The sequence below is a fragment of the Streptomyces sp. MH60 genome (assembly GCF_002939385.1).
Classification (GTDB): Bacteria; Actinomycetota; Actinomycetes; order Streptomycetales; family Streptomycetaceae; genus Streptomyces.
The window spans coordinates 1-57,671 of record NZ_MULI01000030.1 but is presented as its reverse complement, the minus strand read 5'-3'; the positions used below and the strand labels follow the sequence as shown (position 1 = coordinate 57,671).

Annotated in this window: 47 protein-coding genes and 2 tRNA genes (1 of these 49 running past the window's edge); 35 read left to right on the top strand and 14 right to left on the bottom strand. The window is 71.5% G+C overall.

Annotated elements, in window-relative coordinates; translation table 11 throughout:
• Together malQ and BZZ08_RS19935 are read left to right on the top strand one after the other, a co-directional pair.
• Positions 1–1,071, top strand: partial view of a 4-alpha-glucanotransferase gene (gene malQ / locus BZZ08_RS19940; protein ID WP_104633617.1) — the 3' portion only. Its footprint begins 1,041 nt before the window's first position; only the last 1,071 of its 2,112 coding nucleotides appear in the window; the start codon falls outside the window, past its left edge; its stop codon occupies positions 1,069–1,071.
• Between the two features lie 85 nt (positions 1,072–1,156).
• A complete protein-coding gene (locus BZZ08_RS19935; RefSeq protein ID WP_104633616.1) occupies positions 1,157–1,450 on the top strand; it encodes a hypothetical protein in 294 nt (97 codons plus the stop codon).
• Between the two features lie 87 nt (positions 1,451–1,537).
• Here the strand turns inward: BZZ08_RS19935 and BZZ08_RS19930 are convergent, their stop codons facing one another.
• Positions 1,538–2,059: a MarR family winged helix-turn-helix transcriptional regulator gene (locus tag BZZ08_RS19930; protein ID WP_104633615.1), complete on the bottom strand. Its 522-nt coding sequence runs from the start codon at positions 2,057–2,059 to the stop codon at positions 1,538–1,540.
• 126 nt (positions 2,060–2,185) lie between these two features.
• On the opposite strand from BZZ08_RS19930, the gene BZZ08_RS19925 reads away from it, so the two are divergent.
• From BZZ08_RS19925 to BZZ08_RS19915, 3 genes are read left to right on the top strand one after another with little or no spacing between them, the layout of a single operon-like run.
• On the top strand, positions 2,186–3,139 hold the full coding sequence (locus tag BZZ08_RS19925; protein ID WP_104633614.1) for an EamA family transporter: 954 nt from the start codon (positions 2,186–2,188) through the stop codon (positions 3,137–3,139).
• Positions 3,140–3,172: 33 nt separating this feature from the next.
• Positions 3,173–4,105: a DMT family transporter gene (locus BZZ08_RS19920; protein ID WP_104633613.1), complete on the top strand. Its 933-nt coding sequence runs from the start codon at positions 3,173–3,175 to the stop codon at positions 4,103–4,105.
• Between the two features lie 9 nt (positions 4,106–4,114).
• Positions 4,115–5,017, top strand: coding sequence for a LysR family transcriptional regulator (locus tag BZZ08_RS19915; protein ID WP_104633612.1), 903 nt, complete (start codon positions 4,115–4,117; stop codon positions 5,015–5,017).
• Positions 5,018–5,091: 74 nt separating this feature from the next.
• Here the strand turns inward: BZZ08_RS19915 and pepN (BZZ08_RS19910) are convergent, their stop codons facing one another.
• The gene (gene pepN, locus BZZ08_RS19910) at positions 5,092–7,665 is read right to left on the bottom strand and encodes an aminopeptidase N (RefSeq protein WP_104633611.1); all 2,574 of its coding nucleotides are present in this window, start codon (positions 7,663–7,665) and stop codon (positions 5,092–5,094) included.
• Between the two features lie 113 nt (positions 7,666–7,778).
• On the opposite strand from pepN (BZZ08_RS19910), the gene BZZ08_RS19905 reads away from it, so the two are divergent.
• Positions 7,779–8,255 carry a DUF1203 domain-containing protein gene (locus BZZ08_RS19905; protein ID WP_104633610.1) on the top strand — a complete coding sequence of 159 codons (477 nt, stop codon included), beginning with the start codon at positions 7,779–7,781 and terminating at the stop codon, positions 8,253–8,255.
• Positions 8,256–8,267: 12 nt separating this feature from the next.
• On the opposite strand, the gene BZZ08_RS19900 is transcribed toward BZZ08_RS19905, so the two are convergent.
• Both BZZ08_RS19900 and BZZ08_RS19895 read right to left on the bottom strand, forming a co-directional pair.
• A complete protein-coding gene (locus tag BZZ08_RS19900) occupies positions 8,268–9,515 on the bottom strand; it encodes a TerD family protein (RefSeq protein WP_104633609.1) in 1,248 nt (415 codons plus the stop codon).
• A gap of 124 nt (positions 9,516–9,639) precedes the next feature.
• Positions 9,640–10,659, bottom strand: a complete 1,020-nt coding sequence (locus tag BZZ08_RS19895) for an aspartate-semialdehyde dehydrogenase (RefSeq protein WP_104633608.1) — start codon at positions 10,657–10,659, stop codon at positions 9,640–9,642.
• A 349-nt stretch (positions 10,660–11,008) separates the two neighbouring features.
• On the opposite strand from BZZ08_RS19895, the gene BZZ08_RS19890 reads away from it, so the two are divergent.
• On the top strand, positions 11,009–11,545 hold the full coding sequence (locus BZZ08_RS19890) for an RNA polymerase sigma factor (RefSeq protein WP_104633607.1): 537 nt from the start codon (positions 11,009–11,011) through the stop codon (positions 11,543–11,545).
• A gap of 1 nt (position 11,546) precedes the next feature.
• On the top strand, positions 11,547–12,293 hold the full coding sequence (locus BZZ08_RS19885) for a hypothetical protein (RefSeq protein WP_104633606.1): 747 nt from the start codon (positions 11,547–11,549) through the stop codon (positions 12,291–12,293).
• Between the two features lie 72 nt (positions 12,294–12,365).
• On the opposite strand, the gene BZZ08_RS19880 is transcribed toward BZZ08_RS19885, so the two are convergent.
• Positions 12,366–15,659 (bottom strand): S8 family serine peptidase, encoded by a 3,294-nt coding sequence (locus BZZ08_RS19880; protein WP_104633605.1) that lies wholly within the window; start codon positions 15,657–15,659, stop codon positions 12,366–12,368.
• A 334-nt stretch (positions 15,660–15,993) separates the two neighbouring features.
• Here BZZ08_RS19880 and BZZ08_RS19875 point away from each other — a divergent pair, with 334 nt between their 5' ends.
• Positions 15,994–17,133 (top strand): serine hydrolase domain-containing protein, encoded by a 1,140-nt coding sequence (locus tag BZZ08_RS19875; protein ID WP_104633604.1) that lies wholly within the window; start codon positions 15,994–15,996, stop codon positions 17,131–17,133.
• Positions 17,134–17,140: 7 nt separating this feature from the next.
• On the opposite strand, the gene BZZ08_RS19870 is transcribed toward BZZ08_RS19875, so the two are convergent.
• The gene (locus tag BZZ08_RS19870) at positions 17,141–18,214 is read right to left on the bottom strand and encodes a hypothetical protein (protein WP_198601583.1); all 1,074 of its coding nucleotides are present in this window, start codon (positions 18,212–18,214) and stop codon (positions 17,141–17,143) included.
• A gap of 310 nt (positions 18,215–18,524) precedes the next feature.
• Complete coding sequence (gene pepN / locus BZZ08_RS19865) at positions 18,525–21,098, bottom strand: aminopeptidase N (RefSeq protein ID WP_198601582.1); 2,574 nt, start codon at positions 21,096–21,098, stop codon at positions 18,525–18,527.
• A gap of 171 nt (positions 21,099–21,269) precedes the next feature.
• On the opposite strand from pepN (BZZ08_RS19865), the gene BZZ08_RS19860 reads away from it, so the two are divergent.
• The gene (locus BZZ08_RS19860; RefSeq protein ID WP_198601581.1) at positions 21,270–21,908 is read left to right on the top strand and encodes a DsbA family protein; all 639 of its coding nucleotides are present in this window, start codon (positions 21,270–21,272) and stop codon (positions 21,906–21,908) included.
• A gap of 116 nt (positions 21,909–22,024) precedes the next feature.
• Here BZZ08_RS19860 and BZZ08_RS19855 read toward each other — a convergent pair whose 3' ends face one another.
• Together BZZ08_RS19855 and BZZ08_RS19850 are read right to left on the bottom strand one after the other, a co-directional pair.
• Positions 22,025–22,666, bottom strand: coding sequence for a superoxide dismutase (locus BZZ08_RS19855; protein ID WP_104633601.1), 642 nt, complete (start codon positions 22,664–22,666; stop codon positions 22,025–22,027).
• Between the two features lie 153 nt (positions 22,667–22,819).
• On the bottom strand, positions 22,820–24,205 hold the full coding sequence (locus BZZ08_RS19850; RefSeq protein ID WP_104633600.1) for an amino acid permease: 1,386 nt from the start codon (positions 24,203–24,205) through the stop codon (positions 22,820–22,822).
• A gap of 330 nt (positions 24,206–24,535) precedes the next feature.
• Between BZZ08_RS19850 and BZZ08_RS19845 the strand changes: the two genes are divergently transcribed.
• On the top strand, positions 24,536–25,120 hold the full coding sequence (locus BZZ08_RS19845; RefSeq protein WP_104633599.1) for a biotin transporter BioY: 585 nt from the start codon (positions 24,536–24,538) through the stop codon (positions 25,118–25,120).
• 91 nt (positions 25,121–25,211) lie between these two features.
• Here BZZ08_RS19845 and BZZ08_RS19840 read toward each other — a convergent pair whose 3' ends face one another.
• A complete protein-coding gene (locus BZZ08_RS19840; RefSeq protein WP_104633598.1) occupies positions 25,212–26,675 on the bottom strand; it encodes an amino acid permease in 1,464 nt (487 codons plus the stop codon).
• Between the two features lie 207 nt (positions 26,676–26,882).
• Here BZZ08_RS19840 and BZZ08_RS19835 point away from each other — a divergent pair, with 207 nt between their 5' ends.
• Together BZZ08_RS19835 and BZZ08_RS19830 are read left to right on the top strand one after the other, a co-directional pair.
• Entirely contained in the window at positions 26,883–27,368 is a 486-nt protein-coding gene (locus tag BZZ08_RS19835) for a ribose-5-phosphate isomerase (RefSeq protein ID WP_104633597.1), read from the top strand.
• 365 nt (positions 27,369–27,733) lie between these two features.
• A complete protein-coding gene (locus BZZ08_RS19830; RefSeq protein ID WP_104633596.1) occupies positions 27,734–28,555 on the top strand; it encodes an Fpg/Nei family DNA glycosylase in 822 nt (273 codons plus the stop codon).
• A gap of 16 nt (positions 28,556–28,571) precedes the next feature.
• On the opposite strand, the gene BZZ08_RS19825 is transcribed toward BZZ08_RS19830, so the two are convergent.
• Positions 28,572–29,843, bottom strand: coding sequence for a GNAT family N-acetyltransferase (locus tag BZZ08_RS19825; RefSeq protein WP_198601580.1), 1,272 nt, complete (start codon positions 29,841–29,843; stop codon positions 28,572–28,574).
• 162 nt (positions 29,844–30,005) lie between these two features.
• On the opposite strand from BZZ08_RS19825, the gene BZZ08_RS19820 reads away from it, so the two are divergent.
• The gene (locus BZZ08_RS19820; RefSeq protein ID WP_104633594.1) at positions 30,006–31,193 is read left to right on the top strand and encodes a PP2C family protein-serine/threonine phosphatase; all 1,188 of its coding nucleotides are present in this window, start codon (positions 30,006–30,008) and stop codon (positions 31,191–31,193) included.
• A gap of 25 nt (positions 31,194–31,218) precedes the next feature.
• A complete protein-coding gene (locus tag BZZ08_RS19815) occupies positions 31,219–31,695 on the top strand; it encodes an HD domain-containing protein (protein WP_104633593.1) in 477 nt (158 codons plus the stop codon).
• A 9-nt stretch (positions 31,696–31,704) separates the two neighbouring features.
• Here the strand turns inward: BZZ08_RS19815 and BZZ08_RS19810 are convergent, their stop codons facing one another.
• On the bottom strand, positions 31,705–32,865 hold the full coding sequence (locus BZZ08_RS19810; protein ID WP_104633592.1) for an acyltransferase family protein: 1,161 nt from the start codon (positions 32,863–32,865) through the stop codon (positions 31,705–31,707).
• Between the two features lie 711 nt (positions 32,866–33,576).
• On the opposite strand from BZZ08_RS19810, the gene BZZ08_RS19805 reads away from it, so the two are divergent.
• Complete coding sequence (locus BZZ08_RS19805; RefSeq protein ID WP_104633591.1) at positions 33,577–33,771, top strand: hypothetical protein; 195 nt, start codon at positions 33,577–33,579, stop codon at positions 33,769–33,771.
• 98 nt (positions 33,772–33,869) lie between these two features.
• On the opposite strand, the gene BZZ08_RS19800 is transcribed toward BZZ08_RS19805, so the two are convergent.
• Positions 33,870–33,940 (bottom strand) — tRNA-Gly (locus BZZ08_RS19800).
• Between the two features lie 162 nt (positions 33,941–34,102).
• Here BZZ08_RS19800 and BZZ08_RS19795 point away from each other — a divergent pair.
• The 5 genes from BZZ08_RS19795 to clpX all read left to right on the top strand — a co-directional run bounded on the left by BZZ08_RS19795 (position 34,103) and on the right by clpX (position 38,976).
• A tRNA-Pro gene (locus tag BZZ08_RS19795) sits at positions 34,103–34,179 on the top strand.
• 194 nt (positions 34,180–34,373) lie between these two features.
• Positions 34,374–35,777, top strand: coding sequence for a trigger factor (tig, locus tag BZZ08_RS19790; RefSeq protein ID WP_104633590.1), 1,404 nt, complete (start codon positions 34,374–34,376; stop codon positions 35,775–35,777).
• A gap of 354 nt (positions 35,778–36,131) precedes the next feature.
• Positions 36,132–36,737 carry an ATP-dependent Clp protease proteolytic subunit gene (locus tag BZZ08_RS19785; RefSeq protein WP_059302418.1) on the top strand — a complete coding sequence of 202 codons (606 nt, stop codon included), beginning with the start codon at positions 36,132–36,134 and terminating at the stop codon, positions 36,735–36,737.
• A 50-nt stretch (positions 36,738–36,787) separates the two neighbouring features.
• Positions 36,788–37,498: an ATP-dependent Clp protease proteolytic subunit gene (locus BZZ08_RS19780; protein ID WP_059302350.1), complete on the top strand. Its 711-nt coding sequence runs from the start codon at positions 36,788–36,790 to the stop codon at positions 37,496–37,498.
• Between the two features lie 191 nt (positions 37,499–37,689).
• Positions 37,690–38,976: an ATP-dependent Clp protease ATP-binding subunit ClpX gene (gene clpX / locus BZZ08_RS19775; protein WP_003976182.1), complete on the top strand. Its 1,287-nt coding sequence runs from the start codon at positions 37,690–37,692 to the stop codon at positions 38,974–38,976.
• Positions 38,977–39,048: 72 nt separating this feature from the next.
• On the opposite strand, the gene BZZ08_RS19770 is transcribed toward clpX, so the two are convergent.
• A complete protein-coding gene (locus BZZ08_RS19770) occupies positions 39,049–40,053 on the bottom strand; it encodes a hypothetical protein (RefSeq protein WP_104633589.1) in 1,005 nt (334 codons plus the stop codon).
• Between the two features lie 138 nt (positions 40,054–40,191).
• Between BZZ08_RS19770 and BZZ08_RS19765 the strand changes: the two genes are divergently transcribed.
• The 14 genes from BZZ08_RS19765 to BZZ08_RS19700 all read left to right on the top strand — a co-directional run.
• Positions 40,192–42,816, top strand: a complete 2,625-nt coding sequence (locus BZZ08_RS19765) for a valine--tRNA ligase (RefSeq protein WP_104633588.1) — start codon at positions 40,192–40,194, stop codon at positions 42,814–42,816.
• 239 nt (positions 42,817–43,055) lie between these two features.
• On the top strand, positions 43,056–44,579 hold the full coding sequence (gene folC, locus BZZ08_RS19760) for a bifunctional tetrahydrofolate synthase/dihydrofolate synthase (RefSeq protein WP_104633587.1): 1,524 nt from the start codon (positions 43,056–43,058) through the stop codon (positions 44,577–44,579).
• 6 nt (positions 44,580–44,585) lie between these two features.
• On the top strand, positions 44,586–44,942 hold the full coding sequence (locus BZZ08_RS19755) for a DUF4233 domain-containing protein (protein WP_104633586.1): 357 nt from the start codon (positions 44,586–44,588) through the stop codon (positions 44,940–44,942).
• A gap of 116 nt (positions 44,943–45,058) precedes the next feature.
• Complete coding sequence (gene ndk, locus BZZ08_RS19750) at positions 45,059–45,472, top strand: nucleoside-diphosphate kinase (protein ID WP_003976187.1); 414 nt, start codon at positions 45,059–45,061, stop codon at positions 45,470–45,472.
• A 319-nt stretch (positions 45,473–45,791) separates the two neighbouring features.
• A complete protein-coding gene (locus BZZ08_RS19745) occupies positions 45,792–46,811 on the top strand; it encodes a rod shape-determining protein (protein ID WP_007449816.1) in 1,020 nt (339 codons plus the stop codon).
• 182 nt (positions 46,812–46,993) lie between these two features.
• Complete coding sequence (gene mreC, locus BZZ08_RS19740; protein WP_104633585.1) at positions 46,994–48,001, top strand: rod shape-determining protein MreC; 1,008 nt, start codon at positions 46,994–46,996, stop codon at positions 47,999–48,001.
• A gap of 13 nt (positions 48,002–48,014) precedes the next feature.
• Entirely contained in the window at positions 48,015–48,686 is a 672-nt protein-coding gene (mreD, locus tag BZZ08_RS19735) for a rod shape-determining protein MreD (protein ID WP_104633584.1), read from the top strand.
• 98 nt (positions 48,687–48,784) lie between these two features.
• Entirely contained in the window at positions 48,785–51,094 is a 2,310-nt protein-coding gene (gene mrdA, locus BZZ08_RS19730) for a penicillin-binding protein 2 (RefSeq protein WP_104633583.1), read from the top strand.
• A complete protein-coding gene (rodA, locus tag BZZ08_RS19725) occupies positions 51,091–52,290 on the top strand; it encodes a rod shape-determining protein RodA (RefSeq protein ID WP_104633582.1) in 1,200 nt (399 codons plus the stop codon). The genes mrdA and rodA overlap by 4 nt, the downstream gene beginning before the upstream one ends.
• A 91-nt stretch (positions 52,291–52,381) precedes the next feature.
• Positions 52,382–54,340 (top strand): TIGR03960 family B12-binding radical SAM protein, encoded by a 1,959-nt coding sequence (locus BZZ08_RS19720; protein WP_198601579.1) that lies wholly within the window; start codon positions 52,382–52,384, stop codon positions 54,338–54,340.
• A gap of 124 nt (positions 54,341–54,464) precedes the next feature.
• Complete coding sequence (locus tag BZZ08_RS19715; RefSeq protein WP_104633580.1) at positions 54,465–55,235, top strand: SAM-dependent methyltransferase; 771 nt, start codon at positions 54,465–54,467, stop codon at positions 55,233–55,235.
• A 49-nt stretch (positions 55,236–55,284) separates the two neighbouring features.
• A complete protein-coding gene (locus tag BZZ08_RS19710; protein WP_198601578.1) occupies positions 55,285–56,367 on the top strand; it encodes a hypothetical protein in 1,083 nt (360 codons plus the stop codon).
• A gap of 48 nt (positions 56,368–56,415) precedes the next feature.
• Positions 56,416–57,192, top strand: a complete 777-nt coding sequence (locus tag BZZ08_RS19705) for a TIGR03936 family radical SAM-associated protein (RefSeq protein WP_104633578.1) — start codon at positions 56,416–56,418, stop codon at positions 57,190–57,192.
• A 273-nt stretch (positions 57,193–57,465) separates the two neighbouring features.
• On the top strand, positions 57,466–57,671 hold a 206-nt coding region (locus tag BZZ08_RS19700), incomplete at its 3' end, for a hypothetical protein (protein ID WP_133169214.1).

The window sequence follows — 57,671 nt, the reverse complement described above, 5'->3', positions numbered from 1 at the left end:
GTCGACTTCCACTCCCGGCTCACCTGGCTCGCCGACACCCAGCTCACCGCCGCCCAGCGCACCGCCCGCGAGGCGGGCATGCCGGTCGGGATCGTCCACGACCTCGCCGTCGGCGTGCACCCGCGCGGCGCCGACTCCTGGGCGCAGCGGGAGTACTTCGCCGCCGGGATGTCGGTGGGCGCACCGCCGGACGCCTTCAACTCCCGCGGCCAGGACTGGGGTCTGCCGCCCTGGCGTCCGGACCGCCTGGCCGACCGCGGGTACGCGCCCTTCCGGGCGCTGCTGCGCGGCCTGTTCCGGTACGCGGGGGCCCTGCGCGTCGACCACGTCATGGGTCTGTTCCGGCTCTGGTGGGTGCCCGAGGGCCACCCGCCCACCGAGGGCACCTACGTCCACTACGACGCCGAGGCCATGCTCGCCGTCCTCGTCCTGGAGGCGGGCCGGGCCGGTGGCGTCGTCATCGGTGAGGACCTGGGCACCGTGGAGCCCGGTGTGCGCGAGGCGTTGCGCGAGCGCGGGGTGCTGGGCACCTCGGTGCTGTGGTTCGAACGGGACTGGACCGGCGACGGCCGCCCCCTGCCGCCCGAGCGGTGGCGCGCCGACTGCCTGGCCACCGCCACCACCCACGACCTGCCGTCCACCGCCGCCCGCCTCACCGGAGAGCACGTCGAACTCCGCGACCGGCTCGGCCTGCTCACCCGCCCGCTGGAGGAGGAACGCGCCGAGGCCGCCGCGGACACCGCGGAGTGGCTCGACGTACTGGCCCGGCTCGGTCTGCTGCACGGCACCGGCGGTGACACCGGAACGCCCGCCGAGGAGGCGGGGATCCAGGCGGTGCACCGCTTCCTGCTGCGCACCCCCGCCCGCATGGTCGGCATCTGGCTCCCGGACGCCGTGGGCGACCGCCGCCCGCAGAACCTGCCCGGCACCTGGGACCAGTACCCGAACTGGCGGCTGCCCGTCGCCGACGCCGAGGGCCGGCCGGTGACGCTGGAGGAGCTGGCCGCCTCGCCCCGCCTGCACGCGCTGATCGACGTCGTACGGGAAGGCGACGGGGACCGGGAGAGCTGAACGGGGCGGTCGCGCCGCGCGCCCGCGGGCCCCGTACGGGCACCCCGGGCGCGCGGCCGCCCGGACCGTTCGCTAACTTTGCACCGTGGACAAGAAGAACGCCCTGCGCGCCGGCGCCCTGGCAGCCGGTACGACGCTGATGATGCTGCTCATGTCGTCCCCCGCGCTCGCGCTGACGCGCGACGACGGCGACGACCCCGGCACCGGCCTGAGCGTCGTCGAGACGCTGGGCCTCTACGTCCTGGCCCCGCTCGCGCTGTTCGCGATCATCGCGGGCCTGGTCATGGTCCTGGACCGGTCCCACCCGGACCACCGGGTGTCGACTCCCGGTACCAAGACCAAGGCGAAGACCAAGGCCAAGGTCGGCGCGAAGGCCTGACCTCCCTCTCCCGCTCCACCGAGGGCGCCGCCCCCACCGCAGGTACGCGGACGGGGACGGCGCCCTTCGGCGTTTGAGAGGACGGGCCTACTTCTCCGTACCGGCGAGGAGGTCCCGCAGCAGGCCGGCCAGCTGACCGGCCCGTTCCGCGTCGAGGGAGGCCAGCGCCTCGGTCTGGGCGTCGAGGCCCGCGCCGACCGCCTCGTCGATCAGTTGGAGACCCCGTTCGGTGAGCGTGACCTGCAGCCCCCGGCGGTCGTGCGGGTCGGGGGAGCGGCGCAGCAGCCCCGCCCGTTCCAGCTTGTCCAGCCGCCCGGTCATACCGCCGGTGGTGAGCATCAGCGTGGCCGAGAGCTGCCGCGGGGAGAGCGTGTACGGCTCGCCGGAGCGGCGCAGGGTGGCCAGGGCGTCGAACTCGCCGCGCGAGATGCCGAAGCGCGCGTACGCCTGCTCCATCCGGTCGCCCATCGCGCGCGCCAGCCGGAAGACCCGGCCGAACACCTCCATGCCGGCCGTGTCCAGGTCGGGCCGCACCGCCGCCCACTGGTCGATGATCACGTCGACGGGGTCCTTGCGCGGCGCGGACCGCGGCTCGGGGCGTTCAGTCATGGGACGAGTATCGAGGCCATTCCGCTCGGCCGCAAGAAAGTGGCTTGACGGTAACTAGCTTAGAAGTAAGCTAGTTACTAAGCTACTGACTGCTGAGCTTCTCTCTCGCCCTCGAAGGGTGCCCCCATGGCCGCCGCCCGCACCGCCGTCATCGCGCTCACCGCCCTCGCCCCCGTCTCCTGGGGCAGCACCTACGCCGTGACCACCGAGTTCCTGCCGCCCGACCGGCCCCTGTTCACCGGGCTGATGCGCGCCCTGCCCGCCGGTCTGCTGCTGCTCGCCCTCGCCCGGGTGCTGCCGCGCGGCGCCTGGTGGGGGAAGGCGGCGGTGCTGGGCGCGCTGAACATCGGGGCCTTCTTCCCGCTGCTGTTCCTCGCCGCCTACCGGATGCCGGGCGGGATGGCCGCCGTCGTCGGCTCGGTCGGCCCGCTCCTCGTGGTCGGGCTCTCGGCCCTGCTGCTCGGGCAGCGGCCCACCACCCGGTCCGTGCTCACCGGCGTCGTCGCCGCGTTCGGCGTCAGCCTGGTGGTGCTGGAGGCGGCCGGGGGACTGGACACCCTCGGCGTGCTGGCGGCCGTCGCCTCCACCGCCGCCATGTCCACCGGCACCGTGCTCGCGGGACGCTGGGGCCGCCCCGACGGTGTCGGTCCGCTCGCGCTCACCGGCTGGCAGCTGACCGCGGGCGGCCTGCTCATCGCGCCGCTCGCCCTGCTGGTCGAGGGCGCCCCGCCCGCCCTGGACGGCCCGGCGATCGGCGGCTACCTCTACCTGGCGCTGGCCAACACGGCACTGGCGTACTGGCTCTGGTTCCGCGGCATCGGCCGGCTCTCCGCCACCCAGGTCACCTTCCTCGGCCCGCTCTCGCCGCTGACCGCCGCCGTGATCGGCTGGGCGGCGCTCGGCGAGGCGCTCGGGCCGGTGCAACTGGCGGGCATGGCGCTGGCGTTCGGAGCGACCCTTGTGGGGCAGTGGGCGCCGCGCGCGCGGGTGGCCGCCGTGAGCGCGCCACCGTTCGGTTCTGCTTCACAGAACGGTCGGAAAGATTCGATGGACCTGACAGGTCCGGCCCTGCGACGGTAGGCCCGCCAGGCCCCCGACCAGCAAAGGACCTTCGTGGCCACAGCCGCCCGCCGCAACGCCACCCCGACCACCCCCCGACGGACCACCGGGGCGAGTCCGAGGGCGCCCGTGGCCCTCGGACTCGCGCTCGCCGTCCTCGCCACCCTCGTCTGGTCCGGCAGCTTCGTCACCTCCCGGGCCCTCGGCGACAGCGTGCCGCCCGTCCAGCACGCGTTCTGGCGCTGGGTGGTGGCCCTCGCCGTCGTCGCCCCCTTCGGCGCCCGGCGGGCCTGGCGGCAGCGCGCCCTGATCCGGCGCCACCTCGGCTTCGTGGTCCTCGCCTCCCTGCTCGGCGTGACCGTCTACAACACCCTCGTCAACCAGGCCGGCGTCACCACCCCCGCCGCCAACATGGGCATGATCATGGCGGCGTCCCCGGTGCTCATGGCCCTGTACGAACGGGCGGGCGGCGTGCGGCTCGGCGGCCGCCGGATCGCCGGGCCGGCCGTGGCCTGCGCGGGTGTCCTGCTGCTCGTCGGAGGGGACGGGGCGTCCTTCTCGGCCGGCGACCTGTGGATGATCGCCGCCGCCTGCTGCTTCGGGTCCTACAGCGCGCTGCTGCGCCGCAGGCCCGCGGGACTCGACGGGGCGGGGTTCCTCTTCACCACGTTCCTGTTCGGCACGGTCCTGCTGCTGCCCGCACAGGGCGTCAGCCTCGCCGTCCAGGGCGGCTTCCAGCCGACGGCGGGCACCGTCTGGCCGCTGCTGTACGTCGGCGTCGCCTCCTCCGCCGTCGCCTTCTTCGCCTGGAACAAGGCGATCTCCCTGATCGGCCCGTCCCGCGCCGGGGTCGTCTACTACCTCCAGCCGGTGTGCGTCGCCCTGCTGTCCTGGGCGCTGCTCGCCGAACCGACCGGCTGGACGCAGGCGGGCTGCATGGCGCTGATCCTCGGCGGCGTCGCCCTCGGCGCGGGGGCCCGCCGGTAGGTTGCCGCCATGGCCGACTGGGACATCCGCAAGCTGCAGATCCTGCGGACGCTGCGCGAGAGGGGCACGGTGACCGCGACGGCCGAGGCGCTGCACATGACGCCGTCCGCCGTCTCCCAGCAGCTGGCGAACCTCTCCAGACAGCTCGGGGTGGAGCTGCTCCAGGCCCACGGCAGAAGGGTCCGGCTGACCGACGCGGCCCGGCTGGTGCTGCGGCACGCCGAGGCGGTGTTCGAGCAACTGGAACGCGCCGACGCCGAGTTGGCGGCCCACATCCGCGGGGAGGCGGGCGAGGTCCGGGTCGGCGCCTTCTCCACCGCCGTACCCGCCCTGGTCGTACCGGCCGTCACCGCGCTGCGCGCCACGCGCCCGGGGATCGGGGTGCGGGTGCGGGAGGCCGAGGCGCAGGAGGCGTACGAACTGCTGGCCGCCGGGGAGGTGGACCTCGCGCTGTCGCTGGCCGCGCAGGCGCCGAGCGTCGTCGACCCGCGCTTCACCCGCGTCCCGCTGCTCGCCGACCCGCTGGACGTCGCCCTGCCCGGCGACCATCCGCTGGCCCGCACGGAGCGGCTGCGGCTGGCCGACCTCGCCGCCGAACCGTGGATCTTCGGCGGCAGCGGGCCCTGGTCCGACATCACGCGAGGCGCCTGCGAGGCCGCCGGGTTCCGGCCGCACCAGGGCCACGCGGCGGCCGGCTGGCCGGCGATCCTCGCCATGGTCGAGGCGGGCATGGGCGTCGCCCTGGTACCGCGCATGGCGGCCGTGCCCCGGGACGGGGTGGCGATGCGCGAACTGCACGCGGACCGCCCCGTCCGGCACGTCGTCGCGGCGGTACGCAAGGGGGCGGAGGAGGCCCCCGCCGTGGCCACCGTCCTCACGGCCCTGCGGGCGGCGGCGGACGCGCGTGCCTGAACGCCCGCCCGAGCACACGCGAGGGGGCGTCCGGTGCGACATGCGCACCGGACGCCGCCCCTCGTACGGATCGCCTACTCGGCCGCCGCCGCGTCCGCGGCCTGCGCCCGCAGGGCGCGCTCGATGCCGGAGCGGGACTCCGAGACCAGGCGGCGCAGGGCCGCGTTCGGCTCGGCGGAGGCCAGCCAGGCGTCCGTGCGGTCCAGGGTCTCCTGGGACACCTGCACGGCCGGGTACAGGCCGACCGCGATCTGCTGGGCCATCTCGTGCGAGCGGGACTCCCAGACGTCCTTCAGCGCCTCGAAGTACCGGTCCGTGTACGACGCCAGCAGCTCGCGCTGGTCGGTCTGGACGAAGCCGGCGATGACCGCCTCCTGGACGGCGTTGGGCAGCTTGTCGGACTCCACGACCGACTCCCAGGCCTCCGCCTTGGCCGCCTCGGTCGGCCGGGCGGCCCGCGCGGTGGCCGCGTGGCGCTCACCGGCGGCCGTCTTGTCCCGGTCGTACTCGGCGGCGATCTCCGACCCGCCGAACCGGCCCACGGCCGCGAGCCGCTGCACGAACGCCCAGCGCAGCTCGGTGTCGACGGCCAGGCCCTCGATCGTCTGCGTGCCGTCGAGCAGCGCGTCGAGCAGGTCCAGCTGCTCCGGCGTCCGCGCCGTCGCCGCGAAGGCCCGCGCCCACGCCAGCTGGTGGTCGCTGCCCGCCTCGGCGGCGCGCAGGTGGGCCAGCGTGGCCTCGGTCCAGCGGGTGAGCAGCGTCTCGCGGGCGGTGGGGGCGGCGTACTGGTCGATGGCCAGCTTCACCTGGCGGTGCAGCGACTGCACGACACCGATGTCGGACTCCTTGCCGATGCCGGACAGCACCAGCGACAGGTAGTCCCGGGTCGCCAGCTCCGCGTCCCGGGTCATGTCCCACGCCGACGCCCAGCACAGCGCGCGCGGCAGCGACTCGGTGAAGTCGCCGAGGTGCTCGGTGACGACCGCGAGCGACTGCTCGTCCAGGCGGACCTTCGCGTACGACAGGTCGTCGTCGTTCAGGAGCAGCACCGCCGGGCGGGCCTTGCCGACCAGCTGCGGTACGGCCGTCAGCTCGCCGTCCACGTCCAGCTCGACGCGGTCCCCGCGCACCAGCTTGCCGTCGCCGTCGAGGTCGTAGGCGCCGATCGCGATGCGGTGGGGACGGAGGGTGGGCTCGCCCCTGGCGCCGGCGGGCAGGGCCGGGGCCTCCTGGCGGACGGCGAAGGAGGTGATGACACCCTCCGCGTCCGTCTCGATCTCCGGGCGCAGGACGTTGATGCCGGCCGTCTCCAGCCACGCCTTCGACCAGGTCTTCAGGTCGCGGCCCGAGGTCTCCTCCAGCGCGCCCAGCAGGTCCGACAGGCGGGTGTTGCCGAACGCGTGCCGCTTGAAGTACGCCTGCACGCCCTTGAAGAACGCCTCTTCACCGACGTACGCCACGAGCTGCTTGAGCACGCTGGCGCCCTTGGCGTACGTGATGCCGTCGAAGTTGACGAGCACGTCGTCCAGGTCGCCGATGTCCGCCATGATCGGGTGCGTGGACGGCAGCTGGTCCTGCCGGTACGCCCAGGTCTTCATCTGGTTGGCGAACGTCGTCCACGAGTGCGGCCACTTCGAGCCCGGCGCGGCGGCCTGGCAGGCGGCCTCGGCGTAGGTGGCGAACGACTCGTTCAGCCACAGGTCGTTCCACCACTCCATGGTGACCAGGTCGCCGAACCACATGTGCGCCAGCTCGTGCAGGATCGTCGCCGCCCGCACCTCGTACGCGGCGTCCGTCACCTTCGAGCGGAACACGTACTGGTCGCGGATGGTCACCGCGCCCGCGTTCTCCATCGCGCCCGCGTTGAACTCCGGCACGAAGAGCTGGTCGTACTTCTTGAAGGGGTACTGGTAGTCGAATTTCTCCTGGAACCAGTCGAAGCCCTGCCGGGTCACCTCGAAGATCGCGTCCGCGTCGAGGTGCTCGGCCAGCGAGGGACGGCAGTAGATGCCGAGCGGCACGGACTGGCCGTCCTTCTCGTACACGCTGTGCACCGAGTGGTACGGGCCGACGATCAGCGCCGTGATGTACGACGAGATGCGGGGCGTCGGCTCGAACTCCCAGACGTTGTCCTTCGGCTCGGGCGTCGGCGAGTTGGAGATGACCGTCCAGCCCTCGGGGGCCCTCACGGTGAACTGGAACGTCGCCTTCAGGTCCGGCTGCTCGAAGCTCGCGAAGACGCGGCGCGCGTCCGGCACCTCGAACTGCGTGTACAGGTACGCCTGTTCGTCCACCGGGTCGACGAACCGGTGCAGGCCCTCGCCGGTGTTGGTGTACGCGCAGTCCGCGGCCACGCGCAGGATGTTGCGGCCCGGCAGCAGGCCCGGCAGGGCGATGCGGGAGTCCTGGAACACCTCGGCGGCATCGAGGGCGTCGCCGTTCAGCGTCACCTCGTGGACCGTCGGCGCGACCAGGTCGATGAAGGACTCGCCGCCGCCCTCGGCGACGTCGAAGCGCACCGTGGTCACGGACCGGTAGGTGCCGCCCTCCTGCGCGCCGGTGAGGTCGAGATCGATCTCGTACGAGTCAACGGTCAGCAGCGTCGCCCGCTGCCGCGCCTCTTCGCGAGTCAGGTTTGTGCCAGGCACGCGGTCATCTCCTCGTTATGTGTGGGTTGCGCCATCCTTCCACGTGACCCGCGCCCAACGCGATGTCCGTTTCCCGCCGGTGCGCGGGTTCCGCGCGCGCGAGCCTGGACCCCATGAACGGCTGCATCGCACATCCCGTCCCCCCGGCCACCCTCAAGGAACTGCGCGCCACCGACGACGCGGGCCGCGTCCCCGCACCCTTCACCGACGACGAGGGCGGCGCACCCCTGCGCTGCTGCCTGCGCCACAGTCGCGCGGGTGAGCGGATCGCCCTCGTCTCCTACGCCCCGCTGCGCCGCTGGGCGGCGGAGACGGGCGCCGACCCGGGCCCGTACGACGAGCAGGGCCCCGTCTTCGTCCACGCCGAGGAGTGCGCGGGACCGGAGACGGACGGCCTCCCCTTCACCAACTCGCACCGGACCCTGCGCCGCTACTCCGCCGAGGGGCACATCCTGGGCGGGCGGCTGATCGGGGACCCCGGCGCCTTCGAGTACGCCCTCCGGGAAGCGTTCGACGACCCGGCCGTGGCGCTCGTCCACGTCCGGGCCGTCGAGTACGGCTGCTTCCTCTACGAGGTGCGCCGGGCCTGAGCCCCGCCCGCCTCAGCCGCCCACCCCGAGCCGCCAGGGGCCGTCGGCCTCGATGCGCAGGAGGCCGGGTGCCCGGACGGGGGCCAGTACGTCGAGGCGGCCGACCTCGTTGACGAGGAGGTCCTCCTCGTCGTCCTGCCACTCGGGATCGTCCGAGGCGAAGTAGTGCCAGACGACGAAGTTGCTCTGTCCCTGGTGGACGAAGGACAGCACGCCCGCGGGGCCCTCGTACACCAACAGGTCCGGGCCCCGGCCGTTGAGGCTGTGCACCAGGCGCCGGGCGTGGGCGAGCGGCAGCACCCGCAGCGTCCAGGGCGTGTCGGCGCGCACCACCAGGGACAGCGGGCGGTCCTCGGGGACGGTGGCGAACGTGCGGGCGTGGACCTCGTCCTCGTACGTCGACAGCAGATCCCGGTCGGCGCGTCCGTACGCGTCACAGGAGTCGATGTGCACCGAGATGCTGTCCCTGCACTCGATCTCGACGACCACGCGGGCGCCGGGCGGCAGGTTCGGCGGGCAGGTGACGCGCTCCTTGCCCGAGGCGTGGTGCGTGAACGGCGGGAAGGAGAGCGCCAGCTCCGACGCCAGGCGGTCGGCGGGCGGAGCCGGGAAGAACGCGGCGTCCGCCGCCGCGTGCAGTGGGGCCGCCGGAGGGGTGTAAGGGATCGGCGGGGCGGGTGGCAAGGGAGGAGGGGGCGCGGGGACCGGGGTCACGGGTACCGGCTGCGGGTCCTCGGCGACCGAGATGCCGAAGTCCGTGGCGAGCCCGGCGAGGCCCGAGGCGTACCCCTGCCCCACCGCGCGGAACTTCCAGCCGCCGTTCCTGCGGTAGAACTCGCCGAAGAGGAAGGCGGTCTCCGTCGAGGCGTCCCCGATCGTGAAGGACGCGACCTGCTGCCCGTCCGGCAGAGCGACCCGGACATCCAGGAAGGGCACCTGCCCAAACGTTCCCGCGTCGGTGGACGCGGCCACCACGACCCGTTCCATCCCGGGTTCGACGGCCGCGAGGTCCAGCCACAGCCAGTCGGCGCCCGTGCCGTCGGCCCCCTGGCCCTTGCCCAGGTGGCGCACGGCGCCCGACGGGTGGGCGGGCTGGTTGTAGAAGACGAGGTCGGCGTCCGAGCGGACCCGGCCGGCAGCGTCGAGCAGCAGGGCCGAAACGTCCACGTCCGGTACGTGGACGCCCTGCCGCCAGGTCACCGCCACCTGGAGGGTGGCTGCGGGAACGGGCAGGTTGCCGCCCTTCGTCATGTGCGTCATGGCGTGATCTTCACATGACCGGCACGACTGGTGAGGCGGATTGTCATACTCCGCATCGAGGGGCTTCCCACGGGAGGGGGCGGCCACCCCGCACCGGGTGACCGCCCCCCTGGGAAGCGGTGAACTACTTGGCGGACAGCTCCGCCGCCACCAGTTCGGCGATCTGCACCGCGTTCAGGGCCGCGCCCTTGCGCAGGTTGTCGTTGGAGACGAACAGGGCGAGGCCGTTGTCCACGGTCTCGTCCCGGCGGATACGGCCCACGTACGACGGGTCCTGGCCGGCCGCCTCCAGCGGGGTCGGCACCTCGGTGAGCGCCACACCGGGGGCTCCGGCCAGCAGCTCCTTGGCGCGCTCCACGCTGACCGGGCGGGCGAAACGGGCGTTGATCTGCAGGGAGTGGCCGCTGAAGACGGGCACGCGCACGCAGGTGCCGGACACCTTCAGCTCCGGGATCTCCAGGATCTTGCGGGACTCGTTGCGGAGCTTCTGCTCCTCGTCCGTCTCGTGCAGACCGTCGTCGACGAGGGACCCGGCCAGCGGCAGCACGTTGTACGCGATCCGCGCCACGTACTTCTCCGGCTTCGGGAACTCGGCTGCCGAACCGTCGTGGGTCAGCTTGGGGGCGTCCGCGCCCACCTTCTGGATCTGCTCGAACAGCTCGTCCACGCCGGCCAGGCCGGAACCCGACACCGCCTGGTAGGTGGCGACGACGAGGGCTTCCAGACCCGCCTCGTCGTGCAGTGGACGCAGCACCGGCATCGCGGCCATCGTGGTGCAGTTCGGGTTGGCGATGATGCCCTTGGGGCGGTCGGCGATCGCGTGCGGGTTCACCTCGGAGACCACCAGGGGCACCTCGGGGTCGCGGCGCCAGGCGGAGGAGTTGTCGATCACGACGGGGCCCTGCGAGGCGACCTTTTCGGCCAGCGCCTTGGAGGTGGCGCCGCCCGCGGAGAACAGCACGATGTCCAGCCCGGAGTAGTCGGCGGTGGCCGCGTCCTCCACCGTCACCCCGTCCAGCTCCTTGCCCGCGCTGCGCGCCGAGGCGAACAGGCGCAGCTCGGTGACCGGGAAGTCGCGCTCCGTGAGGATCCTGCGCATGACCGTGCCCACCTGACCGGTGGCTCCGACGATTCCGACCCTCACGGTGGCTCCTTCTCCGTTCGTGCGCGTGTCTTCACGCGCGCTTTGCTCGGCCGAGACTTTTCCATCATGGGGCGAAGCCCGGCCCGGCTGTCCAATCCTTTGCGCGGTGTGCCCGCACACCGGGACGCGGCGACTCGGACGGTGGGTGTGGTCCTTGCGCACGAAACCCGGCTGAGCTGCAGAAATTCCGTCGCCCCGCCCCCGCGCCGCAAGCTGTGCTGTTCCGCCCCTGCCCATCCCTTCCCGACCCACACGACGATGTGACGTACGCCTCGCGCCGAGGGGCGGCCGCGCGGGTGAACGTTTCGGGGGCCTCGCGCGTCCTAGGGAAAACGTGGCCGGGGGAGGGGTGGCTTTGCTGCGCAGGAAGGCCCGCCGCGGCCAGGGGGACGACGTGCGCGACGACCCCCTGGACGCGGCACAGGAACGCCGGGTGCGGGCGGTGCTCGCGCTGGGCGGGGTGCCGCAGACGGACCTGCCGGACGGGGTGCAGCAGGTCCGTCTGCGGCTGCTGGAGCGGACGGCCGGCGGCCGCGAGGCGCCGCGCGACGTGTCCGCCTGGGCGGCGGTCGTCGCCTCCAACCTGGCCATGGACTGGCACCGGGCCAGGCGCCGCCAGGACCGGCTCGGGGAGCGCCTGGCCGCGCTGCGCCAGGCGGAGCACCCCGGTGACGAGGACAGCAGCGTCCTGTCCCTCGCCGTCGCGCAGGGCCTGGACGAGCTGCCGGACGCCCAGCGCCAGGTCCTCGTCCTGCGCTTCTACGCCGACCTGCCGGTGCGCGGCATCGCCGAGGAGCTGGGCATCCCCGAGGGCACGGTCAAGAGCAGGCTGCACACGGCGGTACGGGCCCTGCGCGCCCGCCTGCACGAGGACGAGGTGGTGTGAGATGGCCGCCGAAGAGCACCCCGGTGGGTACGACGCGCTGACGGCCGCGATCACGGGCGAGCCGCTGCCGCCCGACGCGGGGGCGGACGCCCACGGCGCGTACCGGTCGGCCACGGCCGACGTGGCGCTGCTGCGGGAGCAACTGCACCTGCTCGGCGACGCCCTGGGCGACGCCGTTCCGGCGGGGCGTCCGGCTGCGGCCCCCGTCCAGGTCCCGGCACCGCGCCGCCGCCGTCCCTTCCGCCTCGCGCTCGGTGTCCTCGCGGCGGCCTGCGCGGGGGTCGTGGTCACGGGCCTGGGCTGGCTGGCCGTGCAGAGCGGCAGTGGTGCCTCCGAGGACGCGGCGAGCGGCAGCGCGGCCGACAAGTCCGCGGCGCGGCCGGACCGCCCGTCCGCAGGGCAGGAGGCCGCCGCGGTCTTCGGCACTCCCCGCTACCTGGCCTGCGCCCGGCTGGTCGCCGAAGGCACGGTGACGGGTGTCGAGCCGGTGCCGGGCACCGCACAGCACCGGATCACGCTCCGCGTGACGCACGCCTACGCACCACCCGAGGGGGACACCGGGCCGACGACGACATTCGTCCTGGACGACGGCCTCGCCCGCCTCGCCCCCGGCGACCGGGCGCTGATCGGCCTCCTCCGGGACCGGCCCACCCCGGACACGGTGATCACCGGCGACCGGAACATCGCCACCGCCCGCTCCCGGGTCACCGCCTCCCTCCCCGAGTCCCGCACCCTCACCTGCGACTGACCCGTCACGAGTACGCGGAAGGGGGCGGGCGCCCGACCCGGCGCGCCCGCCCCCTCCCCGTACCGCACCGGACTACGGCACGACCTTCCCGATCCGTACGCTGCCGAGGCCCGCGACCGTGCCGTGGGCGTTGACCAGCCGGACCCGGCCGAAGAACTCGCGGCCCTCGGGCGCGGCGGCCAGGGCCGTGACGCTGCCGGAGACCGTCGCCGAGTCGCCCGTGCCGAGCTTCACCGGCGCCGAGCCGTCCACCGTGACCGAGCCGAGGGTGTCGGCGAAGTACACGTCCCGGTAGTCGTACTCCGTGCTGCCCGAGGGCACCGAGTAGCCCGCGACCTCGACGGTGTACGTACCGGCGGCCGGCTTGGCGAGGGAGACCGACTCCTCCGAGTCGCCGTCGGCGGACTGGGCGACGACGGCGCCGTTCTCGTCGTAGACCGTCAGGTCCAGGTCGGCGGCCGCGTCGGAGACGCCCCCGATGGCGACGTCCAGCGACTCGGCGCCCTCGGGCACCTCGACCGTGGAGGTGGCCGTGTCGCCCTGCTCGATGGTCGGGCGGGACGTCTCGGAGGAGCCGAGCGGGCCGCCGACCAGCTTGCCGTCGAGCGGGGCGTACCGGTTGGTCACCGTCCAGGAGGCGTCGGCCGGGGTACCGGCCTTGGCCTCGGGCACCGTGACGACCTCCGGGTCGAAGTCCGCGCCGAGCACGGTGACGTCCAGCCGGTAGGGGTTGTCCAGGAGCGGCGAGGTCCGCCGGGCCTCGACCTCGACCTCCCAGACGCCGGGCTGCGGGTCGGCGTACGCGCGCACGTCGGGGCGGCAGCCGTTGCCGTCGAGGTAGTTGTTGTAGCAGTACGGCGTGGAGGTGTTGTCCACCGGGACGCCGTACGGGTGGAGGGAGATGAACCGGGTCTGGCTCTCACCCTTGAGCCCGCCGATCGCCACCTCCAGCGCCTTCGCACCCTCGGGGACGGTCACGAAGTAGGACTTGGTGGCGTTGCGCTGCACCGAGCCCTTCGCGGAGAAGTCGTACTTCAGCGGGGCGGAGACGACGACCGTGGTCAGGATCTGCTGGTCGACACCCTCGGTGCGCGGGTCGTCGACCTCCAGGATCGCGCTCTTGAGACCGGCGGAACCGGGCCGTGCCTCGACCTCGACGGTGACCGGCTCGTTCAGCGGCAGCCGCACCTCGTCCCGGCCCACGACGCGGAAGGTGTGCCCCGCGTTGTTCTCGAACTCCAGCTCGTGCCGGATCGCCCGGTCCGGCCCCGAGGTACGCGTCAGCGTGATCTCGTACGTCTTCTTCTGCCCGGCCTTCAGGCCGCCCTCGCGGTCGTAGAGGCCGGTGCCGTGGCCCGGGGTCGCCAGGGCCTCGTCGATCGCGGTGTCGACCGGCGCCCTGACCGTGTACTCGTGGGCGCCTGCGCCGCGCCGGATCGACTTCCAGGCGTCGGGGATGTCGATCAGGCCCGCGCCCTCCTCGTACGCCTGCACGCCCTTGATGTGGTCGGCGGTGGAGGTCAGCGCCGTCCGCAGCTTCGCCGGGGTCAGGTCGATGCGGGCCTGCTTCGCCGCCGACAGCAGCAGCGCCGAGGCGCCGGCGGCCTGCGGGGACGCCATCGAGGTGCCCTGGAGCATGCCGTAACCGGCGGGCAGGTCGTAGCCCGCCTCCGGGACCGGGGCGCCGGGCATCCAGGTCTGGATGGAGTTGACCGCGGCGCCGGGCGCGGTCAGCGTCGGCGTGAAGCCGCCGTCCTCACGCGGTCCGCGCGAGGAGAACGGCATCATCGCGTACTCGGTCCGCACCGCGGAGCCGTAGTTGGCGGCCCAGGTCTCGCGGGAGATGGAGGCGCCGACCGAGATGACCTTGTCGGCGAGGCCGGGGTCGCCGATGGTGTTGGCACCGGGTCCCGAGTTGCCCGCGGAGATGACCAGCTGCACGCCGTAGGTGTCGATGAGGCGGGTGTACAGCTCGGCGCGGGCGTTGTTGCCGTCGTTGAGGGCGGGCAGGCCGCCGATCGACATGTTGACGATGTCGACGCCGCGGTTGACGACGAGGTCGATCATGCCCTCGGTGAGCGCGACGTTGGTGCAGCCGCCGCTCCAGGTGCAGGCCCGGGAGGAGACGATCTTCGCGCCGGGCGCGGCGCCGTCCATCCGGCCGCCGAACAGCCCGTTGGCGGCGGCGAGTCCGGCGACGTGCGTGCCGTGCTCGGACTCGATGACGCCGATGTTGACGAAGTCGGTCCTGGTGCCGGCGGAGCCGACGACGTCCTTGCGGATCTCGATCACGAAGGGCTGGCGCTCGGCCACGTCCGTCTTCGGGTCGTCGGTGCCGAAGTACCCGATCTGGAAGCCGTCCTTGTAGGGCTTCATCGGGGTGTCGTCGGAGAAGTCGTGGTTGTTGTTCAGGTCGACGCGGACCGTACCGGCCTTCGCGTCGTACAGGACGCCCCAGGAGTCGGTGGTGTCGCCGTCCCGGTTGGCGTCGCCCGCGGCGTCACCGCCGGTGGTGTACGACTCCAGGAAGGTGCTGACCCGGTACGAGCCCGCGGGCGCCGTCCAGGTCTGCCCGCCGTAGGTGAAGGCGGGCCCGGAGACGGAGGTGGTCATCGGGCGCCAGGTGCGGTCGCCGTCGACGACCGGGTCGGTCGCGGTGACCCAGTCGACGATCTTGCGCTCGCCGGTGGTGGTCCGCTGCAACGCCGGGTGGCCGAGGTCGACGCCCGAGTCGAGGATGCCGATGGTGACGCCGCGGCCGTCCGACTTCGGGTTCTTCTTCACGAAGTCGACGGCGCCCGTCTCGAAGGACGGGTTGTAGGGGTTCTCGGCCGGGGTCCGGCGGTTCGGCGCCGGGTAGGAACGGCCCTGGTGCGCGGCGCCCTTGGCCATGTCCGCGCTGGGCGTCGGGTCGTCCAGCGGGATCTCGTCGCGCAGGTCGATGCCGTTCACGGAGGAGAGCTTCGCGGCGGCGGCGATGGCCGAGTCCGCCTTGGCGGTGGGCACGGTGGCGCGTACGTAGCCCAGCTCGTCGTAGGTGCGGCCGACGGTGCCGCCGGCGACCGCGTCCAGCTCCTTCGCCACCTGCTCGGTCCGGCCCGGCGCGGTGGCGACCATCATCGTGACGTTCTTCCGGCCGTCGGCCTTCGCCTCGGCGAGCAGGTCGGCGTCGTGCGAACCGAGCTTGTCGTGCGCGGACTTGACGGAGGTGTCGCCGAAAGGCGCGGTCGTCGCCGGGCCGTCGGCGGCAAGGGCGACGGGCACGGGCCCGACCGCGGCGAGTGCGGCGACGAGGCCCGTGGCGACGGCCAGGCGGGCCCTGCGTCTCGCGCCCGGTATCGGTTCGCGCTGGGGGCTGTGGGTCATCGGCATCCCTTGGGGTGAAGGAACGAGCGGCACGACCAAGGCCGACCGGCCCTGGCCGAGACAGTCCGGAATCCGATCCCGGACGACCGCTCAGCTTTACTCAAGGGATCACTGATTGGGGAGAGTTGTCCGGGGCGGGAAGAAGGCATGGCGTCATTCCGCCATACGCCATCGGGGACACAGGGGACGGCACGTGACAATCCCGTGGCCCGCACCGCACCGACACGGGTGAAAAGAGGCTCAATCACGTTCAACTCTCGTAAACCATGGCAACCCTCATGCCGTCGGTGCGGTCTCTCCCGGGACCGAGCAGTACCGAGAAGTGGGGGAAGACATGACCGCACGCGTACGGACCGCCCTGCTCGCGGCCACCGCCCTGGCCCTGTCGACGGCCGTCGCGGGTCCCGTCGTCGCCGCGCCCGCCGCCACCGGCGGCCACGACGCGACCCGCCGGGCCCTCCAGGCCGCCGTCGAGGACGGAGTGCCCGGCGTCACGGCGACCGCCCGCGACGGCCGCGGCACCTGGTCCCAGGCCGTCGGAGTGGGCGATCTGCACACCGGCGAACCGCGCTCCGAGCGGGACCGCTACCGGGTCGGCAGCATCACCAAGACCTTCGTCGCCACCGTGCTGCTCCAACTGGAGGCCGAGGGCCGGCTCTCGCTCGACGACACGGTGGACCAGTGGCTGCCGGGCCTGGTCGCGGGCCACGGCCACGACGGCGGCCGGATCACCCTGCGCCAACTCCTCAATCACACCAGCGGCGTCTACGACTACACGTCCGACGACGGGTTCGCCCGCGACCACTTCCTCAAGGACGGCTTCTTCGCGCACCGCTACGAGACGGTGACACCGCGCGAGCTGGTCGCGATCGCCATGGCCCACCAGCCGGACTTCACCCCCGGCACCTCCTGGAACTACTCCAACACCAACTACGTCCTGGCCGGCCTGGTGATCGAGGAGGCCACCGGCCGCCCCTACGGCGAGGAGGTGCGCCGCCGGATCATCGAGCCGCTCGGGCTGCGCGCCACCTCCTTCCCGGGCACCCGCACCGGCCTGCCCCGGCCCAGCAGCCGGGCCTACTCCAAGCTGGCGCCCACGGCGACCGGCCCGACGTACGACGTCACGCGGCTCAACCCGTCCATCGCCGGCGCGTCGGGCGAGGCGGTCTCCAGCTCGGCCGATCTGAACCGCTTCTACACCGCCCTGTTCCGCGGCAGGCTGCTGCCCGCCAAGCAGCTGGCCGAGATGACCACCACGGTCCCCGCACGGGAGGGCGCCGACTACGGACTCGGCCTGATCAGGCGGCAACTCGACTGCGGGGTGACGGTCTGGGGGCACGCCGGCGCCATCCACGGCTCCTCCTCGGAGGCGGTGGCGACCAGGGACGGCCGGCACGCCCTCGCCCTCAACTTCAACGGCGACTGGTCCGGCGACGGCGAGGCGGTGATCGAGGCCGAGTTCTGCGGCGGGTGACCTGGGCCTAACGGGGCAGCACCACGACGTACGCCGCGGGCTCCCGGTCCCCGGCCGCCATCAGCGCCGTACGCACGACGGCCGCCTGGTGCTCCGGGCAGTCCCGCAGCATGCGCGGGGTGAGGTGCACGACCGTGATCCCCAGCCGCTCCAGGTGCTCGCGCTTGCGGGCGTGTTCCGCCCAGGCGGCGTCGTCCTCGTGCTGCCGGTGCGCCCGGGTGTCCAGCTCCAGCGCCACCGCGTGCTCGGGCCAGAAGGCGTCCACGCCGCCCAGGTGGGGGCCGCCGGGCAGGCGCAGGTCGACGTTCCACACCGGCTCGGGCAGGGCGTGCTCGCGCACCATCCGGTACAGCCGCTGCTCGGCCAGCGCCCGCCCCTCGGCGACCAGCGAGTCCACGGCGTCCACCACGTGCGGGCGGCTCAGCAGCCGGGCCCGGTTCAGCTCCCGTACCACCGCGGCCGGTTCGCAGTGCCCGCCACGCACCGCCTCCGTCAGCAGCCGGCGGACCGTGCCCGGGTCGGTCAGCTCCGCGACCGCGTCCGCCAGGGCCCGCGCCACCGGTGCCACCGGGACCCCGGTCAGCTCCACGGCGGTCGGCAGCGCGGCCGTGCGGACGACGCGCGCACAGCCGGTCGTGCGCAGCCGGCGCAGCCGCGGGACCAGGACGTCGATGAGGTCCAGGGACGACAGCGGGGGAGCGGCGGAGAAGCCGTGCAGCGTCAGCGCGGCCAGGCCGGTGATCATCGCCTCCGCGTAGGCCGGCGCGGGCGGCTGCTCCCCGCCCGGCTGGACCGGCACGGAGGCGGTCACGCCGGGTGCCGTGCCGGCGGCGGTGCGGTCCCGCGCCGCGTAGAGCAGCACCGCGTGCAGGCGCTCGTCGCCGGTCGGCGGGCCCGGGTGCAGCAGCACGACGTTCGGGAGGAGCTGCTGCCAGGGGCCGCCGGGCCGGCACTGCTCGTTGGTCTCCGCGGCGGAGACGCCGTGCGCCCGCAACTGGGCGACCGTCATCAGCCGGCGTCGGCCGACGGCCAGTTCGTGGAGCGGGCGGGGGCGGGGCGGGAGCGGGGTGTTGTGCGTCATGACCGGCAATTTCCCGCGCTTGATCCGCCCCTTAACCCCTGTTACACGCCCATCGCCGAACCGGGACAAGGGCGGACTAAAGGACGCGTGTTCGGATGCCGAAACCCCTGGTCCGAAAGGGTGGGACCAGGGGTTACGGCTGCTATTGACCGAATTCCGTAACGACGACGGAACGCTCAATCGTTGGCCAGGACTCATCGACGCGGGGCAGGACAACGCCCCGAGGGGCGCGGGGCTGTGTCCAGGTGCGGCTCCGCCGCGTGGACGGGACAAGCCACGACGCACCCGCGCCCGACGGCCAGCAGAACCTCTACGCGCCCCCGTCGCAGGCCTGCGCCCGCAGGGCCCGCGCCAGGTCGTCCCGAGCCTCCAGCACCAGCCGCCGCAGCGCCGGCGCCGCCCCCTCGTGCGCCGACAGCCACGCGTCGGTCGCGTCCAGCGTGTCCTGGGAGTCCCGCAGCGACGGGAACAGGCCCCGGACCACGTCCATCCCGATCTGGATGGACCGCTCGGCCCACACCCGCTCGATCGCCGCGAAGTACTTCTCGGTGTACGGCGCGAGCAGCTCCCGCTGCGAGGGCTGCGCGAACCCGGCGATGGTCGCCTCCACCAGGGCGTTGGACAGCTTGTCCGACTCGACGACCTGCACCCACGCCTGCGCCTTCACCACCTCCGACGGCCGCGAGGCCAGGCAGCGCACCTGGTGCCGCTTGCCGGAGGCCGTGTCGTCGCGGACCAGTTCGGCGGCCAGGACGTCCTCGTCGACCGCGCCGTGGGCCGCGAGCGGGGCGAGGAAGACCCAGCGCAGCTCCTGGTCCACGGCCAGGCCGTCGATCTTCTCCGTGCCCTCCAGCAGCCCCCGGAGCAGCGCCAGGTCCGCCTCCTCGGACGCCACCGACGCGAAGAACCGCGCCCACGCCAGCTGCTGCTCACTGCCCGGCGCGGCGTCCCGCAGCTCGCGCAGCGCACCCTCGGCGAGCAGCCGCTCGCCGGTCTTCCGCCACTCGGGGGCGGCGTAGTGCACCAGCGCCGAGCCGGTCCAGGCGTGCAGCATCTGCAGGACGCCGATGTCGGACTCGCGCCCCGCGAACCGCAGCACCAGCGCCGCGAAGTCCCGGGCCGGCAGCAGCGCGTCCCGCGTCATGTTCCACAGCGCCGACCAGCACAGGGCACGGGCCAGCGGGTCGGTCAGGGCGCCCAGGTGCTCGCGCAGCGTCGCCAGCGAGGTGGCGTCGAAGCGCGTCTTGCAGTACGTGAGGTCGTCGTCGTTGACCAGGACCAGCTCCGGCGCCTGGGCACCGGCCAGCTCCGCGACCACCGTGCGCGGCCCCTCGACGTCCACCTCGGCGCGCGCGTACCGCTCCAGGGCGCCCTCGGCCGTACGCCGGTACAGGCCCACTGCGACGCGGTGCGGGCGCAGTTCGGGGTGAGACTCGACGGCCTCCTGCACCACGGCCAGCTCGTCGACGGTGCCCGCCGCGCTCAGCAGCACCTGCGGGGTCAGCGAGTTGACGCCCGCCGTCTGCAGCCAGGAGCGCGACCAGGCCGCCATGTCCCGCCCGCTGGTCTCCTCGAGGACCGACAGCAGATCACCCAGCCGGGTGTTGCCGTACGCGTGCCGCTTGAAGTAGCGCCGCGCGCCCTCCAGGAACGCGTCCTGCCCGACGTACGCCACCAGCTGCTTCAGCGCGGAGGCGCCCTTGGCGTAGGTGATGCCGTCGAAGTTGAGCTTGGCGTCCTCCAGGTCACGGATGTCGGCCGTGATCGGGTGGGTGGAGGGGAGCTGGTCGGCGCGGTAGGCCCAGGCCTTGCGGCGGTTGGCGAAGGTGATCCAGGCGTCCTTGAAGCGCGTCGCGCCGACGTTCGCGAACGCGCCCATGAAGTCGGCGAAGGACTCCTTCAGCCACAGGTCGTCCCACCACTCCATGGTGACCAGGTCGCCGAACCACATGTGCGCCATCTCGTGCAGGATCGTGTTGGCGCGGCCCTCGTACGACGCCCGCGTCACCTTCCCGCGGAAGATGTACTCCTCCCGGAAGGTCACCATCCCCGGGTTCTCCATCGCGCCGAGGTTGTACTCGGGCACGAACGCCTGGTCGTACTTCCCGAAGGGGTACGGGTAGTCGAAGTGGTCGTGGAAGAAGTCCAGGCCCTGCTTGGTGATGAGGAAGACGTCGTCGGCGTCGAAGTGCGGGGCGAGCCCCTTGCGGCACAGGGCGCCGAGCGGGATCTCCAGCCGGGTGCCGTCCTCGAAGGTCCGCTCGTAGGAGTCCGTCACGTAGTGGTACGGGCCGGCCACGACACACGTGATGTACGTCGAGATCGGCTTCGTCTCCGCGAACCGCCACACGCCGTCGGCGCGCTCGCCCGCGCCGTTGGACCACACCGTCCACTCCTCGGGCGCGCGCACCTCGAAGCGGAAGGGCGCCTTGAGGTCCGGCTGCTCGAAGCCCGCGAAGACCCGGCGCGAGTCGGCCGGCTCGTACTGGGTGTACAGGTACACCTCGCCGTCCTCGGGGTCGACGAAGCGGTGCAGTCCCTCGCCGGTGCGGGAGTAGGCGCACTGGGCGTCGACGACCAGCTCGTTGTCGGCGGCCAGGTCCTCCAGGGCGATCCGGGAGCCGTCGAAGACCTCGCTCGGGTCGAGGTCGCGGCCGTTCAGGGAGACGGCGGTGACGCTCGGTGCGATCAGGTCGGCGAAGCTGCTCGCGCCGGGCTCGTTGCAGCGGAAGCGGATCGTGGTGACGGACCGGAACGTGCGCGGCCCCTCGCCCCGCGCGTCGCCGACGGCCGAGCGCACGTCGAGGGACACCTCGTACCCATCGACGGACAGCAGGGCGGCCCGCTCCCGGGCCTCGTCGCGGGACAGATTCTCACCGGGCACGGGCGGCACTCCTCGGATGGTGTTCGGTATACGACTGGTGTTCCGTGGTGTTCAGTATGCGGACAGCACCGATCCTGCCATGCGCCCCTGTCGCACGGCAGCGGGGAATGGGCGGGCCGACCGGCCGGTTGCCCCGAGAAACACCTGCTCGCGCGCCCCATGAGGAGAGACATGTCCGAGAAGACGCCCGTCGACTTCTGGTTCGACCCGCTGTGCCCCTGGGCCTGGATGACCTCCCGCTGGGTCCTGGAGGTGGAGAAGGTCAGGGACATCGAGGTCCACTGGCACCTGATGAGCCTCGCCGTGCTCAACGAGGACAAGCTCGACGAGCTGCCCGCGGAGTACCGCGAGATGCTGGAGGTCAAGGCCTGGGGCCCGGTCCGCGTCGTCATCGCGGCCCAGGAGGAGCACGGCCGCGAGGTGCTCGGCGACCTCTACACGGCACTCGGCACCCGCATCCACAACCAGGAGGAGGGCCCGGGCCGGGAGACGGTCGCCGCCGCCCTGAAGGACGTCGGTCTGCCCGAGTCCCTCATGGACCACTGGGACGGCACCCCCTACGAGCCCCAGCTGCGCGCCTCCCACAAGGAGGGCATCGACAAGGTCGGCCAGGAGGTCGGCACCCCGGTCATCGCCGTGCCCGGCGCCGACGGCGAGCAGCTCGCCTTCTTCGGCCCGGTCGTCACCCCCGCCCCCAAGGGCGAGGACGCCGCCAAGCTCTGGGACGGCACCCTCGCCGTGGCGTCCGTGCCGGGCTTCTACGAGATCAAGCGGACCCGCACCAAGGGCCCGGACTTCAGCAACCTGTAGGTCCCCGCGCACAGGAAGCCCCCGCGAGTCACGTCCTCGCGGGGGCTTCCCTCATTCCGCCCGCCCGGTGAAGGTTGAGAAGACGATCACGAGGCGGGACGCTCAGGGGCCGGCTCTCAGGGCGCCAGCAGCAGCGTGTTGGTCCGGGACTTGGCGGCCTCGTAGCGCTTGGCCACGTCCTGCCAGTCGACGACGGCCCACATGGCGTCGATGAAGTCGACCTTCTGGTTCCTGTACTGCAGGTAGAAGGCGTGCTCCCAGGCGTCGAAGACCAGGATCGGGGTGGAGCCCTGGCCGACGTTGCCCTGGTGGTCGTAGATCTGCTCGACGATCAGCCGGCCGCTCAGCGGCTCGTAGGCCAGCACGCCCCAGCCCGAGCCCTGGGTGGTCGCGGCGGCCTTGGTGAGCTGGGCCCTGAAGCCCGCGAAGGAGCCGAAGGACTCGGCGATCGCGTCGGCCAGTTCGCCCACGCCGTCCTTGTCCAGGGGCTCGCCGCCACCGTCGCCGGTCATGTTGTGCCAGTAGATCGAGTGCAGGATGTGGCCGGAGAGGTGGAAGGCCAGGTTCTTCTCCAGGCCGTTGATCGAGCCCCACGTCTCCTTGTCCCGCGCCTCGGCGAGCTGCTCCAGCGTGTCGTTGGCGCCCTTGACGTACGCGGCGTGGTGCTTGTCGTGGTGCAGCTCGATGATCTCGGGGCTGATCACGGGAGCCAGCGCCGAGTAGTCGTACGGCAGTTCAGGAAGCGTGTAGACGGACATGGCGGATCCCCTCCGACCCTCTTATTGCAAAAGGCTTGCAAGTGCACGCTAGCAGCAAGAGTCCGCGGAGGGGTGGAGGGGCGTGCCGGAGCACACGAAAGGGCCCCCGCACGCGTGGGTGCGGGGGCCCTCGGGAGGAACCGGGCGCCGGGGCTAGCGGCGGGCAGCCGCCCGTCGCTGCCGGGCGTAGCCGACGGCCGCCAGGGCGAGCGTCATCCCGCCCGTCGAGTACAGCTGGACCCGGGTGTCCGGCTCACGGGCCATCAGCACGAACACCGCGGCCATGGCCGCCAGCGCCACCCAGGTCAGCCACGGGAAGCCCCACATGGGCACGACCAGCTTGTCGGGCGCCTCGCGCTCCAGGCGGCGGCGCAGCCGCAGCTGGGAGGCGGCGATGAAGATCCAGACGACCAGGATGACCGCGCCGATCATGTTCAGCAGCCAGGAGAAGACGTCGTCCGGCCGCCAGTAGCTGAGCAGGACGCAGCCGAAGCCGAAGAGGGAGGAGACCAGCACCGCGATCCGCGGCACCCCGCCCGACACCCGGCCCAGCACCTTCGGGCCCTGGCCGCGCTCGACCAGCGAGTAGCCGATGCGGGAGGCGCCGTAGATGTTGGCGTTCATCGCGCTGAGCAGCGCCACCAGGACCACGACGTTCATGAGCTGACCCGCGCCCGGGATGCCCAGCTCGTCGAGGGCGGCGACGTACGGGCCCTTCTCGACGACCTCGGGGGAGTCCCACGGGACCAGCGTCACGATGACCGCCATCGAGCCGATGTAGAACAGCGCGATGCGCCACATCGCCGTCCGTACGGCGCTCGCCACGCCCTTGACCGGGTTCTCCGACTCGGCCGCCGCGATGGTGACCGTCTCCAGGCCGCCGTAGGCGAACACCGAGGCGAGCAGGCCGATGATCAGGCCGTTGCCGCCGTTCGGCAGGAAGTCGCCCAGGTGGGAGCTGCCCGGGGAGTCGGTGCCCGGCAGGACGCCGCAGATCGCCAGCACGCCCAGCACCAGGAACAGTGAGATCGCGCCGACCTTGAGCGCGGCGAACCAGAACTCGAACTCGCCGAAGTTCTTCACGGCGGCCAGGTTCGTCCCGCAGAACACCACCATGAACAGCGCCACCCACGCCCACTCGGGCGTGCCCGGCAGCCAGCCGTGCACGATCTGCGCGGCCCCGATGCCCTCCAGGCCGACGGCCGTGCACAGCAGCACCCAGAACGCCCAGCCCGCGGTGAAGCCGGCCCAGGGGCCGATCGCCCGCTCGGCATGCGCGGAGAAGGAACCGGAGGACGGATGGGCGGCGGACATCTCGCCCAGCATCCGCATCACCAGCATCACCAGGAGACCGGAGAGGGTGTAGGCGACGACGATCGAGGGCCCGGCGGCGGCGATACCGGCGCCCGAGCCGACGAACAGCCCGGCGCCGATCACCCCGCCGAGGGCGATCATCGACAGATGGCGCTGCTTGAGGCCGTGGGAGAGGGAGGAGTCCACCGGCTGCCGGGGCGCCTCGGTGGTGGTGCTGTTGGACATGGAGCGGCTCGTCCGATGCGTGGGGGACTGGGGCAGGGCAAAAGCGCCCACAGTTTCCGGTCTCGCACCGCCCGGCGACAGCGGACGCCCACGATACGGACGGCCCGGATACGGAACGTGATCATCCGAATGCGGGGTTCCGCATACTGGTGACGCCCGCCTCACCCCCTCGGTGACCGGTGTCACCCGAGTCCGGGTGTATCCCGCATCCTTTGTCGGGAGCCCACCAAGCCGACGAACGTGCCTTTGTCGGGCGCTGCTGGTGATCGGCCCCGGCCGCTGGGATAGCGTCGCGGTGTCCCGACATGTCCACACCACCGCGGAGTCCCCATGAGCACCGCTGCCGTTTCCGCCCGCCGCTCCGGGCAGGTCCTCGCCGACCTCATCCCCTCCTCCCGAGTCCGGGACGTCGCGCTCGTGGCGGGCGGCGCCGTGCTCACCGGCGTCGCGGCCCAGATCGCGGTGCCCGTGCCCGGCTCCCCGGTGCCGGTGACCGGCCAGACCTTCGCGGCACTGCTCGTCGGCACCACGCTCGGCGCCCGCCGCGGTCTGCTCTCCCTCGCGCTGTACGCCCTGGTCGGCATGGCGGGCATGCCGTGGTTCGCGGAGGGCGGCTCCGGCACCGCGGCGCCCTCCCTCGGCTACGTCTTCGGCATGCTGCTCGCCGTCACGGTCGTGGGCGCCCTGGCCCGCCGCGGCGCCGACCGCTCGGTGCTGCGCACGGCCGGCACCATGCTGCTCGGCGAGGCGGTCATCTACGCCGTCGGCGTGCCCTACCTGGCCTTCGCCGCCGACCTGTCCCTCACCGCGGCGATCGCGGCCGGCCTCACCCCGTTCCTGATCGGCGACGCGCTCAAGGCCGCGCTGGCGATGGGCGTCCTGCCCGCCGCGTGGAAGCTGGTCGACAAGCGCTAGCGGCCGACGGGCCCACGCAAGAGGCTCGCGGGGAGCGTTGCAAGCGCTCCCCGCGAGCCTCTTTCACGTGGTCGGGCACCCGCGCCCGAGATCAGTCCTTCTCGACGACGGCCTCGGCCGTCCCGCGCCGCGCCGTGCCCGCCCCGAGCCGCTGCCTGACGAAGGCGACGACGAGGACCAGCGCGGCGACGAGCAGCGACAGCAGCACGGTGGTGCGCCCGTCGTGCTCGGTGTCGGTCAGCATGTAGCCCAGCACGAAGACGATCAGGGCGGCGGCGGCCCAGGTCAGATACGGGAACAGCCACATCCGCACCACCAGCTTCTCCGGCGCCTCGGCCTGGATGATCCGGCGCAGCCGCAGCTGGGAGAAGCAGATCACCAGCCACACGAAGAGGGCCACGGCACCGGAGGAGTTGACCAGGAAGAGGAAGACGGAGTCCGGGAACTCGTAGTTGAAGAACACGGCGACGAAGCCGAACACCACGGAGACCAGGATCGCCGTCCGCGGCACCCCGCGCCGGGTGGTCCGGGCGAAGGCCCGCGGCGCGTCACCGCGCTCACCGAGCGAGAAGGCCATGCGGGAAGCGGTGTAGAGCCCGGAGTTCAGACAGGACAGCACGGACGTCAGCACGATGAAGTTCATGATCTGACCGGCGTTGGCGATGCCGAGCGAGTCCAGCGCGGCGACGTACGAGCCCTCGTCGACGATCGACTGCGCGTCCCAGGGCAGCAGGGCGACCACGACGAAGATGGAGCCCAGGTAGAAGACGGCGATGCGCCAGATGATGCTGTTGGTCGCCTTGGTGACGGCCCGCTGCGGGTCCTCGGACTCACCGGCGGCGAGGGTGGGGATCTCGCTGCCCATGAAGGAGAAGACGACGAGCAGCACACCGGTGAGGATGGCCCCGGCCCCGTTCGGCAGGAACCCGCCGTGTTCCGTCAGGTTGCCGAGCCCCGCCTGGTCGCTGTCCACGCCGGGCAGCACGCCGAAGACGGCCAGCCCGCCGACGACGATGAACGCGGCGATGGCGACGACCTTGATCCCGGCGAACCAGAACTCGAACTCGCCGTAGGAGCCGACGGAGGCGAGGTTGGTGGCGGTCAGCACGACCATCACGATCAGCGCCCACCCCCACTGCGGCACGGCGGGGATCCAGCCCTCCAGGATCTTCGCCCCGGCCGTCGCCTCCACGGCGAGCACCACGACCCAGAAGAACCAGTAGAGCCAGCCGATGGAGAACCCGGCCCAGGGCCCGAGCGCCCGGTCGGCATGGGCGGAGAACGATCCGGAGGTCGGATTGGCGGCCGACATCTCCCCGAGCATCCGCATCACCAGCACCACGAGCGTGCCGACGAGGGCGTAGGAGAGGAGGATGCCGGGTCCCGCGGTGGCGATCCCGGTACTGGAGCCCACGAACAGCCCGGCCCCGATGACGCCGCCGATGGCGATCATCGAGAGATGGCGGTTCTTGAGCCCGGCCTGAAGCCCGGACCCGGGTCCGGAGGGGCCCGCGGGCTCCTCCTCGGGTTTGGTCAAGGTCGGCTGCGAAGTCATGGGGGAGGGTTTCCTTTGCGCCGGTCGAGCATTTTCCCGTACGAGCGGTGTACGAGCCGGACCAGTGAAACGGAGGTGAACTGATTCGGGAACCTTTGAATCCGGATCGTTACTTGAGCTTTCCCTGAGCTTCCATAGCTTCACGTGCTCTTCTCATGGCTGCCACCCCGAGAGTCCGCGTCTCGCCCCCCGTGTCACACTCGACGCATGCGCGTGTATCTCGGCTCGGACCATGCGGGCTTCGAACTCAAGAACCACCTCGTCGAATGGCTCGAGGCGGCGGGCCACGAGCCCGTCGACTGCGGCCCGCACCTCTATGACGCCCAGGACGACTACCCGCCCTTCTGCCTGCGCGCCGCCGAGCGCACGGCCGCGGACCCCGACGCCCTCGGCATCGTGATCGGCGGCTCCGGCAACGGCGAGCAGATCGCGGCGAACAAGGTGAAGGGCGTGCGCGCGGCGCTGGCCTGGAGCGAGGAGACGGCGTCGCTGGGCCGCCAGCACAACAACGCCAACGTCGTCGCGGTCGGCGCCCGGATGCACACGCAGGACGAGGCGACGAAGTTCGTCGAGACCTTCCTCGCCACCCCGTTCTCCGGCGACGAACGCCACATCCGCCGCATCGACATGCTCACGTCCTACGAGACCACGGGCGACCTCCCCCCCATCCCGCCCCACCACCCCCAGCAGTAACAACCCCGACCGCCCCGCCGCCCCCCGGCCCGTCAGCCCGGGGGCGGCGCCCCCGACCCCGCGGCAACCAGGAGCCCCAGCCCAGGGACGCGAGCCTGTCGGATGTGGTCGAGCCCTCCAGGGCGGGCGGACACGGGGGAGCGGGCCTGGAGGCGCAGGGAGCGCAGGTAAGCGGGGCCCGGAGAGGCGCAGGGGAGCGGGCCCGGAGGGGTGCAGGGGACGGAGTCCCCGCCGGGGTGCGGGGCGGAGCCCCGTGCCGAGTCGAGCTTCTTGACCCACCGAGTCGGGTGGGCGGGTGGGCAAAGGCAGGCACCCCAAGACCCCGCGGAGCAACTCGTGGGCAAGGGCAACGAAAGGACACCTCCGTGCCAGAGGGGCACACGATCCACCGGCTGGCCCAGGACTACACCGCCGCCTTCGCCCGGACGGCAGTCCACGTCACCAGCCCCCAGGGCAAGTTCGCCGACTCCGCGGCCCTCCTCGACGGCACCGTCCTGACCACCGCCGACGCCCACGGCAAACACCTCTTCCTGGGCTTCGGCGCAGCCACCCAGCCCCCCGCCTGGGTCCACATCCACCTCGGCCTCTTCGGCAAGGTCACCTTCGGCCCCGCCCCCGCGCCCCCGCCCACGGACACCGTCCGCCTCCGTCTCGCGAACGACACCGCGTACGTCGACCTCCGCGGCCCCACCACCTGCGCCCTGATCACGCCCCCGGAGAAGCAGGCGATACACGACCGCCTCGGCCCCGACCCGCTGCGCCCGGACGCCGACCCCGCGGCCGCCCACCGCCGGATCTCCCGCAGCCGCACCACCATCGCCGCCCTGCTCATGGACCAAAAGGTCATCGCCGGCGTCGGCAACGTCTACCGCGCCGAGGTCCTCTTCCGGCACGGCATCGACCCGTACCGCCCCGGCAAGGACATCACCCCCGCCGAGTGGGACGCGATCTGGCAGGACCTCACCGCCCTCATGCGCGAGGGCGTGCGCAACAACCGCATCGACACCGTCCGCCCCGAGCACACCCCCGAGGCCATGGGCCGCCCGCCCCGCGTCGACGACCACGGCGGCGAGGTCTACGTCTACCGGCGGGCCAACCAGCCCTGCCACCTCTGCGGCAGCCCGGTCCGCACCGCCGACCTGGCCGCCCGCAACCTCTTCTGGTGCCCCACCTGCCAGCGGCGTTAGCCCCCCGCGCCCGCGCTCAGAACCCGTGCGGCAGCCACGGCGCCACGTCCGACCCGAACCCCACCGACGCCGCTGCCAGCGCCCCGGCCCGCACCTCGCGCACCCGCCCGGCCGCACCCAGCGAACCGAGGCGCACGCCCCCGAGATACGCCGCCCCCAACTCCCGTACCGACAGCGCGAGATCGGCAGCGTCCGACGTACGCTCGCACGACGCCCCCTTCGCGTCGCCGCTCAGCCGCCAACGCCCCGCGTTCCAGGGGCAGAAGGCGTCGTCGACCTCGAACACCACGTCCACCGGCGCCTGGTAGGTCCGCGCCGCGAGCGCCGCCCCCACGTCCACCAGCCGTACGTACAGCGCGTCCCGCAGCTCCGGCCGGCACCGCCGGATGTCCGACACCTGGTGCTGCCACGCCTCGTCGACCGGCCGCCCCCGCACCGCCAGCGTGGAGGTCAGGTCGATGTCGTACAGGAAGCGCCAGAGCGCCGCCTCGGTCGCCGGATCGAGGCCGGCCAGGTCGTCGAGGGCCACCGTGCCCTGGGGACCCGCGGGCCCCCAGGCCGGCCGTACCCGGAACCGCGCGTACCCGGTGACCTCGCCGCCCCGCCGGGCGACCACGCACTGCAGGGGCGAGGCGCCGTCCCGCCCGCTCTCCGGGTCGAGCAGCGCCAGCCGCTCCCAGCCGGGCCGCCGGGCCAGCATCCCGGGCCGCTCCGGCACCAGCCGCGCGTACACCGCCTCGCACGCGTCGAGCACCTCCGCGGGCGCCTCGTACCGCAGCCGTACGTCATCCGTGCCGGCCGGCACCGACAGCCGGACCCGGCTCGTGTCGATCTCCGCGCTCAGCCCGAAGGTCGCGGCGCCGTACCCGAACCGGCCGTAGATCGCCGGCTCGGAGGCCGTCAGCACGGCCAGCGGCTCGCCCCAGGCCCGTACGTCGTCCAACTGCCGCCGCATCATCGACGTCAGTACGCCCCGGCGCCGGTGCGTGGCCGCGACGCTCACCATCGTCACGCCCGCGGCGGGCACCGGCGCGCCGCCCGGCACGGTCATCCGGAAGGCGAACGCCCCCGCCGTCCCGACGCACGCGCCGCCCTCCCCCTCGTCCTCCCAGACACCGATCGACCGGTCGACCTGGGTCAGCTCCCGGTACAGCGCCAACGTCTCGGCGGGCTCCGGAACCCCGCTGAAGGCACGGATCAGCGTCCCGTACCACCTGTCCCACTCGTCGCGCCGCAGCACTCGCGGCTCCGTCTTCACACCGCCGTCTTGATCCGTGGAGCTTCCCATGCAGCATGCGTATCAGGGCCGCGCGGGACGGGCGAGGGAATTTCCGCGGGGTTGCGGCGCGGGAGCCGTTCGTGAAGTTCACTGTGAAGTCCGGCCTCGGACGGGGGACAAGTAGGACCTCCCGTGCCAAGCGGCCGGTTCGATGGATAGGGTCCCGAACTAATGGCAGCAGGACGACAGCGGCGCGCGGAGGCCGAGACGTTCGCGGCCCGGTGGAAGAAGCAGTGGCACCGGGCCCGCGTCGGCGTGCGCCGAGCCGCCGTCGACTACTTCCGCGGCGACGGTTCGGACTGGATCGCGCTCGCCGGACTGCTGCTGACCATCCCCGTCATCGCGGCCACCACGATGGCCAACTCGGTGTGGTGCTCGCCCTCCGCGCTGGTCATCCCGATCGTCGCGGGCGGCCTGCTGCTGCGCCCGGCGAGCCTGCTCGGCCTGTACGCCGCGGCCGCCACCGCGCTGATCGTGGAATCCGTGCAGCTCGGCCCGTACACCGAGGGCCCCTCCCGGGTCACGCCCGGTGTGGTCCTGGTGGTCGCGGCCTGCGGCTTCTTCGGACTCCTCGTCGCCCAGTTCCGCAGCCGGGTCGGCGTGCCCTGGCGGCGCGGCGGCACCATGCTCTTCGACCTGCGCGAACGCATCCGCGTCCAGAGCAAGCTGCCCAAGCTGCCGAAGGGCTGGCACCGCGAGATGGCGCTGCGCCCGGCGGGCGGGCAGTCCTTCTCCGGGGACTTCGTCGTCGCGGCCCGCACCAACGGCGGCCGGACGCTGGAGGTCGTCCTCACCGACGTCTCCGGCAAGGGCATGGACGCGGCCTCGCGCGCCCTGCTGCTGTCGGGGGCCTTCGGCGGACTGCTGGGCAGCCTGCCCCCGCACGCCTTCCTGCCGGCCGCCAACGGCTACCTGCTCCGCCAGGACTGGGACGAGGGCTTCGCCACCTCCATCCACCTCGTCCTGGACCTCGACTCCGGCGACTACGAGCTGTACTCGGCCGGGCATCCGCCGGGTCTCCAGCTCAGCGCGGGCACCGGCCGCTGGGAGGAGAAGTCGGCCGAGGGACCTCTGCTCGGCGTGTACGACGGTGCGCAGTTCGACCAGGTGAAGGGGTCGCTGCGGCCCGGGGACGTGCTGATGCTGTTCACGGACGGCCTGGTGGAGACCTCCGAGCGGGACATCGCCGAGGGCATCGACCGCCTCACCGGCGAGGCCGACCGCTATGTCGCGGGCGGCTTCCACGGCGCGGCCTGGCACCTGATCGAGGCCGTGGCCAAGGACGTCAACGACGACCGGGCGCTGCTGCTGATCTGCCGGGAGGGCCCGACCGCCCAGTCCGCGCCGGCCATGGACTGAGGCCCGCACCGACATACTGGGCCCCATGCCGCCCACGTCCCACGACTCCGGACCGCCCGTCCCGCCGCTCTCCCTGGCCGAGGTCGAGGTCACCGCCCGCGCCGCCCACGCCGGACAGACCGACAAGGCGGGCCGGCCGTACGCCGAACACCTGCGGGCCGTCGCCGAGGGCGTACGGGCGCGCGGCGGCGACGACGAGCAGATCGCGGCCGCCTGGCTGCACGACGCCGTCGAGGACGACGCGCTGACCGAGCGCTGGCTGGACGAGGCGCCGCTGAGCCGTCGTACCAAGGACATCGTCCTGGCCCTCACCAAGCGGCCGGGGGAGCCGCCCGAGGCGTACGCCGCGCGCATCCTGGCCACCCCCGGCGCGCGGCTGGTCAAGGAGGCGGACCTGGCGCACAACGCCGACCCCGCGCGGCTGGCCGTCCTCGACGAGGCCACCCGCACACGACTGGCCGAGAAGTACACGCGCATGCGGGCACTTCTCGGCCAGGGGTGACCACCGGTCCTAGACGGAGACCTTCTCGCCGCTGCCGTTCGGCGCGGCGGGCGCCGCGGCGGTGTCGCGCACCCCGGACCCCTCCCGCTTCTCACGGCCCCGGGCGGCGTCACCGGGATCCCGCCTGAAGGCCCAGTCCATCTTCGGCTCGACCACGTAACGCAGCACCCGCTGGACGGGCTTGGTGCACAGCAGGGTGACGGCGCCGGCGCCGAGGACGGTGAGCCCGATCTCGCCGAGCGGCTGGTCCAGGAAGGAGTGCTGGAACCAGCCCGTGTAGGTGCCCTCCTTCACCAGGAAGCCGTGCAGCAGGTAGCCGTAGATCGTGCCGGCGCCGAGCGCCGTGAACCACATGCGCCGGCCGGGCACCCAGGCGAAGAAGCACGCGGTCAGCACCACGGAGCAGCCGAAGAGCGCCAGCGTCAGGACGGGCCCGGACCACCAGGGGGCGCCCGTGTCCTGCATGGCGGCGTTGCGGTAGAACCAGCCGGTCTCCATGCGCGGCACCGACCACCAGGCGATCACCAGCGCCGCCGCGACCACCGGCACGGACAGGATCCGCACCGCGCGGCGCCGCACCAGCTGGAAGTGCTCGGGGCGCAGTACCAGACCCAGCACGAAGCACGGCAGGAACTGCAGCACCCGCTGCATGTTCAGGTCGTTGCCCACGCTGGGCGTCACGGAGGCCAGCGCGGCGATGCCGAGGGCGATCGGGAGCGGCCAACGGACCGTCTGCCAGATGGGGGTGGTCAGCCGCCAGACGAACAGCGCGCACAGGAACCACAGGAGGTAGGTGGGGTCCAGCAGGCTGAAGTCGCTCTGCGGGTCCTCGCTGACGCGGCGGTGCAGCGTGTAGGCGACCTCGAAGACGAGGTAGGGGACGGCGACACCGGTGATCAGCCGTTTGACGCGCTTGGGGCTCAGGTCGAAACTGCGCGAGAAGTAGCCGGAGATGACGATGAACGCCGGCATGTGGAACGTGTACAGGACCCGGTAGAGGGTCTCCACGGTCCGGTTCCCGTCCAGGATCTGTCCCCAGGCGTGACCCACGCCGACCAGCACGATCGCCAGGTACTTGGCGTTGTCGAAGAACGCGTCGCGCTGCCGGCTCGGCGGGGAGGGCGGGGACGGCGACTTCCGGTCGCCCTGAGGTCGCAGCGAGCTAGTCATGCAACCCCCCGCCGAGAACCCGGCGAGCGGTCACAGGACCTCGCTGCTCTGGTGGGGGACGAGGCAGCGTAGAACATCTGAGGCACCCTAGCGTTCTCCGTGGGATTCCGTAAAACCCTCGACGTCATTCCTGCATTTCGGGTCTTGAGTACGGTGTGAGTACCGTTCGACTACCCCGGTATTTCGGGAACTCGGCCTCTCCGGTCGCGTGACCGCCCCCACATTCCCGGCGCGTCGCCCCGTGTCCAAGCCCCAGCCGGAGCACCCCACTTGTCCTGACACGTCGTGACTAAACGGCGCATAAGACCGGCGGGCGACTCTGCTGGAATGTCCGCTTCAATGCCCTTACGGGCCTCGTGGGTGATCCTGTGATCTCCCTGTGATGACCCTGTCGGCGTCCCCGCCGATGTGCCGCCGATGTCCTCGCCGATGTGTCCGCCGTGACAATTCGAAATATCTGCGAACGCGTTGTGTGGATATGGAAACGAAGCGACTCGAATTCCCCGTACGGGTGACCCGTCGACATTCCGTACGGGCCCGGTGGTGGGACGCGCCCGCGTGCGCGGGGGAGCACGCCGTCGACGGAACCGGCCGGACGATGTGTCACCTGCCGCATGACGGGGCCCGGTTGGTGGCACGATGGTTCTGGCGGGGGTGTGCGGTGCCGCACCTCCGGGCGGGAGTGCGGACCGACCGAGGGTGTGATCAGTTGTGGCCATTTCACTGTCAGTGGTGCTGCTCTTGGGGATCATCCTGGTGGTACTGCTGCGGGGAGGCTCGATCAAGGCGGGGCCGGCGATCGTCGCGGTCCTCTTCGGCTTCTTCCTGGCCTCGACCGGCATGGCCGACGACATCCAGCGCTTCCTGGACTCGATAGCGAGGACGATCAACGACATCCAGTTCTAGCCCGCCGCTTCCAGGCCCCCGTGCGTCCCGGGCAGCCCCCGGACCGCACAAAGGCCTCCGGCCCGATCCCCTGGGGGACCGGGCCGGAGGCCTCTCGGAGCGGGCGACGGGAATCGAACCCGCGTAGCCAGTTTGGAAGACTGGGGCTCTACCATTGAGCTACGCCCGCACAGCACGCGCCGCGGGTCGGTGACCGCGGCACTGCACGCATCGTAGCGGGTCGTCGCCCCTCACCGCACACCCCTTCCGGTCCGTGCCGGACCTTCACGGACGCTCGGGAAACCCTGCGGCCCCGGTGCCTGGCGGCATGTACCCTACGTGTCGCACCAGACGGGGTGTGGCGCAGCTTGGTAGCGCGTCCGCTTTGGGAGCGGAAGGCCGTGGGTTCAAATCCCGCCACCCCGACCACCGACCGATCCGCCGAGTGATCCACCGGGTGATCCACCGAGTGATCGCCTTTTGGGCCGTGTAGTCGCTGCCGTTACTATGCAAGCTGCACGCCCGTGTGTCATCAGCGTCTGAAGTCTCCGGGCGGCGAAATTTGCCGGACACTCTCTGGTTCCGGCAGAACCCAAGAAGTCAGCCACCAAGGAGACCGAACCGTGAAGAGCGCCGTGGAGACCCTGAACCCGACCCGGGTTCGGCTCACTGTCGAGGTGCCCTTCGAGGAGCTCAAGGACAGCCTCGACGCGGCGTACAAGAAGATCAACCAGCAGGTCACGGTGAAGGGCTTCCGCAAGGGCAAGATCCCGGCCCGGGTCATCGACCAGCGGTTCGGCCGCGGTGCGGTTCTGGAGGAGGCGGTCAACGACGCGCTTCCGAAGTTCTACACCGACGCGGTCAACGAGGCCGAGCTGAACCCGCTCGGCCAGCCCGAGGTCGACATCACGGAGCTGAAGGACGGCGAAACGCTGAACTTCACCGCCGAGGTCGACATCCGTCCCTCCATCGAGATCCCGGACTACTCCGGCATCGAGGTCGAGGTCGACGCCGTCGAGGTCAGCGACGAGGACGTCGAGAAGTCGGTGGAGCAGCTGCGCGAGCGCTTCGCCTCCACGTCCCCGGTCGAGCGCGCCGCCGCCGACGGCGACGTGATCACCATCGACCTGCAGGCCAAGGTCGACGGCGAGGTCCTCGAGGACGGCGTCGCCGACGGTGTGTCCTACACCATCGGATCCGGCGAGCTGCTGGACGGCATCGACGACGCCGTGAAGGGCCTGGAGGCCGGTGGCGAGGCCACCTTCACCTCCGAGCTCAAGGGCGGCTCGGCGGCCGGCAAGGAGGCCGAGGTCACCGTCAAGGTCACCCAGGTCGCCGCGCGCGAGCTGCCCGAGCTGGACGACGACTTCGCGCAGCTGGCGTCGGAGTTCGACACGCTGGAGGAGCTGCAGGCCGACAGCCGCAAGCGCCTGGCCAACATGAAGCAGTACGACCAGGCCACGCAGGCCCAGGAGCGCGTCCTGGACAAGCTGCTCGAGCTGGTCGAGGTCCCGGTCCCCGAGAAGCTCCTCGAGGACGAGATCAACACCCGCAAGCACAACCTCGAGCACCACCAGCTCGGCCAGATGGGCCTCGACCTCGAGAAGTACCTGGAGCTCCAGGGCAAGACCGCCGAGGAGTTCGAGACCGAGACCCGCGAGGCCGCGGTCAAGGGCATCAAGACCCAGTTCGTCCTCGACGAGCTGGTCAAGCAGGAGAAGCTCAACGTCAGCCAGGAAGAGCTGACCGAGCACCTCATGCGCCGCGCCGCCTCCTCCGGCATGTCCCCCGACCAGTTCGCCCAGGCCGTCGTCGAGCAGGGCCAGGTCCCGCTCCTCGTCGGCGAGGTCGCCCGCGGCAAGGCCCTGGCCGCCGTGGTCGAGAAGGCCACGGTCAAGGACACCAACGGCGAGATCGTCGACCTCGACGACGAGGAGGACGAGGAGACGGAGGCCACCGAGGCCGCCGCCGAGTCCACCGACGCCGAGAAGGCCGACGACAAGGCCGAGGAGAAGACCGAGGGCTGATCCCCCTCGCGTCTCCCCGGACGGACGCAGAACGGGCCCCGGACACCAGTGCCGGGGCCCGTTCGTCATACGGCCGGGCGGCCGGCCAGGGGGCGCGGGGCTGTGTCGATGTGCGGCTCCGCCGCTTGGGCGCGAGCAACCACAACGGACCGCACGGGGAGACGGACGGACACCGTCACGTCGCTACGCCCCCGGCGAACACCCGCAGAACCGGGATGGCACCGCACGGTCACCGCGTTAGGGTCCATGAATACGAGGGCAGGGGAGTCCCCGAAAGCGGCTCCAGCCCCGCAGGGAAACGTGAGACGGCCCGGCGCCGTCGTAAGACGAGCAGGTGGATACGTGACGAATCTGATGCCCTCAGCCGCCGGCGAGCCCTCTATCGGTGGCGGCCTCGGCGACCAGGTCTACAACCGACTGCTCGGCGAGCGGATCATCTTCCTCGGCCAGCCGGTCGACGACGACATCGCGAACAAGATCACCGCACAGCTGCTGCTCCTTGCCTCCGACCCGGACAAGGACATCTTCCTGTACATCAACAGCCCGGGCGGTTCGATCACGGCCGGTATGGCGATCTACGACACCATGCAGTACATCAAGAACGACGTGGTGACGATCGCGATGGGTCTCGCGGCCTCCATGGGGCAGTTCCTGCTCAGCGCGGGCACCCCCGGCAAGCGCTTCGCGCTGCCGAACGCCGAGATCCTGATCCACCAGCCCTCCGCCGGCCTCGCCGGTTCGGCCTCGGACATCAAGATCCACGCCGAGCGGCTGCTGCACACCAAGAAGCGCATGGCCGAGCTGACCTCCCAGCACACCGGCCAGACGATCGAGCAGATCACCCGCGACTCGGACCGCGACCGCTGGTTCGACGCCTTCGAGGCCAAGGAGTACGGCCTCATCGACGACGTCATCGCCACGGCCGCCGGCATGCCGGGCGGCGGCGGCACGGGCGCCTGAGCCATCCTCCGCCCCGAGCCGACCGCCTCAGCCCCTTTACAGGAGACACTGTGAACGACTTCCCCGGCAGCGGCCTGTACGACCGCATGAACGCCACGCAGGACATGGGCGCCGCCTCCCAGGGCCGCTACACGGGCCCGCAGGCCGAGTCCCGCTACGTCATCCCGCGCTTCGTCGAGCGCACCTCGCAGGGCGTGCGCGAGTACGACCCGTACGCGAAGCTCTTCGAGGAGCGGGTGATCTTCCTCGGCGTCCAGATCGACGACGCCTCGGCCAACGACGTCATGGCGCAGCTGCTGTGCCTGGAGTCGATGGACCCCGACCGGGACATCTCGGTCTACATCAACAGCCCCGGCGGCTCCTTCACCGCGCTCACGGCCATCTACGACACGATGCAGTACGTGAAGCCGGACGTCCAGACGGTCTGCATGGGCCAGGCCGCCTCCGCCGCCGCCGTCCTGCTGGCCGCCGGTACGCCGGGCAAGCGCATGGCGCTGCCGAACGCCCGCGTCCTGATCCACCAGCCCTACAGCGAGACCGGCCGCGGTCAGGTCTCCGACCTGGAGATCGCCGCCAACGAGATCCTCCGGATGCGCTCGCAGCTGGAGGAGATGCTGGCCAAGCACTCCACCACGCCGGTCGAGAAGATCCGCGAGGACATCGAGCGCGACAAGATCCTCACGGCCGAGGACGCGCTGAGCTACGGCCTGATCGACCAGATCATCACCACCCGGAAGATGGACAACTCCTCTCTCCGCTAGGCGGGAGGCTGTATCGTCTGCCGCTCCTTGGCACGGTTTGACGCGATTCACGTCAAAGGGAACCGTGCCAAGGGGGGCCCGGACGAGGGGCCCGGCAAGGTACCGTCGGACATAAGGCAGCACCAGGAGTCCGCCCGCCGTTGACGTGACGTCGACGTCCGGGAGTCTCCCAGGCGAAGGGGAAGCACACCGTGGCACGCATCGGTGACGGCGGCGATCTGCTCAAGTGCTCGTTCTGCGGGAAGAGCCAGAAGCAGGTCAAGAAGCTCATCGCAGGGCCCGGTGTGTACATCTGCGACGAGTGCATCGACCTCTGCAACGAGATCATCGAGGAGGAGCTGGCCGAGACCAGCGAGGTGCGCTGGGAGGAGCTTCCGAAGCCCCGCGAGATCTACGAGTTCCTCGAGAGCTACGTGGTCGGGCAGGAAGCGGCCAAGAAGGCCCTCTCCGTCGCGGTGTACAACCACTACAAGCGGGTCCAGGCCGGCGAGAACGGCGGCGCCCAAGGGCGCGAGGACGCCATCGAGTTGGCGAAGTCCAACATCCTCCTGCTGGGCCCCACGGGCTCCGGCAAGACCCTCCTCGCCCAGACCCTCGCCCGCATGCTGAACGTGCCCTTCGCGATCGCCGACGCCACGGCGCTCACCGAGGCGGGGTACGTCGGCGAGGACGTCGAGAACATCCTGCTCAAGCTGATCCAGGCCGCGGACTACGACGTCAAGAAGGCCGAGACCGGGATCATCTACATCGACGAGATCGACAAGGTCGCGAGGAAGAGTGAAAACCCCTCCATCACGCGCGACGTGTCCGGCGAGGGCGTCCAGCAGGCCCTGCTGAAGATCCTGGAGGGCACCACGGCCTCCGTCCCGCCGCAGGGCGGGCGCAAGCACCCGCACCAGGAGTTCATCCAGATCGACACGACGAACGTGCTGTTCATCGTGGGCGGTGCCTTCGCGGGCCTGGAGAAGATCATCGAGGGCCGGGCGGGCGCCAAGGGCATCGGCTTCGGCGCGCAGATCCGCTCCAAGCGGGAGATCGAGTCCAAGGACCAGTTCGAGCAGGTCATGCCGGAGGACCTGGTCAAGTTCGGCATGATCCCCGAGTTCATCGGCCGGCTCCCGGTCATCACCTCGGTGCACAACCTCGACCGCGAGGCGCTCCTCCAGATCCTGGTCGAGCCGCGCAACGCCCTCGTCAAGCAGTACGAGCGCCTCTTCGAACTCGACGGCGTCGAGCTGGACTTCGAGCGCGAGGCCCTGGAGGCCATCGCCGACCAGGCCATCCTCCGCCAGACCGGCGCGCGCGGCCTGCGGGCCATCATGGAGGAAGTCCTCCAGGGCGTGATGTACGAGGTCCCGTCCCGCAAGGACGTCGCCCGCGTCGTCATCACCGCCGACGTGGTCCTCTCCAACGTCAACCCGACGCTGATCCCCCGGGATTCGCGGGGGCGCGGCCCGGGTGAGCAGAAGACGGCGTAGCCGCACCGTACGAGCACACGTGGAAGGGGCCCGGTCGCATCGACCGGGCCCCTTCCACGTTGTCGCTCGGCGTCAGGCCTTGACGCGGATCTCCTTGCGGAGCTTGGTGGTGATGTCGACGGCGACGTCCTTCGTCACACCCTTGGTGGCGTCACCCGGGGAGATCAGGGCGATCGTGCTGTAGTCGGCCCAGGCACAGATCCAGTCGGTCTTCTTCTTCTTGGAGACCGGGTTGGTGCCCTCCACGCCCTGGCACTTCATGACCGCGCCGTCGATGTCGACCGACTCGGGTTCGCCCACGGCCTTGCCGCCGCCTCCTGTCTCGGAGGAGGAAGACGCGTTCTCCTCGGACTCCTTCTTGAACTCGGCGAAGAACTTGTCGAGTACCGCCTCCGGGTCCGAGATCTTCCCGTACGCGCCGATGTAGGTGATGCCCTTGGCGGTCGCCATTTCACTGGGGTCCGGGGCAGTGCTCGGGTCCGAAGGGTCGTACCCGGTGAGGTCCGCGGTGGTGTAGAACCCGGTCACGCTCGTGCCGTCCTTGACGCCACTCTTCTCAAGGTCCTTGACCGTGTCCGAGTCGGTCTCGGCGGCCTCGTCGCTGGCGCGCTTGTAATCGGTGAGTACCGTCGCCGGAGTCGTCAGCTTGTGGGCGCCGTCGTCCTCCAGGCCGCCCGCGCCGCCGCCCCCGCCGATCACGAAGTAGGCCCCCACGCCGATCGCCGCCACGACGGCGACCGCGCCGATGATCAGACCGGCCTTCTTCTTGCCGCCGCCGCCCGGCGCCGGGGGCTGCGGCATGCCGTACGGCTGCTGGCCGTAGGGCGGCTGCTGGCCGTACGGGGGCTGCTGACCGTACGCGGGCTGCTGGCCGTAGGGCGGAGCCTGCGGCGGGACGCCGCCCTGCTGGGGCTGCTGGGGGTAGCCGTAACCCGGCTGCGGGGGAGGCGTCTGCTGGGGGTAGCCGTAGCCGGGCTGGGGGGCCTGCGGCGGCTGCTGGCCGTACGGCCCCGGCTGGCCGTACGGTCCGGGCTGCTGGGGCTGCCCGCCGTACGGGCCCGGCTGGTTGTGACTCATTCCTGGGTTCCCCCTCAGATGCTTTACGTGGTGCTGACATCCTGACTCAGGCATGGCGTGCGCAGGTCACCGGGGGCCGCACCGTTACAAACGAAACGGGTTTCGGGACAGGGCAGTGACGCCCGTAAACTGACCCCCGTGACCGAGAACTCTCAGCAGCCGCAGCCCGCACCCAGCACCGAACTGCCGACCCAGTACACGCCGGCCGAGGTAGAGGGGCAGCTGTACGAGCGCTGGGTAGAACGGGGTTACTTCGAGGCCGACGCGAAGAGCGGGAAGCCGCCGTACACCGTCGTCATCCCGCCGCCGAACGTCACGGGCAGCCTGCACCTCGGGCACGCCTTCGAGCACACGCTCATCGACGCCCTGACCCGCCGCAAGCGCATGCAGGGCTACGAGACGCTGTGGCAGCCCGGCATGGACCACGCCGGCATCGCCACGCAGAACGTCGTCGAGCGGGAGCTGGGCAAGGAGGGCAAGTCCCGGCACGACCTCGGCCGGGAGGCCTTCGTCGAGCGCGTCTGGCAGTGGAAGAGCGAGTCCGGCGGGCAGATTTCCGGCCAGATGCGCCGCCTCGGCGACGCCGTCGCCTGGTCGCGTGAGCGCTTCACGATGGACGAGGGCCTGTCCCAGGCCGTCCAGACCATCTTCAAGCGGCTCTACGACGACGAGCTGATCTACCGCGCCGAGCGCATCATCAACTGGTGCCCGCGCTGTCTGACCGCGATCTCCGACATCGAGGTCGAGTACCAGGACGACGACGGCGAGCTGGTCTCCATGAAGTACGGGGAGGGCGACGAGACCATCGTCGTCGCCACCACCCGCGCGGAGACCATGCTCGGCGACACCGCCGTCGCCGTCCACCCCGAGGACGAGCGGTACCAGCACCTGGTCGGCAAGCAGATCAAGCTGCCGCTGACCGACCGCTCCATCCCGGTCGTCGCCGACGAGCACGTCGACCCCGAGTTCGGCACCGGCGCCGTCAAGGTGACGCCCGCCCACGACCCGAACGACTTCGAGATCGGCCGGCGCCACGACCTGCCCGCCATCGCGGTCATGGACGAGCACGCCGTCATCACCGCCCACGGCCCCTTCCAGGGCCTGGACCGCCTTGAGGCCCGCTCCGCCATCGTCGCCGCGCTGCGCGCCGAGGGCCGGATCGTCGCCGAGAAGCGGCCCTACGTCCACTCCGTCGGCCACTGCTCGCGCTGCAAGACCACCATCGAGCCGCGCCTGTCCATGCAGTGGTGGGTCAAGGTCGGCCCGCTGGCGAAGGCCGCCGGTGACGCGGTCCGCGACGGCAAGGTCAAGATCCACCCGCAGGAGATGGAGAAGCGGTACTTCGACTGGGTCGACAACCTCCACGACTGGTGCATCTCGCGCCAGCTCTGGTGGGGCCACCGCATCCCGGTCTGGTACGGCCCGGACGGCGAGGTCGTCTGCGTCGGACCCGACGAGGAGCCGCCGAGCGGCGAGGGCTGGTACCAGGACTCCGACGTCCTGGACACCTGGTTCTCCTCCGGCCTGTGGCCGTTCTCCACGCTCGGCTGGCCCGAGCAGACCGAGTCGCTCGCGAAGTTCTACCCGAACTCCGTCCTGGTCACCGGCTACGACATCCTCTTCTTCTGGGTCGCCCGGATGATGATGTTCGGCCTCTACGCGATGGACGGCACCCCGCCGTTCCACACCATCGCCCTGCACGGCATGGTCCGTGACCAGAACGGCAAGAAGATGTCCAAGTCCTTCGGGAACGTCGTGAACCCGCTGGACTGGATGGACAAGTACGGCTCCGACGCCCTCCGCTTCACCCTCGCGCGCGGCGCCAACCCGGGCGTCGACGTCCCGATCGGCGAGGACTGGGTCCAGGGCTCGCGGAACTTCGCCAACAAGATCTGGAACGCCACCCGCTTCGCGCTGATGAACGGCGCGACGGTGGACGGCCCGCTGCCGGACGCGTCGAGGATGTCCTCGACCGACCGGTGGATCCTGTCCCGGCTGAACTCGGTGGTCGCCGAGGTCGACGCGTACTACGAGGACTACCAGTTCGCGAAGCTCTCCGACGCGCTGTTCCACTTCGCCTGGGACGAGGTCTTCGACTGGTACGTCGAGCTGTCCAAGACCACGTTCCAGGCGGGCGGCGAGGCGGCCGAGGTCTCCAAGCGCGTCCTGGGCGAGGTCCTGGACGTCACGCTGCGCCTCCTCCACCCGGTCGTCCCCTTCGTCACCGAGACGCTGTGGACCACCCTCACCGGTGGCGAGTCGGTCGTCATCGCCGAGTGGCCGCAGGACTCCGGCTTCCGGGACGCGGAGGCCGAGCGGGAGATCGAGACCGTCCAGTCGGTGATCACCGAGGTCCGGCGCTTCCGTGCCGACCAGGGGCTCCAGCCCGGCCAGCGGGTCCCGGCCCGGCTGACCCTGACCGGCAGCGCGCTCGCGGCGCACGAGGCGGCCGTCCGGCAGCTGCTGCGGCTCCAGCCGGAGGGCGAGTCGTTCACGGCGACGGCGACGCTGCCGGTGGCGGGCGTCGAGGTGGCCCTCGACCTCTCCGGCGTCATCGACTTCGCCGCGGAGCGCAAGCGGCTGACGAAGGACCTGGCGGCGGCGGAGAAGGAGAAGGCCCAGGCGAACGCCAAGCTCGGCAACGAGGCGTTCCTCGCCAAGGCGCCGGACCACGTCGTGGACAAGATCCGGGGCCGCCTGACCAAGGCGGACGAGGACATCGCCCGCATCACCGCCCAGCTCGAGAAGCTGCCGACGGCGTAGCCCACCCAGGGGCGCGGGGAACTGCGCGACCCGCCACGACGGCGCCGCACGCGCCGTCGGACCGATGCCACCCCACTCCGTGGGCGCCGAGGGGCGGGTCGCGCAGCCCCCGGCGCTCACCGGGTGCCGCCGCGCCCACCCGTGCCGCCTCAGCGGCACGACTGCCCGCCCCAGCGGCACGACTGCCCGCGGCGGCGGGCACGACTGCCCGCGGAAAGCGGGTACGTAGACTGGTCCCCGTGAGCGACAACCCCGGCGAGAACGACCAGCCCGACCCCTCCGGCCCCCTCGACTCCTTCGACGAGATCATCGACGCGGAGACCACCCGCGACCCCGACCTCGCCGTCATCGAGGCCGGCAGCCGCACCCTGCGCACCCAGGGCGGCCCCCCGGAGGCCGACGTCCCCGGGCGCCCGGAGGACCCCGAGGTGGACGCGGCGCTGCGTGCCGTCGAGACGGAGCTGGCGACCCGCTGGGGCGAGACCAAGCTGGAGCCGTCCGTCAGCCGGATCGCCGCGCTGATGGACGTGCTGGGCGAGCCGCAGCGCTCGTACCCCTCCATCCACATCACCGGGACCAACGGCAAGACCTCCACCGCCCGCATGATCGAGGCCCTGCTCGGCGCCTTCGAGCTGCGCACCGGGCGGTACACCTCGCCGCACGTGCAGTCGATCACCGAGCGGATCAGCCTGGACGGGGCGCCGATCTCCGCCGAGCGGTTCATCGAGACGTACGACGACATCAAGCCGTACGTCGAGATGGTCGACGCCCGGCAGGAGTACCGGCTGTCGTTCTTCGAGGTGCTGACCGGCATGGCGTACGCCGCCTTCGCCGACGCGCCCGTGGACGTGGCCGTCGTCGAGGTCGGGATGGGCGGCTCCTGGGACGCCACCAACGTCATCGACGGGGACGTCGCCGTCGTCACCCCCATCGACCTGGACCACACCGACCGGCTCGGCGAGACGCCCGGCGAGATCGCGGTCGAGAAGGCCGGCATCGTCAAGCAGGACGCCACCGTCATCCTGGCCCAGCAGCCGGTGGACGCGGCGCAGGTGATGCTGAAGAAGGCCGTCGACGTCAACGCCACCGTGGCCCGCGAGGGGCTGGAGTTCGGCGTCGTCGCCCGCGAGGTCGCCGTCGGCGGGCAGCTGGTCACCCTGCGCGGGCTCGGCGGCGAGTACACCGAGGTCTACCTGCCGCTGCACGGCGCCCACCAGGCGCACAACGCGGCCGTCGCGCTGGCCGCCGTCGAGGCGTTCTTCGGCGTCGGCGCGCAGCGTCCCGAGCCGCTGGACGTCGACACCGTCCGCAAGGCCTTCGCCTCCGTCGCCTCGCCGGGGCGGATGGAGGTGGTGCGGCGCTCGCCGACCGTGGTCCTCGACGCCGCGCACAACCCGGCCGGCGCCCGGGTCACCGCCGAGGCGGTGGGGGAGGCGTTCCAGTTCAGCCGGCTGATCGGTGTGGTCGGCGCCAGCGGCGACAAGAACGTGCGGGGGCTCCTCGAAGCCTTCGAGCCGGTCTTCGCCGAGGTCGTCGTCACCCAGAACTCCAGCCACCGCGCGATGGACGCCGACGAGCTGGCCGCGATCGCCGTGGAGGTCTTCGGCGACGACCGCGTCCAGGTCGAGCCGCGGCTGCCGGACGCCCTGGAGGCCGCGATCACGCTGGCCGAGGAGGAGGGCGAGTTCGCGGGCGGCGGTGTGCTCGTCACCGGTTCCGTCATCACCGTCGGCGAGGCCCGACTGCTCCTGAGGAGGGGCTGAGAAACCGTGCGTACGCTCTGTGCTTCGACTCTGATCGGCGAGTTCTTCGTGATCGGCTTCGCCGGACTGGTCGCCATGAAGGACCCGGACCTGTCGGTGGGGACGGTGTGGACGGTCAGCGGCATCGCCATGGTCCTCAGCGTGCTGCTGTGCGGGGTCATCACCCGGCCCGGCGGGGTCGCCCTCGGCTGGGCGCTGCAGGTCGCGCTGATCGCCGCCGGCTTCGTGGTGCCGACCATGTTCTTCCTCGGTGCGGTCTTCGCCGCCCTGTGGTGGGCCTCCGTGCACTACGGGCGGAAGATCGACGAGGCGAAGGCGAGGTTCGCCGCCCAGGCCGAGGCCTCCGCGCCCGACCCCGCCTGAGGGGCGCGACCCGGCCGACGGACCCGGTGGGCCTGACGCTGCGTTACGGGCGCCGCGACACGCCCGGTAACCTCATTCATCACCCGCACGACCGCACATCTCCAAGGGAGCCCCTCGTGACCCAGCGCAGCCTCGTCCTCCTCAAGCCCGACGCCGTCCGTCGTGGCCTGACCGGCGAGATCATCAGCCGTATCGAGCGCAAGGCCGGCTGGCAGATCACCGCGCTGGAACTGCGCACCCTGGACACCGAGACGCTGGAGCAGCACTACGGCGAGCACAAGGGCAAGCCGTTCTACGAGCCGCTGGTCGAGTTCATGGCGTCCGGGCCGGTCGTGGCGATGGTCGTGGAGGGTGAGCGGGTCATCGAGGGCGTGCGCGCGCTGGCCGGTCCGACCGACCCGATCGCCGCCGCCCCGGGCTCCATCCGCGGGGACTACGGTGTGATCGTCCGCGAGAACCTGATCCACGCCTCCGACTCCGAGGAGTCCGCCGAGCGTGAGCTGAAGATCTTCTTCCCGGGCCGGGTCTGATCCTCCTTCGGGACACGCCGGGAGCGCCTTTTTTCTGACACCATGTCAGTCGAATGGACCGGGCGGAGCCGGGGCGGTCGCGCGAAAGCGACCGCCCTGTGGCATATGCGCGCCTGATCGGGGGAACGGATCCCACCGTTGGCCCGTCTCCACAAGCGAGGCGGTGCGCCATCTGCTGACAATGGCGGAGACCCTCGCGCAGTGTTCGCGAAAGCGCGTCTACGATGGAAGCCTCCACGCGTCACTGCACCCACTTCGCCGACCTGAAAAGCCCTCAAAAGCTCCTGGGAAGGCCAGTCGAATCCTGATGGGGAACTCAATGTCGTTCATCGGCCGTGACATGGCTGTCGACCTCGGGACCGCCAACACGCTGGTGTACGTCAGGGGTCGCGGGATCGTACTCAACGAGCCGTCCGTCGTCGCGATCAACACCAACACCGGTGGCATCCTCGCGGTCGGCGCCGAAGCGAAGAAGATGATCGGGCGCACACCCGGCAACATCGTGGCCGTGCGCCCGCTGAAGGACGGCGTCATCGCCGACTTCGAGATCACCGAGCGGATGCTCCGCTACTTCATCCTGAAGATCCACAAGCGGCGTTATCTGGCTCGTCCGCGGGTCGTCGTCTGTGTGCCCTCGGGCATCACCGGCGTCGAGCGCCGCGCCGTCATCGAGGCGTCGTCCCAGGCCGGCGCCCGGCAGGTGCACATCATCGAGGAGCCCATGGCCGCGGCCATCGGCTCCGGCCTGCCGGTCCACGAGGCCACGGGCAACATGGTGGTGGACATCGGCGGCGGCACCACGGAGGTCGCGGTCATCTCGCTCGGCGGCATCGTCACGGCCCAGTCCATCCGCGTCGCGGGTGATGAGCTGGACAACGCGATCATCCAGCACGTGAAGAAGGAGTACAGCCTTCTGCTGGGTGAGCGCACGGCCGAACAGATCAAGATCACGATCGGTTCTGCGTACGACCTCGACTCCGACGAGCACACCGAAATCCGTGGCCGGGACCTCGTCTCCGGGCTGCCCAAGACCGTCGTCATCTCCGCCGCCGAAGTGCGCAAGGCGATCGAGGAGCCGGTCAACGCCATCGTCGACGCCGTCAAGACGACCCTCGACAAGTGTCCGCCGGAGCTGTCCGGCGACATCATGGACCGGGGCATCGTCCTGACCGGCGGCGGTGCGCTGCTGCGCGGGCTCGACGAACGGCTGCGCCGGGAGACCGGGATGCCGATCCACATCGCCGAGGACCCGCTGGACAGCGTGGCGCTCGGCAGCGGCAAGTGCGTCGAGGAGTTCGAGGCACTCCAGCAGGTGCTGGACGCCTCGCCCCGCAGATGACGTCACACTTCGGTTCCGCCGTACGAGACGATCTCCTCTCGTGCGGCGGATCGTTGATATAGAGGGTTCCGGTACCGGATGCGCGTGAAGTGCCCGACGTACCGCATCAGCTGAATTCCTGAACACCGCCACGTACATTCCGAGATTCCCGAATTTCGACGAGGAAGGCACGGCCGCCGCACGTGAGGGACACGAAAGAGAGCCGGCTGCTCCTGGTGCTGCTGATCGCCATCGCGTTCGCACTGATCACGGTGGACATCCGCGGCGGGGAGGACTCACCGGTCGACGGTGCCCGGCAGGCCGCGGCCAACGTCTTCGGTCCGATCGAGAACGGGGTCTCCTCCGCGGTCGACCCGGTCGGCAACGCGGTCTCCGCGATCCGCGACTCCGGCGACCGGCACGACCGGCTCTCCCGGCTGGAGACGGAGAACGCGGCCCTCAAGGCGAAGCTCGGCAGCGACGAGCGCGGCCGCAGCCGGCTGAAGCAGTTCGACAAGATGCTCGGACTCGCCGGGGCCGGGCAGTACGGCATCAAGGGCGCCCAGGTCATCGCCATAGGAGCGGCCCAGGGGTTCTCCTGGACCATCACCATCGACGCCGGCGCCAACGACGGCATCAAGCGCGACATGACCGTCCTCAACGGCGACGGCCTCGTCGGACGCGTGACCACCGTCGGCCCCAACACCGCCACCGTGCTGCTCGCCAACGACCCGGACTTCACCGTCGGCACCCGGATGGAGTCCGGCGACGAACTCGGCTTCGCCTCCGGGCAGGGCAGCCGCCCGCTGCGCGTCGAGCTCCTCAACGGCAAGGCCGACGTCAAGAAGGGCGACCGCCTCGTCACCTTCGGCTCCCAGGCCGACAAGCCGTTCGTGCCGGGCGTGCCCGTCGGCACCATCACCCGTGTCGACCCCAACGGCGGCGACCTCACCCGCATCCTCGACGTCACGCCGTTCGTCAGCTTCACCAAGCTCGACATCGTCGGCGTCGTCGTCCAGGCCCCGGCGAAGGACCCGCGCGACACGGTGCTCCCGGAGAAGAAGCAGCCGAAGCCCACGCCGACCGTGACGGTCACCGTCACCCCCGGGGCCGACCCGGAGGGCCAGGCCCAGAACGACGAGGCCGGGCAGAACGACGCGACCGGTCAGAACGACCAGACAGAGCAGCAGAACGAGCAGCCCGAACCGTAGGAGCCTTCACCCCATGCGCGTCAACCGGATCCTGCTGTCCGTCGCCCTGGTCGTCGTCGCCCTGGTGATCCAGGTCAGCGTCCTCGCCCGCCTCCACCTGCCCGGCGCCGTCCCCGACCTGCTGCTGCTCACCGTCCTCGGCCTCGCCCTGGTCTACGGCCACGTCGGCGGCGCCCTCGTCGGCTTCGGCGCCGGACTCCTCGCCGACCTCGCGCCGCCCGCCGACCACGCCGCCGGCCGCTACGCCCTCGTGCTCTGCGTCATCGGCTACCTCGCCGGTCTCGCCAGACCGGACAACGGACGGCTCCGCTCGGCCACCGGCCCCATGGTCGTCGTGGTCGCCGCCGCCATCGGCACCACCCTGCTCTACGCCGGCGTCGGTTCCCTCGTCGGCGACACCGCCGCCCGCCACGTCGGCCTGCCCAGCCTGCTGTTCACGGCCGCCCTGTACGACCTGCTGCTCGCGCCCTTCGTCGTCCCCGGCATCATGGCGCTCGCCCGGCGCGCCGAACACGACCCGCTGGCCGACACCAACTCCGCCGCCCAGAGCCCCGACATCTCCTCCGGCTGGCTCTCCGGAGGCACCGGCCTGCGCATCGGCAGGCAGCGCAACGGACTGCGGGCGAAGGCGGCACGCGCGCGCGTGGCCCGCGCCGGACGCATCAAGGGGGTCAAGCGGCTGTGACGGCCTGCCAGCACACCAGTACCTACTTCGTCAGGGGGAGGCAGCAGTGACCGCCCTCCCGTCGCCCACCACCGCCCTCAACCGGATGGGCTGCGCCCATGACTAACATTCCCGAGACCGGCCGCAGCACCCGCGTCCGGACCCGGCTCGTCGTCATCCAGATCCTCGTCCTCTCCCTCCTCGCCACCCTCGGCGGACGGCTCTGGTACCTCCAGATCCGCCAGGGCGACGAATACGCCGAGGAAGCCTCCGGCAACCACGTCCAGCAGGTCGTCCAGCCCGCCACCCGCGGCTCGATCCTGGACGCCCGCGGCGTCGCCCTCGCCGACAACGAGACCCGGCTCGTCGTCTCCGCCTCCCGCACCGACCTGCTGAAGATGAAGGACGACGGCAAGGCCGTCCTCACCAAGCTCGCCGGCGTCCTCGGCATGAAGCCCCAGGACGTCATCGACAAGGTCCGGCTCTGCGACGCCGAGACCCCCCAGCCCTGCTGGAACGGCTCGCCCTACCAGCCGATCCCCGTCACCGACGAGGCCACCGTCAAGCAGGCCCTGCAGATCCGCGAGCGTGCCGAGGACTTCCCCGGCATCACCGCCGAACCCATGGCCGTACGCCGCTACGCCGCCCCCGGCAAGTCCAACACCGCCCAGGTCCTCGGCTACCTCTCGCCGGTCACCGACGAGGAACTGCAGCAGGCCCAGGACACCGACTCGCCCTACCTGCGCTCCGACCAGGTCGGCCGCTCCGGCCTGGAGCGCCAGTACGACAAGGCACTGCGCGGCAAGGCCGGCGTCACCCGCTACGAGGTCGACAACCTCGGCCGCGTCATCGGCGAGGCCGAGTCCGACGCGGGCACCCCCGGCTCCAACCTCGTCACCAGCATCGACGCCCGCGTCCAGCGGGTCGCCGAGTACGAGCTGAACGAGGCGATGAAGGCCGCCCGCAAGGAGATGGACCGCAACACCAACCGGACCTACGAGGCCGACTCCGGCGCGGTCGTGGTGATGGAGGCCAAGACCGGCCGGGTCGTCGCCATGGCCTCCAACCCCGACTACGACCCCAACGCCTGGGTCGGCGGCATCTCCGCCAAGGACTACAAGAAGCTCACCGGCAAGGACTCCAACTACCCGCTGCTCAACCGCGCCATCCAGGGCCAGGCGGCCCCCGGCTCCATCTTCAAGGTGGTCTCCTCGGCCGCCGCGGTCGAGGCCGGCTACGACTTCGACGGCAACTACGACTGCTCCAGTGCCTACGACGTCGGCGGCCAGGTCTTCAAGAACTTCGAGTCGGCCAACGAAGGCATGATCAGCATCGGCCGCGCCCTGGAGCTCTCCTGCGACACCGTCTTCTACCGCCTGTCCCACCAGGAGTGGAAGAAGGACGGCGGGATGAACCCCAAGCACCCCAACGACTACTTCTACAAGGCCGCCCACCAGTTCGGCCTCGGCGCCAAGACCGGCGTCGACCTTCCCAACGAGGTCACCGGCCGCGTCCCCGACCGCCAGTGGAAGCAGGACTACTGGAAGGCCAACAAGGACGCCTGGTGCAAGTCCGGCAAGAAGGACGGCTCCTACGTCGAGAAGATCGCGTACGAGAACTGCCTCGAAGGCAACAAGATGCGCGCCGGTGACTCCATCAACTACTCCATCGGCCAGGGCGACACCCTCGTCACCCCCATCCAGATGGCCACCATCTACTCGGCCATCTCCAACGGCGGCACCCTCTACGACCCGACCATCGGCAAGGCCGTCGTCAGCCCCGACGGCAAGAACGTCCGCGAGATCCAGCCCGCGGCGCACGGCAAGCTGCCCATAAGCAAGACCACGCTGGCCAAGATGGACGAGGCCCTCGCCGGCGTCGCCAGCCGGGGCACCGCCGCCTGGCGGTTCGCCCAGGTCGGCTGGCCGCAGGAAAAGATCCCGATGCACGCCAAGACCGGTACCGCCGAGGTCTACGGCAAGCAGACCACGTCCTGGTTCGCGACGTACACCAAGGACTACTCGATCGTCATGACGATCTCCCAGGGCGGCACCGGCTCCGGCGCCTCGGGCCCCGCCGTCCGCAACATCTACGACGCGCTGTACGGCGTCTCCGACGACGGCGACATCGACCCGAAGAAGGCCCTGCTGCCCAAGCCGCAGGCGAGCCTCCCGAAGATCAAGACGGACGGCACCATCCTCTCGCCGAAGATGCCCAAGGACGTCGTCAAGGAACTCCAGCCCGACGAGAAGGCCTCCCCGGACGAGGAGTACGCCCCCGTCGAGGAAGGCGACCAGCCGGCGACCACCCCCAACCAGAACGGCCAGAACCGCGACACCCGCCGCCACCGACGCCGAGGCGGCGCCCGCGGTGCCCGGCGCGGCACCCGGCGGGGCGGCAACGCGAGAAGCCGGGGGGCGCGCGCATGACCGGGGCCAACAGCTTCCAGGTCTCCGGATACGGACCCGAGAAGGCCGGCTGGACCCGCCTCTTCGCCCGGGACTCCATGGCGCGGCGGCTCGACTGGCCGATACTGCTGGCCGCCGTGGCGCTGTCCCTGATGGGCTCGCTGCTCGTCTACTCCGCGACCCGCAACCGCACCGAACTCAACCAGGGCGACCAGTACTACTTCCTCACCCGGCACCTCCTGAACACCGGCATCGGCCTCGCCCTGATGGTCGCCACCGTCTGGCTCGGCCACCGCGCCCTGCGCACCGCCGTGCCGCTCCTCTACGGCGCCTCGGTCTTCCTGATCCTGCTGGTGCTCACCCCGCTCGGCTCGACCATCAATGGCGCCCACTCCTGGATCAAGCTCCCCGGCGGCTTCTCCCTCCAGCCCTCGGAGTTCGTGAAGATCACCATCATCCTGGGCATGGCGATGCTGCTGGCCGCACGCGTCGACGCGGGGGACCGGCCCCACCCCGACCACCGCACCGTGCTCCAGGCCCTGGGCCTGGCCACCGTGCCGATGCTCATCGTGATGCTCATGCCCGACCTCGGGTCGGTCATGGTCATGGTCATCATCGTGCTCGGCATCCTGCTCGCCTCCGGCGCCAGCAACCGCTGGATCTTCGGCCTGCTCGGCGCCGGCACCGCCGGGGCGCTCGCCGTGTGGCAGCTCGGCATCCTGGACGAGTACCAGATCGCCCGCTTCGCCGCCTTCGCCAACCCCGCCCTCGACCCCGCGGGCGTCGGCTACAACACCAACCAGGCCCGCATCGCCATCGGCTCCGGCGGACTCACCGGCTCCGGCCTCTTCCACGGCTCCCAGACCACCGGCCGGTTCGTCCCCGAACAGCAGACCGACTTCGTCTTCACCGTCGCCGGCGAGGAGCTGGGCTTCCTCGGCGCGGGCCTCATCATCGCCCTGCTCGGCGTGGTCCTCTGGCGCGCCTGCAAGATCGCCCGCGGCACCCCCGACCTGTACGGCACGGTCGTCGCCGCCGGGATCGTCGCCTGGTTCGCCTTCCAGACCTTCGAGAACGTCGGCATGACGCTCGGCATCATGCCGGTCACCGGCCTGCCCCTGCCCTTCGTCTCCTACGGCGGCTCCTCCATGTTCGCCGTGTGGATAGCGGTCGGCCTGCTCCAGTCGATCACCGTGCAGAGACCCATGTCGGCGTAGCCCGGTACCCGCCCGGTGAGCGGTAAGGGGGACCGTCCCGGCCGGGTTAGGCTGGATGGTCCCCCCTGTCCGCACACAAAGGTCCCGTGAGATGCCTGCCGAAGCCACCCAGGCCGCCGAGTCCGTGTTTCCGCAGCTCGAAGCCCTGCTCCCACATGTGCAGAAGCCGATCCAATACGTCGGCGGAGAGCTGAACTCCACGGTCAAGGACTGGGAATCCTGCGACGTCCGCTGGGCCCTGATGTACCCCGACGCCTACGAGGTCGGCCTGCCCAACCAGGGCGTCATGATTCTCTACGAGGTGCTCAACGAGCAGCAGGGCGTCCTCGCCGAGCGCACCTACAGCGTGTGGCCGGACCTGGAGGAGCTGATGCGGGAGCACTCCGTCCCGCAGTTCACCGTCGACAGCCACCGCCCGGTCGGCGCCTTCGACGTCTTCGGCCTCTCCTTCTCCACGGAGCTGGGCTACACCAACATGCTCACCGCCCTGGACCTGGCGGGCATCCCCCTGGCGGCGAAGGACCGCGGCATCGACGACCCGGTCGTCCTGGCCGGCGGCCACGCCGCCTTCAACCCCGAGCCGATCGCCGACTTCATCGACTGCGCCGTCATCGGCGACGGCGAGCAGGCCGTCCTGGAAGTCACCGCGATCATCCGCGCCTGGAAGGCCGAGGGCCGCCCCGGCGGCCGCGAGGAACTCCTCCTGCGCCTGGCCAAGACCGGCGGCGTCTACGTCCCCGGCTTCTACGACGTCGAGTACCTCCCCGACGGCCGCATCGCCCGCGTCGTCCCCAACCGCTCCGGCGTCCCGTGGCGGGTCAGCAAGCACACCGTCATGGACCTCGACGAGTGGCCCTACCCCAAGCAGCCCCTCGTCCCGCTCGCCGAGACCGTCCACGAGCGCATGTCCGTGGAGATCTTCCGCGGCTGCACCCGCGGCTGCCGCTTCTGCCAGGCCGGCATGATCACCCGCCCGGTGCGCGAGCGCTCCATCACCGGCATCGGCGAGATGGTCGACAAGGGTCTGAAGGCCACCGGCTTCGAAGAGGTCGGCCTGCTCTCCCTCTCCTCCGCCGACCACAGCGAGATCGCCGACGTCGCCAAGGGCCTCGCCGACCGGTACGAGGAGGACAAGATCGGCCTGTCCCTCCCCTCCACCCGCGTCGACGCCTTCAACATCGACCTGGCCAACGAGCTGACCCGCAACGGCCGCCGCTCCGGCCTCACCTTCGCCCCCGAGGGCGGCTCCGAGCGCATCCGCAAGGTCATCAACAAGATGGTCTCGGAGGACGACCTCATCCGGACCGTCGCCACGGCCTACGGCAACGGCTGGCGCCAGGTGAAGCTGTACTTCATGTGCGGCCTGCCCACCGAGACCGACGACGACGTCCTCCAGATCGCCGACATGGCCACCCGCGTCATCGCCAAGGGCCGCGAGGTCTCCGGCTCCGGCGACATCCGCTGCACGGTCTCGATCGGCGGCTTCGTCCCCAAGCCCCACACCCCCTTCCAGTGGGCCCCGCAGCTCTCCGCCGAGGAGACCGACGCCCGCCTCCAGAAGCTCCGCGACAAGATCCGCGGCGACAAGAAGTACGGCCGCTCCATCGGCTTCCGCTACCACGACGGCAAGCCCGGCATCGTCGAGGGCCTCCTCTCCCGCGGCGACCGCCGCCTCGGCGCCGTCATCCGCGCCGTCTACGACGACGGCGGCCGCTTCGACGGCTGGCGCGAGCACTTCTCCTACGACCGCTGGATGGCCTGCGCCGACAAGGCCCTGGAGCCGACCGGCGTCGACGTCGACTGGTACACCACCCGCGAGCGCGGCTACGAGGAGGTCCTCCCCTGGGACCACCTCGACTCCGGCCTCGACAAGGAGTGGCTCTGGGAGGACTGGCAGGACGCCCTCGACGAGACCGAGGTCGACGACTGCCGCTGGACCCCGTGCTTCGACTGCGGTGTCTGCCCGGCGATGGACACCGAGATCCAGGTCGGTCCGACCGGCAAGAAGCTGCTGCCGCTGACGGTCAAGAACAGCGCTCCGACCGGCTGAACACGGCGAGTCCCGTGCCTGGCCGACGAGTCGGTACGGCCCGTCCGCGCCCGGAGGTCCGGGTACGGACGGGCCGCTGTCAAATCGCTCGGCATGCCGCCCGGGAGGAACTACCGTCCGTCGCATGACAGCTTCCGATCTTCCCCCGCGTCTCGGCAGTCTGACGTTCCACGGGCCGCTTTCCGGGGACCGCGCCGGGCGCATGGTCGCGCGGCTCGCCGCCGCCTCGCCCGCCACCGTCCTCGACATCGGCTGCGGCTGGGGCGAACTGCTGCTCCGTGTCCTGGAGTCCGCCCCCGGGGCGACGGGCGTGGGCCTGGACGTCAACGCCGAAGACCTGGCCAGGGGCAGGGGTCTCGCGAAGGAACGCGGGCTCGCCGACCGGGTCGAGTTCGTGGCGGAGTCGGCGCTCGGCACGGCACGCGGGCCCGTGGACGTGGTGCTCTGCCTGGGAGCCGGCCAGGCGCTGTGCGACCCGGGGCAGCCGTACGATCCCGGCGTCGTGCTGCGCGAGCTGCGCCGCCTGGTCCGGCCGGGCGGCCGTGTCGTGCTCGGCGAGGGCTTCTGGGAGCGCCTCCCGTCGGAGGCGGAACTCGCGGCGATGTGGCCCGGGGCGCGTGCGGACGATCACCTGGAGCTCGGCCCCCTGGTCGACCTCGCTGTCGAGTCGGGCTTCCGGCCGGCCTGGATCGAGTCGGCGAGCAGTGAGGAGTGGGAGGAGTTCGAGTCCGGCTACCGCCACGACACGGAGCTCTGGCTCGCCGCTCACCCGGACCACCCCCTTGCCGCCGAGACCCGGGAACGCGTCGACGGCCAGCGGTCCTCCTGGGTCAACGGCTACCGCAACGTCCTCGGCATCACGTATCTGACCCTGGTGCCGGTCGCCAGGACCTGAGTGAGGACGCCGCGGGATCCGAACCGGGTCCCGCGGCGTCCTTGTGAGCATGGTGGATCTGGAGAAGGCGCCCGACGCGGGGCCGCGGGAAGAGCCGGTGCGCCGGTCGGACGCCGAGGGGTGTCTGGCCGTGGCGGTCCGGGTTCCGGTGCGGATCGTGGTGCTGGTGCTGGTCGTGCCGGTGCGCATGGCGTGGGACGCGCTGGTCGTCGTGGGGCGGTTCCTGCGGGACACGGTGCTGCGTCCCGTCGGGCGGGCGCTGGCGTGGCTCGGGCGGGCCGTCTTCGTGTGGCCGCTGGTCGGGCTGTGGCGGTATGTCGTCGTGCCGCTCGCCAAGGGCGTGGGATGGCTGGGGCATGTGCTGCTCGTGGTGCCGGCGGTGTGGCTCTACCGGTGGGTGCTGACTCCGGTCGGGCACGGGCTCGCCTGGTTCTTCACCCGGGTGGGCGCGGTGCTCGCGGCGATCGGGCGCGGGCTGTACGCCGGTCTGGCGTGGCTCGGGCGGTACCTGCTCGTCGTACCGGCGGCATGGTTGTACCGGTGGGTGCTGACGCCGGTCGGGCACGCGCTTGCCTGGTGCGGCAGGGGGCTCGTCTGGTGCGGCAGGCAGCTGGCGCGGGGTGTGGGGCTGGTCGTCACCGGTGTCGGGTTCGTTCTGTACTGGACCGTCCGGGTGCTCCTGGTGCTGCCGGCCCTCGCCGTCTGGCGGTGGGTGCTCACCCCGGTCGGCCGGGTCCTCGCCGTCGTCGGCCGGGAGGTGGCGGACGCCCTCGGGCACGCCTGGCGGATCGCCGGGCACCTCTCACGCGCCGTCGGGCGGTTCCTCGGCACCGTCCTGCGGTGGACCGTGGCCGAACCGGCGCGCTGGGTGTACCGGAGTGTGCTGACCCCGGTGGGGCACGCCGTGCGGGACACCGTCCTGCGGCCTCTCGCCGAGGCGGGGCGCGTCGCGGGGCGGGCGGCCCGGCAGGCGCTGGCCTCCGCCCGGCTGTCCGTACGGCAGGCCCGCGCCGATGTGCGCCGGATGCTCTTCGGGGACCCCGCCGGGCGGCAGCCGGTGGACGGGCGGGAACCATCCGCCGCCGAGGCACGTACTCTTGGTAGCAGTACGACCGCTCTCACGAAGGACTGAACGACACTGGGCAAGCGACAGCCCGTAGGCCCGCCGCCCGTTCCCGCGGTGCAGCGCATCCGACTGCGTTACACCAAGCGCGGCCGCCTCCGGTTCACCAGCCACCGTGACTTCCAGCGCGCCTTCGAGCGTGCGCTGCGCCGCGCCGAGGTGCCGATGGCGTACTCGGCGGGGTTCACCCCGCACCCGAAGGTGTCGTACGCCAATGCCGCACCCACCGGCACGGGCAGTGAGGCGGAGTACCTGGAGATCGCGCTCACCGAAGCGCGCGATCCGGAGCGGCTGCGGCTGCTCCTCGACGAGTCGCTGCCCGCCGGGCTCGACGTCGTCGAGGCGGTCGAGGCCCGGACCTCCGGGCTCGCCGACCGGCTGACGGCCTCCGTGTGGGAGCTGCGGCTGGACGATGTGGAGTCCGCCGAGGCCGAAGCCGCCGTCGCGGCGTTCAACGCGGCCCCGGCGGTGGAGGTGCAGCGCCGTACCAAGAACGGCGTCCGCACCTTCGACACCCGCTCCGCCGTCGCGCACCTGGAGAGCGTCACCACGCACGGTTCACCGGCTGATAGGCCGACCGACCGGCCCTGTGCGATACTGCGGCTGGTTGTTCGGCACGTGACGCCTGCCGTACGACCCGACGACGTCCTGTCCGGTCTTCGCGCCGTGGCCGACCTGGCGCCGCCGGTCCCCGCAGCGGTGACCAGGCTGGCGCAGGGGCTGTTCGATGAAGAGACCGGTGCGGTGACCGACCCGCTCGCGCCCGACCGCGAGGCAGAAGCGCCCGTGCCGCATCCGGCCGCCGCTTCCGCCGCCGCGAAGGCGCCGGCGTAAGGAAGGTTCCGCGTCGGGACGGACGTCGTAGCGCCGCCCTCGAACTCGGGAGCCACCTGGGTCGGGCAGCGCACCGACCACAAGACTTTCGCCAGGCCGTGCACGACAAGGGGTACGGAACCGGCGAGACAAGACACGGAGAGCTTCCGAGCGGCGCCCGCGCCCCGGACGGCGGCGATCGCGCACCGCGCGAGCCGCGGACGTCACCGGCGGTCGACATGTCGATGCCGGACCAGGCGCGGCGCCCGGGAGCCTGACGGGAGAAACCCCCGCATGCTCGAACCGACCGAACCCACCGAGTCGTCGACCACTTCGACGGACTCCGAAGCGAACACCCCCAGCGACACCCTGCCGCCGCGCCGTCGGCGCAGGGCCGCGTCCCGCCCGGCGGGTCCGCCGTCCGGTGCCGCCGAGGCGTCGGCGGAGACCGTCGCACCGGCCGAGGCGGCCCCTGCCGAGGTGGCCGAGGCCCCCGAGCC

Bases quoted from the DNA above. Each gene is read 5' to 3' on its own strand.
- mrdA (WP_104633583.1), top strand. From the start codon at position 48,785: ATGACTAACATTCCCGAGACCGGCCGCAGCACCCGCGTCCGGACCCGG.
- mreD (WP_104633584.1), top strand. From the start codon at position 48,015: ATGCGCGTCAACCGGATCCTGCTGTCCGTCGCCCTGGTCGTCGTCGCC.
- BZZ08_RS19930 (WP_104633615.1), bottom strand. From the start codon at position 2,059: ATGACTGAACGCCCCGAGCCGCGGTCCGCGCCGCGCAAGGACCCCGTC.
- BZZ08_RS19875 (WP_104633604.1), top strand. From the start codon at position 15,994: ATGACCGCACGCGTACGGACCGCCCTGCTCGCGGCCACCGCCCTGGCC.
- BZZ08_RS19820 (WP_104633594.1), top strand. From the start codon at position 30,006: ATGGCAGCAGGACGACAGCGGCGCGCGGAGGCCGAGACGTTCGCGGCC.
- BZZ08_RS19815 (WP_104633593.1), top strand. From the start codon at position 31,219: ATGCCGCCCACGTCCCACGACTCCGGACCGCCCGTCCCGCCGCTCTCC.
- BZZ08_RS19925 (WP_104633614.1), top strand. From the start codon at position 2,186: ATGGCCGCCGCCCGCACCGCCGTCATCGCGCTCACCGCCCTCGCCCCC.
- rodA (WP_104633582.1), top strand. From the start codon at position 51,091: ATGACCGGGGCCAACAGCTTCCAGGTCTCCGGATACGGACCCGAGAAG.
- BZZ08_RS19745 (WP_007449816.1), top strand. From the start codon at position 45,792: ATGTCGTTCATCGGCCGTGACATGGCTGTCGACCTCGGGACCGCCAAC.
- BZZ08_RS19720 (WP_198601579.1), top strand. From the start codon at position 52,382: ATGCCTGCCGAAGCCACCCAGGCCGCCGAGTCCGTGTTTCCGCAGCTC.
- BZZ08_RS19860 (WP_198601581.1), top strand. From the start codon at position 21,270: ATGTCCGAGAAGACGCCCGTCGACTTCTGGTTCGACCCGCTGTGCCCC.
- BZZ08_RS19900 (WP_104633609.1), bottom strand. From the start codon at position 9,515: ATGACGCACATGACGAAGGGCGGCAACCTGCCCGTTCCCGCAGCCACC.
- BZZ08_RS19905 (WP_104633610.1), top strand. From the start codon at position 7,779: ATGAACGGCTGCATCGCACATCCCGTCCCCCCGGCCACCCTCAAGGAA.
- BZZ08_RS19825 (WP_198601580.1), bottom strand. From the start codon at position 29,843: ATGGGAAGCTCCACGGATCAAGACGGCGGTGTGAAGACGGAGCCGCGA.
- BZZ08_RS19840 (WP_104633598.1), bottom strand. From the start codon at position 26,675: ATGACTTCGCAGCCGACCTTGACCAAACCCGAGGAGGAGCCCGCGGGC.
- BZZ08_RS19880 (WP_104633605.1), bottom strand. From the start codon at position 15,659: ATGACCCACAGCCCCCAGCGCGAACCGATACCGGGCGCGAGACGCAGG.
- BZZ08_RS19845 (WP_104633599.1), top strand. From the start codon at position 24,536: ATGAGCACCGCTGCCGTTTCCGCCCGCCGCTCCGGGCAGGTCCTCGCC.
- BZZ08_RS19810 (WP_104633592.1), bottom strand. From the start codon at position 32,865: ATGACTAGCTCGCTGCGACCTCAGGGCGACCGGAAGTCGCCGTCCCCG.
- BZZ08_RS19835 (WP_104633597.1), top strand. From the start codon at position 26,883: ATGCGCGTGTATCTCGGCTCGGACCATGCGGGCTTCGAACTCAAGAAC.
- BZZ08_RS19710 (WP_198601578.1), top strand. From the start codon at position 55,285: ATGGTGGATCTGGAGAAGGCGCCCGACGCGGGGCCGCGGGAAGAGCCG.
- BZZ08_RS19715 (WP_104633580.1), top strand. From the start codon at position 54,465: ATGACAGCTTCCGATCTTCCCCCGCGTCTCGGCAGTCTGACGTTCCAC.
- BZZ08_RS19770 (WP_104633589.1), bottom strand. From the start codon at position 40,053: ATGAGTCACAACCAGCCGGGCCCGTACGGCGGGCAGCCCCAGCAGCCC.
- BZZ08_RS19885 (WP_104633606.1), top strand. From the start codon at position 11,547: ATGGCCGCCGAAGAGCACCCCGGTGGGTACGACGCGCTGACGGCCGCG.
- BZZ08_RS19850 (WP_104633600.1), bottom strand. From the start codon at position 24,205: ATGTCCAACAGCACCACCACCGAGGCGCCCCGGCAGCCGGTGGACTCC.
- BZZ08_RS19915 (WP_104633612.1), top strand. From the start codon at position 4,115: ATGGCCGACTGGGACATCCGCAAGCTGCAGATCCTGCGGACGCTGCGC.
- BZZ08_RS19870 (WP_198601583.1), bottom strand. From the start codon at position 18,214: ATGACGCACAACACCCCGCTCCCGCCCCGCCCCCGCCCGCTCCACGAA.
- BZZ08_RS19855 (WP_104633601.1), bottom strand. From the start codon at position 22,666: ATGTCCGTCTACACGCTTCCTGAACTGCCGTACGACTACTCGGCGCTG.
- BZZ08_RS19785 (WP_059302418.1), top strand. From the start codon at position 36,132: ATGCCCTCAGCCGCCGGCGAGCCCTCTATCGGTGGCGGCCTCGGCGAC.